General features: G+C 67.4%; 46 protein-coding genes and 8 pseudogenes. 27 read left to right on the top strand and 27 right to left on the bottom strand.

What is annotated here, in order from left to right; translation table 11 throughout:
• Positions 1-505: 505 nt before the first annotated feature.
• The 3 genes from VGP60_RS15060 to VGP60_RS41705 are packed head-to-tail and all read left to right on the top strand — an operon-like array spanning position 506 to position 1,781.
• The gene (locus VGP60_RS15060; RefSeq protein ID WP_327548617.1) at positions 506-1,027 is read left to right on the top strand and encodes a hypothetical protein; all 522 of its coding nucleotides are present in this window, start codon (positions 506-508) and stop codon (positions 1,025-1,027) included.
• Positions 1,028-1,029: 2 nt separating this feature from the next.
• Positions 1,030-1,455: a hypothetical protein gene (locus VGP60_RS15065; RefSeq protein WP_327548618.1), complete on the top strand. Its 426-nt coding sequence runs from the start codon at positions 1,030-1,032 to the stop codon at positions 1,453-1,455.
• Between the two features lie 44 nt (positions 1,456-1,499).
• Positions 1,500-1,781, top strand: coding sequence for a hypothetical protein (locus VGP60_RS41705; RefSeq protein ID WP_414640354.1), 282 nt, complete (start codon positions 1,500-1,502; stop codon positions 1,779-1,781).
• Here VGP60_RS41705 and VGP60_RS41710 read toward each other — a convergent pair.
• The 3 genes and pseudogenes from VGP60_RS41710 to VGP60_RS15080 all read right to left on the bottom strand — a co-directional run.
• Positions 1,729-2,319 (bottom strand): annotated as a pseudogene (locus VGP60_RS41710) (ISAzo13 family transposase); the annotation flags it as partial. The gene VGP60_RS41705 and the pseudogene VGP60_RS41710 overlap by 53 nt on opposite strands.
• 101 nt (positions 2,320-2,420) lie before the next feature.
• Positions 2,421-3,767, bottom strand: a complete 1,347-nt coding sequence (locus VGP60_RS15075; protein ID WP_327548619.1) for an MFS transporter — start codon at positions 3,765-3,767, stop codon at positions 2,421-2,423.
• Positions 3,768-3,854: 87 nt separating this feature from the next.
• Complete coding sequence (locus VGP60_RS15080; protein ID WP_327548620.1) at positions 3,855-4,319, bottom strand: nuclear transport factor 2 family protein; 465 nt, start codon at positions 4,317-4,319, stop codon at positions 3,855-3,857.
• A 1,066-nt stretch (positions 4,320-5,385) separates the two neighbouring features.
• Here VGP60_RS15080 and VGP60_RS41915 point away from each other — a divergent pair.
• Positions 5,386-5,541 (top strand): annotated as a pseudogene (locus VGP60_RS41915) (ISAs1 family transposase); the annotation flags it as partial.
• 224 nt (positions 5,542-5,765) lie between these two features.
• On the opposite strand, the gene VGP60_RS41715 reads toward VGP60_RS41915, so the two are convergent.
• From VGP60_RS41715 to VGP60_RS15100, 4 genes are all read right to left on the bottom strand, one after another.
• Positions 5,766-5,969 carry a ferredoxin gene (locus VGP60_RS41715; protein WP_414640350.1) on the bottom strand — a complete coding sequence of 68 codons (204 nt, stop codon included), beginning with the start codon at positions 5,967-5,969 and terminating at the stop codon, positions 5,766-5,768.
• Positions 5,970-6,075: 106 nt separating this feature from the next.
• Positions 6,076-6,537 (bottom strand): nuclear transport factor 2 family protein, encoded by a 462-nt coding sequence (locus VGP60_RS15090; protein ID WP_327548621.1) that lies wholly within the window; start codon positions 6,535-6,537, stop codon positions 6,076-6,078.
• Positions 6,538-6,593: 56 nt separating this feature from the next.
• Entirely contained in the window at positions 6,594-7,808 is a 1,215-nt protein-coding gene (locus VGP60_RS15095) for a cytochrome P450 (RefSeq protein WP_327548622.1), read from the bottom strand.
• Positions 7,809-7,878: 70 nt separating this feature from the next.
• The gene (locus VGP60_RS15100) at positions 7,879-8,631 is read right to left on the bottom strand and encodes an SDR family NAD(P)-dependent oxidoreductase (RefSeq protein ID WP_327548623.1); all 753 of its coding nucleotides are present in this window, start codon (positions 8,629-8,631) and stop codon (positions 7,879-7,881) included.
• Between the two features lie 867 nt (positions 8,632-9,498).
• Between VGP60_RS15100 and VGP60_RS15105 the strand changes: the two genes are divergently transcribed.
• Positions 9,499-10,374: a TIGR03620 family F420-dependent LLM class oxidoreductase gene (locus VGP60_RS15105; RefSeq protein WP_327548624.1), complete on the top strand. Its 876-nt coding sequence runs from the start codon at positions 9,499-9,501 to the stop codon at positions 10,372-10,374.
• 265 nt (positions 10,375-10,639) lie between these two features.
• Here VGP60_RS15105 and VGP60_RS15110 read toward each other — a convergent pair.
• From VGP60_RS15110 to VGP60_RS15120, 3 genes and pseudogenes are all read right to left on the bottom strand, one after another.
• Positions 10,640-11,529 (bottom strand): annotated as a pseudogene (locus VGP60_RS15110) (IS110 family transposase); the annotation flags it as partial.
• Between the two features lie 108 nt (positions 11,530-11,637).
• Complete coding sequence (locus tag VGP60_RS15115; protein ID WP_327548625.1) at positions 11,638-12,975, bottom strand: carboxylesterase/lipase family protein; 1,338 nt, start codon at positions 12,973-12,975, stop codon at positions 11,638-11,640.
• 5 nt (positions 12,976-12,980) lie between these two features.
• Positions 12,981-13,895, bottom strand: a complete 915-nt coding sequence (locus tag VGP60_RS15120) for an MBL fold metallo-hydrolase (protein ID WP_327548626.1) — start codon at positions 13,893-13,895, stop codon at positions 12,981-12,983.
• A 78-nt stretch (positions 13,896-13,973) separates the two neighbouring features.
• Here VGP60_RS15120 and VGP60_RS15125 point away from each other — a divergent pair, with 78 nt between their 5' ends.
• The gene (locus VGP60_RS15125; protein ID WP_327548627.1) at positions 13,974-16,652 is read left to right on the top strand and encodes a helix-turn-helix transcriptional regulator; all 2,679 of its coding nucleotides are present in this window, start codon (positions 13,974-13,976) and stop codon (positions 16,650-16,652) included.
• A gap of 240 nt (positions 16,653-16,892) precedes the next feature.
• Positions 16,893-17,003 (top strand): annotated as a pseudogene (locus tag VGP60_RS15130) (IS5/IS1182 family transposase); the annotation flags it as partial.
• Positions 17,004-17,351: 348 nt separating this feature from the next.
• Here the strand turns inward: VGP60_RS15130 and VGP60_RS15135 are convergent.
• A complete protein-coding gene (locus VGP60_RS15135; RefSeq protein WP_327548628.1) occupies positions 17,352-18,764 on the bottom strand; it encodes an aldehyde dehydrogenase family protein in 1,413 nt (470 codons plus the stop codon).
• Positions 18,765-18,841: 77 nt separating this feature from the next.
• On the bottom strand, positions 18,842-19,486 hold the full coding sequence (locus VGP60_RS15140) for a TetR family transcriptional regulator (RefSeq protein ID WP_327548629.1): 645 nt from the start codon (positions 19,484-19,486) through the stop codon (positions 18,842-18,844).
• A gap of 490 nt (positions 19,487-19,976) precedes the next feature.
• On the opposite strand from VGP60_RS15140, the pseudogene VGP60_RS41720 reads away from it, so the two are divergent.
• Positions 19,977-20,309, top strand: a pseudogene (locus VGP60_RS41720) (amidohydrolase family protein); the annotation flags it as partial.
• A 286-nt stretch (positions 20,310-20,595) separates the two neighbouring features.
• Positions 20,596-21,111: a GlxA family transcriptional regulator gene (locus VGP60_RS15150; protein WP_327548631.1), complete on the top strand. Its 516-nt coding sequence runs from the start codon at positions 20,596-20,598 to the stop codon at positions 21,109-21,111.
• Between the two features lie 33 nt (positions 21,112-21,144).
• Here VGP60_RS15150 and VGP60_RS15155 read toward each other — a convergent pair whose 3' ends face one another.
• Together VGP60_RS15155 and VGP60_RS15160 are read right to left on the bottom strand one after the other, a co-directional pair.
• Positions 21,145-21,834, bottom strand: a complete 690-nt coding sequence (locus VGP60_RS15155; RefSeq protein ID WP_327548632.1) for a nitroreductase — start codon at positions 21,832-21,834, stop codon at positions 21,145-21,147.
• Positions 21,835-21,867: 33 nt separating this feature from the next.
• Positions 21,868-22,377, bottom strand: a complete 510-nt coding sequence (locus VGP60_RS15160) for a DUF4863 family protein (protein WP_327548633.1) — start codon at positions 22,375-22,377, stop codon at positions 21,868-21,870.
• A gap of 198 nt (positions 22,378-22,575) precedes the next feature.
• Between VGP60_RS15160 and VGP60_RS15165 the strand changes: the two genes are divergently transcribed.
• Both VGP60_RS15165 and VGP60_RS15170 read left to right on the top strand, forming a co-directional pair.
• A complete protein-coding gene (locus VGP60_RS15165; protein WP_327548657.1) occupies positions 22,576-23,232 on the top strand; it encodes a TetR/AcrR family transcriptional regulator in 657 nt (218 codons plus the stop codon).
• A gap of 16 nt (positions 23,233-23,248) precedes the next feature.
• The gene (locus VGP60_RS15170; RefSeq protein WP_327548634.1) at positions 23,249-23,605 is read left to right on the top strand and encodes a hypothetical protein; all 357 of its coding nucleotides are present in this window, start codon (positions 23,249-23,251) and stop codon (positions 23,603-23,605) included.
• Positions 23,606-24,040: 435 nt separating this feature from the next.
• Here VGP60_RS15170 and VGP60_RS15175 read toward each other — a convergent pair whose 3' ends face one another.
• The gene (locus VGP60_RS15175) at positions 24,041-24,793 is read right to left on the bottom strand and encodes an IclR family transcriptional regulator domain-containing protein (protein WP_327548635.1); all 753 of its coding nucleotides are present in this window, start codon (positions 24,791-24,793) and stop codon (positions 24,041-24,043) included.
• Positions 24,794-24,932: 139 nt separating this feature from the next.
• Here VGP60_RS15175 and VGP60_RS15180 point away from each other — a divergent pair, with 139 nt between their 5' ends.
• The 6 genes from VGP60_RS15180 to VGP60_RS15205 are packed head-to-tail and all read left to right on the top strand — an operon-like array spanning position 24,933 to position 30,756.
• Positions 24,933-26,264: an aromatic ring-hydroxylating dioxygenase subunit alpha gene (locus VGP60_RS15180; protein WP_327548636.1), complete on the top strand. Its 1,332-nt coding sequence runs from the start codon at positions 24,933-24,935 to the stop codon at positions 26,262-26,264.
• Positions 26,264-26,728: an aromatic-ring-hydroxylating dioxygenase subunit beta gene (locus VGP60_RS15185; RefSeq protein WP_327548637.1), complete on the top strand. Its 465-nt coding sequence runs from the start codon at positions 26,264-26,266 to the stop codon at positions 26,726-26,728. The genes VGP60_RS15180 and VGP60_RS15185 overlap by 1 nt, the downstream gene beginning before the upstream one ends.
• Positions 26,725-27,687, top strand: a complete 963-nt coding sequence (locus VGP60_RS15190) for a 4-hydroxythreonine-4-phosphate dehydrogenase PdxA (protein WP_327548638.1) — start codon at positions 26,725-26,727, stop codon at positions 27,685-27,687. Before VGP60_RS15185 ends, VGP60_RS15190 begins: the two co-directional genes overlap by 4 nt.
• A complete protein-coding gene (locus tag VGP60_RS15195; protein ID WP_327548639.1) occupies positions 27,684-28,682 on the top strand; it encodes a 2Fe-2S iron-sulfur cluster-binding protein in 999 nt (332 codons plus the stop codon). Before VGP60_RS15190 ends, VGP60_RS15195 begins: the two co-directional genes overlap by 4 nt.
• Positions 28,683-28,723: 41 nt before the next feature.
• Complete coding sequence (locus VGP60_RS15200) at positions 28,724-29,404, top strand: alpha/beta hydrolase (RefSeq protein WP_327548640.1); 681 nt, start codon at positions 28,724-28,726, stop codon at positions 29,402-29,404.
• Positions 29,401-30,756, top strand: a complete 1,356-nt coding sequence (locus tag VGP60_RS15205) for an MFS transporter (protein WP_327548641.1) — start codon at positions 29,401-29,403, stop codon at positions 30,754-30,756. The genes VGP60_RS15200 and VGP60_RS15205 overlap by 4 nt, the downstream gene beginning before the upstream one ends.
• A gap of 84 nt (positions 30,757-30,840) precedes the next feature.
• Here the strand turns inward: VGP60_RS15205 and VGP60_RS15210 are convergent, their stop codons facing one another.
• The 6 genes and pseudogenes from VGP60_RS15210 to VGP60_RS15235 form a co-directional block, all read right to left on the bottom strand.
• The gene (locus VGP60_RS15210) at positions 30,841-31,080 is read right to left on the bottom strand and encodes a hypothetical protein (RefSeq protein ID WP_327548642.1); all 240 of its coding nucleotides are present in this window, start codon (positions 31,078-31,080) and stop codon (positions 30,841-30,843) included.
• A 646-nt stretch (positions 31,081-31,726) separates the two neighbouring features.
• Entirely contained in the window at positions 31,727-32,098 is a 372-nt protein-coding gene (locus tag VGP60_RS15215; RefSeq protein ID WP_327548643.1) for a hypothetical protein, read from the bottom strand.
• A 164-nt stretch (positions 32,099-32,262) separates the two neighbouring features.
• Positions 32,263-32,475: pseudogene (locus VGP60_RS15220) on the bottom strand (IS3 family transposase); the annotation flags it as partial.
• A 210-nt stretch (positions 32,476-32,685) separates the two neighbouring features.
• Complete coding sequence (locus tag VGP60_RS15225) at positions 32,686-33,237, bottom strand: hypothetical protein (RefSeq protein WP_327548644.1); 552 nt, start codon at positions 33,235-33,237, stop codon at positions 32,686-32,688.
• Between the two features lie 60 nt (positions 33,238-33,297).
• Positions 33,298-33,780 carry a nuclear transport factor 2 family protein gene (locus VGP60_RS15230; protein ID WP_327548645.1) on the bottom strand — a complete coding sequence of 161 codons (483 nt, stop codon included), beginning with the start codon at positions 33,778-33,780 and terminating at the stop codon, positions 33,298-33,300.
• 67 nt (positions 33,781-33,847) lie between these two features.
• Positions 33,848-35,128, bottom strand: coding sequence for a cytochrome P450 (locus tag VGP60_RS15235; RefSeq protein WP_327548646.1), 1,281 nt, complete (start codon positions 35,126-35,128; stop codon positions 33,848-33,850).
• A gap of 563 nt (positions 35,129-35,691) precedes the next feature.
• Here VGP60_RS15235 and VGP60_RS15240 point away from each other — a divergent pair.
• Genes VGP60_RS15240 through VGP60_RS15250 form a run of 3 tightly spaced genes read left to right on the top strand, consistent with a single transcriptional unit; the run spans position 35,692 to position 38,464 of the window.
• A complete protein-coding gene (locus VGP60_RS15240; protein ID WP_327548647.1) occupies positions 35,692-37,086 on the top strand; it encodes an MFS transporter in 1,395 nt (464 codons plus the stop codon).
• 54 nt (positions 37,087-37,140) lie between these two features.
• The gene (locus VGP60_RS15245; protein WP_327548648.1) at positions 37,141-37,905 is read left to right on the top strand and encodes an SDR family oxidoreductase; all 765 of its coding nucleotides are present in this window, start codon (positions 37,141-37,143) and stop codon (positions 37,903-37,905) included.
• 58 nt (positions 37,906-37,963) lie between these two features.
• Complete coding sequence (locus tag VGP60_RS15250; RefSeq protein ID WP_327548649.1) at positions 37,964-38,464, top strand: nuclear transport factor 2 family protein; 501 nt, start codon at positions 37,964-37,966, stop codon at positions 38,462-38,464.
• A 317-nt stretch (positions 38,465-38,781) separates the two neighbouring features.
• Here the strand turns inward: VGP60_RS15250 and VGP60_RS15255 are convergent, their stop codons facing one another.
• Positions 38,782-39,222: a transposase family protein gene (locus VGP60_RS15255; RefSeq protein WP_414640351.1), complete on the bottom strand. Its 441-nt coding sequence runs from the start codon at positions 39,220-39,222 to the stop codon at positions 38,782-38,784.
• Positions 39,223-39,956: 734 nt separating this feature from the next.
• Between VGP60_RS15255 and VGP60_RS15260 the strand changes: the two genes are divergently transcribed.
• The 6 genes and pseudogenes from VGP60_RS15260 to VGP60_RS41735 all read left to right on the top strand — a co-directional run bounded on the left by VGP60_RS15260 (position 39,957) and on the right by VGP60_RS41735 (position 44,059).
• Positions 39,957-40,790 (top strand): mycofactocin-coupled SDR family oxidoreductase, encoded by an 834-nt coding sequence (locus VGP60_RS15260; RefSeq protein ID WP_327548650.1) that lies wholly within the window; start codon positions 39,957-39,959, stop codon positions 40,788-40,790.
• 76 nt (positions 40,791-40,866) lie between these two features.
• Positions 40,867-41,346: a nuclear transport factor 2 family protein gene (locus VGP60_RS15265; RefSeq protein WP_327548651.1), complete on the top strand. Its 480-nt coding sequence runs from the start codon at positions 40,867-40,869 to the stop codon at positions 41,344-41,346.
• Between the two features lie 216 nt (positions 41,347-41,562).
• A pseudogene (locus VGP60_RS41725) lies at positions 41,563-41,801 on the top strand (transposase); the annotation flags it as partial.
• 192 nt (positions 41,802-41,993) lie between these two features.
• Positions 41,994-42,530: a VOC family protein gene (locus tag VGP60_RS15270; protein WP_327548652.1), complete on the top strand. Its 537-nt coding sequence runs from the start codon at positions 41,994-41,996 to the stop codon at positions 42,528-42,530.
• Positions 42,531-42,677: 147 nt separating this feature from the next.
• The gene (locus VGP60_RS41730) at positions 42,678-43,553 is read left to right on the top strand and encodes a WD40 repeat domain-containing protein (RefSeq protein ID WP_414640352.1); all 876 of its coding nucleotides are present in this window, start codon (positions 42,678-42,680) and stop codon (positions 43,551-43,553) included.
• A 188-nt stretch (positions 43,554-43,741) separates the two neighbouring features.
• Positions 43,742-44,059: a hypothetical protein gene (locus VGP60_RS41735; RefSeq protein WP_414640353.1), complete on the top strand. Its 318-nt coding sequence runs from the start codon at positions 43,742-43,744 to the stop codon at positions 44,057-44,059.
• 658 nt (positions 44,060-44,717) lie between these two features.
• On the opposite strand, the gene VGP60_RS15275 is transcribed toward VGP60_RS41735, so the two are convergent.
• Together VGP60_RS15275 and VGP60_RS15280 are read right to left on the bottom strand one after the other, a co-directional pair.
• Positions 44,718-45,245, bottom strand: a complete 528-nt coding sequence (locus tag VGP60_RS15275) for a DUF5956 family protein (RefSeq protein WP_327548658.1) — start codon at positions 45,243-45,245, stop codon at positions 44,718-44,720.
• Between the two features lie 141 nt (positions 45,246-45,386).
• Positions 45,387-45,890, bottom strand: a complete 504-nt coding sequence (locus tag VGP60_RS15280; protein ID WP_327548653.1) for a hypothetical protein — start codon at positions 45,888-45,890, stop codon at positions 45,387-45,389.
• Between the two features lie 866 nt (positions 45,891-46,756).
• On the opposite strand from VGP60_RS15280, the gene VGP60_RS15285 reads away from it, so the two are divergent.
• A complete protein-coding gene (locus tag VGP60_RS15285) occupies positions 46,757-46,942 on the top strand; it encodes an RNA polymerase sigma factor (protein WP_327548654.1) in 186 nt (61 codons plus the stop codon).
• A 22-nt stretch (positions 46,943-46,964) separates the two neighbouring features.
• Here VGP60_RS15285 and VGP60_RS15290 read toward each other — a convergent pair whose 3' ends face one another.
• The 3 genes and pseudogenes from VGP60_RS15290 to VGP60_RS15300 form a co-directional block, all read right to left on the bottom strand.
• Entirely contained in the window at positions 46,965-47,366 is a 402-nt protein-coding gene (locus tag VGP60_RS15290; protein WP_327548655.1) for a RidA family protein, read from the bottom strand.
• 19 nt (positions 47,367-47,385) lie between these two features.
• On the bottom strand, positions 47,386-47,784 hold the full coding sequence (locus VGP60_RS15295; protein WP_327548656.1) for a RidA family protein: 399 nt from the start codon (positions 47,782-47,784) through the stop codon (positions 47,386-47,388).
• Positions 47,765-48,002: pseudogene (locus VGP60_RS15300) on the bottom strand (hypothetical protein); the annotation flags it as partial. The pseudogene VGP60_RS15300 and the gene VGP60_RS15295, both read right to left, overlap by 20 nt.

Genomic DNA, 48,002 nt, shown 5'->3' on the forward strand with positions numbered 1-48,002 from the left:
CACAGCTCACCGGCGCCCTTGACGGACCGCTGATGCTCCAGCTGCCCGCCGACGACCTTTCTTCCGCCTCGGCCGGCCGGAGGCAGGAGCGGCTCATGCGGGGCTGGACCGAACTCGTCACCCAGATCTGCCGGGCATAACGCGCAGCCCTCCACAGCCGCCGCACTGCAGCCACCGGCAGTCCAGGCGAACGAGCCAACCCCAAGAACAGCACCCGAGTCACCGATTCCTTCAGCGTCGGCGGGCACCGCCGACAAAGCCACATCGACTCAATCGGGCCCCGCATTCCGGCGCGCATGCCCGAGTTGCTTCGAGCTCAACCAAACCCCGAGTAGACCGACGAGGAAGCGACGGACGTGCTGACTGGCGTCAGAGCCTGCCACCTCGCTGCCCGATCGTCGCCCGGCGAGTGAGGTGCGTTCGATGAAGGCTTTCGAGGTGCCGCCAGCGCACCCAGAAGCGGGTACTCGCCAGTTCCGAGCATCTGGCCCAGAACATGGGCCCCGTGCCGGTCCTGGTCATCCCGGCCATCGAGACGCTGGACACCACCGAGCTGCCCGCGGTCAATCAGTCCGGCCTGTGGGCCTCGATCGTGCCCGCACTGCTGCTGTTCGAACGGGCGCCTGACGAGCAAGCGGAAGATGCCTTGCGGGAAGCCTTGCAAAGCGAGGAGAGGGCACCCGAGCGGATCCAGCTCGCCGGCCGAAGAGCCGAGCTCGCGGCCACAGCCCGGCAGTGGGCTAAAACAGCGTCGATTACAGCGGCGGCGATTGCATACCAGACGCCGCCACCGGATTGGGTTGTGTGGAACCTCGTTCGAACTCAATTGTCCAACGCCGGAGAGACCCGGGCCGCCGCGACTATCACCCGTCACCGGCCGCAGATCCAGTCCGAGGACGAAGCCCGACTGTGGGCACAATCGATGGCCCACGTCGCATGGGACGACGACACCGCCACCGAGGCCGTCGCGCTGGCGTCTCGTTACTCCGACACCCCGAGCTCGCGACGGGCCTGCTGTCCCATCTGATTGTGGCTATCCGCGGCTCCGCAGCGGAGGATGCAGTCGCATCGAACAGCGACACCGACGACCGCGACGATCCGATACCGGACATCCCGGACGACCGCCCAGTCGTGCGTGGAGAACTACACCGGCAGGCATTTGAGATCCTCGGCATCCTGTATGAGTCCCATGGGGCCGCTACCGGGATACGGATCGTGCGCATGACCTCGCCCGAGGATCTATTCGCGCAACTTGAGGAGCTTGTCCAGCGTCCTGATCGTCCGAACCTTGCCGCCCTGGCCGACGAAATCGCCCGCGGACAAAACCCGGCCGGGATAATGGCGGTGGCCGCCGGCCGGAGCTATACCTCGGCACTGGTTCAGCGCGCCGCAGGACTACTTGTCGCCGTTGCCGCTGACGACGAAGAGCACGGGGTGAAGTCGACGTTGCGATAGCGGCGAACGGACGTCGGGTCGTTGTCGACCTCTCCGCCTTGTTGGTGTTATCCCGGTTGACCGACGCCGACGCCATTTCCGGGCAGGTCGCTGAGCTGGTCCTGAACCGCTCAGCCCATCGCGACGTGCAGCGAGCGGTGCTTGAGGCGCACAATCTGGGCGGAAGTCCAGGCGTGCTGGGCGCGGATGCCTCCTCCGGAGGTCTGGTCTTTCACGAGCGGAGCGAGGAGCAGCGCCACTTCGTGCGAGAACGCACGGCGGCCGTAGAGGCCATGGCGTGGGTTGCAGGGTGTAGTTCCAGTCGCCGTGCCAGTCGTGGCGGGTGATCGGCGGGTCGGCCATTTGGGCGTCGCTGATGGTGATTCCGGTGGCGTAGTGCCCGGTGTCGAGTTCGGAATGGACGGTCAGTCCGGTCCGTGTGGTGGTCGCGGCGATGGTGTTGACGACGACTTCGTGGTTGGTCAAACGGCCGCGCCAGTTCATCGTGATGTGGCTGAACAACCGGTGCTCGATGGTGTTCCACTTGGAGGTGCCGGGCGGGAAGTGGCAGACGGTGATGGCCAGGCCGATCGGTGCGGCCAGGGCCGGGAGTTCGGTTTCCAGGCGCGGATGCGGTAGCCATTGGAGCCGCCCGCGTCGGCGGTGATCAGCAGCCGTCGGGCGTGCGGGTAGGTGGCGCGGCCGGTGGTGTTCCACCAGCGGCGCACCGATTCCACTGCGAACGCGGCGGTGTCGTGATCGGTGTCGACGTTGACCCGGCCGGTGTTGGCGGCCAGGTCGTAGATCCCGTAGGGGCACGACCTTGCCCAGGGTCTTGTCCGGAAAGTCGTGGGTGTCGACCTCGACCGGTTGCCCGGCAGGGCGCTCCCCGGCGCGTTCCTGTCGTCCACGTGTCCTCCTCCTTGAACTCTGTTCTCATGACGTGCGGCGCGCCGCTGGTCGGCACCGGCGGCGCGCCGCGGGCCTCAGCCGGTCGGTTCCGGCTCGCGGGTTCCGGCGACGGTCTTCTCGGACAGCGCCGCGTCCGGCTCCGGCTGCGCCCTCGGGATCACCGTCACCGCGAGCAGCCCGACCACCGCGAGCACGACCAGGAGCAGACTCAGCCCGTCCGTCGCCCCGGTGCTGGTCAGGACCACGGCCAGCACCGGGAACACGGCCGAGCCGATCGCGTTGCCCGTCTCGCGGCTGAGCGCGAGCCCGCTGAACCGGACCTGCGGGGGCAGACGCTCGGCCATCAGCGTGGAGATGGGGGCGAAGATGGCGGAGATGGCGATACCCTGGGTCAGGACGACGCCGATCATCATGCCGAGCGGCCAGCCCGGCTGGATGAGCCAGAAGAACGGGTAGGCGAACAGCACCAGCAGCACGAACCCGGACCCGACGACGATGCGCCGGTCGATCTGGTCCGACAGCCAGCCGAAGAACGGCGTGACCAGTACCTGCGAGCCGTAGCCGACGACGATGGCGATGAACAGGATGGTGGGGGAGAAGCCTGCGGTCCGTCCGGCGAACGACGGCCCGAAGACCAGGTACATGTTCGTGTGGCCGCCGAGCGTGAGGAAGATCAGTAGCATGGCGACGATGATGCGCGGGTGGCTCCGGATGACGTCGCGCAACGGGGTGCGCGAGGTGGTCCCCGCGGCCTCGGCCCGGCGGAAGTCCGGGGTCTCCTGGAGCGTGCGGCGCAGCCAGTAGGCGTAGATCGCCAGCACGCCGCCGGCGAGGAACGGGATCCGCCAGCCCCAGTCGAGGAAGGCGGGCCCGCTCAGCGCGCTCGACACAGTGAGCATGACGAGGCTGGCCAGCGTGCCGCCCGCCGCGGGGCCCAGGGCGGGGAAGGAGCCGAAGAGCCCGCGGCGCTTCTTCGGTGCGAACTCGACGGCCACCAGCACGGCGCCGTTGTACTCCCCGGCAGCCCCGATGCCCTGGGCCAGCCGCAGCAGGACCAGCAGCACAGGGGCGGCCGCGCCGATGGCGGTGTACCCGGGCAACAGCCCGACCAGGAAGGTCGCCACGCCCATGATCATGAGGGTGCGGAGGAGGATTCGGCTGCGTCCCTTGCGGTCCCCCAGGCTCGCCAGGATCCAGCCGGCCAGTGGCCGCACGATGTAGGCGATGGAGAAGATCCCGATCGACTGCAGGCTCGCGAGCAGGGGCGAGGCGTCGGGGAAGAAGACCTTGGGGAAGACGGTCGCCGCCGCGGCGGCGAACAGGGTGAAGTCGTAGTACTCCAGGACCGATCCGATCGTGGCGGCACGGGCCGCTCTACCTCTCGACGGGTCGGTGTCCTTTGCGGCGGGCGTGACATCCATGTCGCACTCCTTTGTCGCACTAGACGGTCAGGAAGATTGCCGGTCGTACAACGCCGCACCGCGCGCGATCCGGGCGAAGGGGAGGCCTCAGGAGGTGGCGGGGATCCCGAGGTAGCCGCCCTCGGGCAGGCTGCCGAGGAAGGTGTAGGGCGGGTCCTCGGGTTTGCGCGCGCCGAGGGCCACCTCGTTCTGGCCGAGCAGGCCCGAATTCTGCCGGGACAGATCGACCGTGCTGGGCTGTTCCATGATCGAGTCGTGCATGACGAGCTGTTCGGCGACCCGCCACTCTGAGCCGCGCTTCTCGAATCGGTCGAGGTAGCGGCCGCCGTGGATCAGGTCGTGGTGGCGGCCTGCAAACGTGCGGACCGTGTGCCAGTTCTGGGTGTAGGTCTGCACGCGCGCCTGGTCGCCGTCGATTCGGATCAGGGAGTGGCCCATGAAGTGCTGGGTGCAGACGAAGACCTCGCCGCCACGGCACGACACGTCCACCACCAGCTGCGTGTCGAGATACTCCTTCGTCTCGGCCAGGAGGCCGTCGCGGAAGCGCAGCACACCAGTGGATAAACTGGTGGTATGTCCCGCCCGACTCGTGCCGGGCGGGCGAGTCGATCTCGACGGCCACGGTGTCGCCGTCCGCCACGATGCCGATGACGTGCACCGGCTTGCCGTCGGGGAAGGGCGCGTCGTTCCGATGGTTCGCGGCCATGAACTGCAGCGCCAGTTCCCTGTTACGCGCTGTCTCTTCGTGGCGTGCAGTCGCGTCCGTCATCTGGACTGCTCCGATCCCTCGTTGGATTGCGGGCACATTACCATACAGTGTTTGGATTTCAAGTGCCTATACTGCTTGAGGCGTGGGTTCCGCGTTTCGTGGCCGGTGTGCGCGTCGCCCGCGCCGGCCACGCCGTCGAACGGAGGCTTCCGAACCAAACGGCGTATGTTTGGGTCGTCCCCCCGCCCGAGTGGACGTGCTGATCCACGGGACCCGTGACGGCCCCGCCTCGCTCTGATGCCCGGGAGGCAACCGTCGCCCGCGCGGTGCCGAAGCGGTCTCGGACCCGGTGCGCCAGCTGGTCTCGCTGCCCCGCGACGACCCGCGGCTGGCCGATGTGGCCGAGGGCATTGCCCACTTCCGAGCGCGGGTGGTCGATGAGATTCGTCCAATCGTCGTGATCGACTACCGGCATATCAAAACGCCGTTTGTTTTGTGCACTCGGAGTCCGTGGATGCCACGGAAGGGATCTTCGTGGGTTGGGCAGGCGCACCCGTCCCACACTGGGGCACGCAGCCGTCGGCAACGTTGACGGTTAGATTCAAACAGCGATAGGTTCTCGTGCTGAGGCCAACGCGGGGGACTTTCCGTCCCGGCAGGCGCAAGGATCCTCTTCCTGTCGTCCTGCGCCGGAAATTCGTGGTCCTTATTCGGCGGATCCAGGTTTCCGCTGGGCGCGCGGCCGGCGTTGGAGGCCGCGCTTCAGGCCTGGGTGATGGCCCAACCCGCCGCCCGGGCTCCGGAGCCGGGGGTACCGATGCGCGAGCAGCGCCGGGTGTTCGCGCTCGACGGCAAGACCGTACGCGGCGCCCGGATCCCGCGGCCACGGGCCCGGTCCTACTCGCCCGCTGGATCCGCGGGCACTGGGCCATCGAGAACCAACTGCACTGGGTTCGCGACGTGTCCTTCGACGAGGACCGCTCACAAGTCCGCACCGGCCACGGCCCGCAGGTCATGGCCGCCCTGCGAAACCTCGCGATCACCGCGCTCCGGCTGTCCGGCTCGCCACCTACAAGATCACGTGACCACTTTGCCGGGGCCCTGGGTCCGGGCTGCTCACTCATACCTGTTTGAAGATCGGTCTCGAAGACCGTCTGCGTCGGGCCGATAAGCAGCCCACCAGGTGATCCTCCCCGGAACATCGCCGCAGCGATGGACCAGTCAGCTATGCCGAGGCCAGACACTTCAGTGTACATATCGTGCGTCAGACGTCGGGAAGTGGAAATTTCCTAGGCGGTGTGAATCGCCCCCACGGGGCAGCTGTCACGGGCGAGCAGCACCTCTGCCTCCCTGTCGGGGCCGACATCCTCGATCGCGACCGAAGGTACCGTGTCGTCGGAGTCGAGTTTGAACACGTCCGGGCTGACCGCAACGCACAGACCGTGTCCTTGACAATGGTCCTTCTGAAGACGCACCCGCATTAGGGCCTCCATTCCTATTGCTGCATAAATGGCAGGTTCAGTTTCCTACCTGCCGTTCCCGTCGGACCCGCGCTGACTGCCAATGCTTGCGATGGTGCAGTTGGGGTGGCAGTCTGGTCTACCCTCGGGACCTTTCGTAGAGACACCGGTCGATCCGTCGGTCGATCCGCCATTTTCCGTCGTCGCACCGAGCCAGGCTGTCCTCGTAAACGCCATAATGTTCGACCGCACCATCGTCATTGGCGAAGACGACGAAGTATGCTGCGCCCTCTGCCTTGTCCCCATCAATTGATTTTACCCAGGTGTTCATGGTGCAGTGGTGCAGTGAAACAGTCTGTGGGCCGCCCCCACTGACCGCCAAGCTCAGCTGCTGCGACCCGCGGATCGTGCCGTCGGAATTGAGCCACGGAAGACTTGCCTCGCGCAAATGGTCCACCGTGGGGAACGATGAGATGTCGGTGTAGCCGTTTTCCGTGAAACAGTCGGCGAACAGATCGCCATCGTGACTGTCGACCGCATGTGTGTACTGTGCGTACAGGTCGAGGATACTCAGACGAGCAGCCATCTCTTCGACATCCATGGAGCTACCTTTCTTGACGGTTCACCGGGAGCGCTTCGGCTGAGCTCGACGTTGCCTCACCACACCAACGGCAGCGAGTCATAGGACATCGAGAGTCCTGGCCGGATGAACGGTGTCTTCCCGTCGAGCACCTCGAAGTCCGGAATGCGGGCTAGCCATTCCTTCAGGAATACATCCAACTCAATTCGCGCCAAACGCGCACCAAGGCAGGAATGGATACCCTTGCCGAAGCTCATGTGCACGCTGCGAGGGCGCGTGAATTCCACTTCCATCGGCCGCTCGAACCGGGCAGGATTGAGGTTGTACATGCTGGTCATCCAGAGAATGCGCTGTTCAGGCCGTATGGGTGCGCCGTGCACGACGACAGTAGCAACGGCGCGGCGGGCGAGCGACGTCGCACCGAAGCGCCTGACGAGCTCCTCTGTCGCGGCGGATATTAGCGACGGATCGGCAACGAGTGCTCGCCGATGCTCCGTGGAGCGGGCGAGGAACTCGAAGATGAATCCCAGGGCGGCAGAAGTCGTGTCGATCCCCGCCGAGACGATGGTGGCGCACATGCCGACCATCTCATCTATGGTGAGTCGGCGATCCTGGTACTCGGCCATCGTCACCTTGCTGATCACATCATCTCGCGGCGAGGCCGCCCGGTCCTCCACGATGGGGCGCAGGTAGTCGAACAGAGTTTGGATCACGGCGTCACGTGGTGCGTCCGGAGGCGGAGGAGAAGCGAATGCGCGGCCGATCTTGAGGAGATCGTCTAAGTCTTCTGCCGGCAAGTCGAGGAGCTTGAGGAAAATTCCTACCGGGACTCGTGCAGCGAAGTCGTACATGAACTCGCAGGTTCCAGCGGAGGACGCCTGGTCGATCCATTCGCCAGCCATCCTCCGAACCTCCGCCTCGATATCGCCCAGCCGTGCCGGAGCGAAGATCGGCGCGACAATTGCGCGGTAGCCGGCGTGCTCAGGAGGGTCGACGTTAAGTGGCACGAAAGGCGGCCCGCCGAAATTGTGCTCCGGGGGAACGAACGGATCCATGGAGGAGAAGGAATGCGGGTCCCCGACCACGTCGTCGATGGCGTCTGCGGCAAGCGCGATCCAGTGCCCTCCGTTGTTTCGAGTCCAGAAGATCGGCGGCAGCCCCAAACCGTGCAGCCGTGAGACGGACTCGAACGGGTCGAGGTCGCCGAAGCAGGGAGCGAACAGGTTGAAGTCGAACACCTGGTCGGCCGATACGCCCGGCGGAATGGTTTCGTTGTAGAACGGATCGGTCATCGAAATCGCTCCTTAGACCTGTGTGATAATGGGCTGAATTTCCCCGAAAAGGGTCGCTTACAGTGCGCCTTTAGATGGCCATTCTTCCACCATCGATCGCGAAGCACGCGCCGGTGACGAACGACGCCTCGTCGGAAAGGAGCCACCGCATCGCCCGCGCAATCTCCACTGGTTGGCCGAGTCGGCCCATCGGATGCTCGGCCGCGACCCTCCTGATGTGCTCCTCGGAGAGCCCGCCTTCGAAGAGGGGAGTGCTGGTTGCCCCGGGGAGCACGCCATTGATCCTGATGCCGCGTTGTGCGTTCTCGATGCTCGCCGATCGAAGGAGGCCGAGGAGTCCCGACTTGGATGCGCAGTAGTCACTACCGCCTGCAGTTCCCAGCACAGACGCCGTTGATGCCACCACGACGATCGACCCACTTTTCCGCGGAACCATCGCCGCGAGAGAGTGCTTCAGCGACAGAAACGCGCCGGTGAGATTGACGGCGATAACCCGGCTCCACTCGTCAAGAGGCATCTCGTGGACCTGCTTGCGAGCCGGACCGATCCCTGCAACGACACAACTTCCATTCAGGGCGCCATAGTGATCGAGCGCCAGAGCGACAACCTTCGCGACACTGGCCTCGTCGACCACATCTACGCGGCACGCGAGGGCATCGCCGCCGCCCGACCTGATCTCGGACGCGATCTCCTCGGCGGCCGACTCATTGATGTCGGCAAGAACCAGCCGTGCATTCGCCTCCGCGAGCGCTCGCGCCGTGGCCGCACCGATGCCGCCGCCCGCGCCCGTCACAAGAATTGTCTTTCCGTAAAGGTTGGGCATTCGGTCACCCTTCATAGAGATTCGCGGCCTGCTGTGGGCGGCAGAACAAAGGTTCACACATGTGGCAGGTTCACACATGTGGCGATCTCGACGTCGACGAATCGGCCGATCAACCTCGATTGGTGGTGCTCGTCGACGCGCAAGCCGCGGTCGAAGGGAGCGAGGGCGGTTAGTGCCGGACGGGATTCGCGGCAGCGAGTCGGCCTCGCCGCATCACGCGAGGAAGTCCCATCGTAGGTGGCGCCAGTTGCATATGGACTCCCGCCGGCCGGGCTCAACCATCACAGAGCGAAGACCTGCGTGCGCAGGTAACGACCGGGGAGACGAGCACCTTGACGGCGCTAAGCCAAGTCCGATCTCGCATGCCCGGTGGCAGGCTAAGGCCCCTTCCTGGGCCGTTCCGCGCGGCACAGAGCGCGTGGTTCTCTTTCGCGTCCGAGACACCATTGTCTTCGCACGTCATCCTCCCGGTTAGGCGTGTGGATGAACCGCGTTCGCCGCGGCCGCCGTTCGTCGAGCGGACCGCGTGCATTTGCGTGAATAATCTATCGGCGCTGGATTTTGTTGTCAAGAACGCATTCAGCGCGCCGGCCTGTGAGGCCGAGTGCTGCGGTCGAACCGCCTCGCGAAGAGTTGGTGTACACCGGCCGCACCCCCTCGGGGCTTCCCTGCGTGGGTGCTACGCCCGGGTGAGGCCGGCGCGGCGTCTGTGAGCAGGAACAGCCCATCCCGCCGGGCGTCGGCACGCGACTTTCCTTCTGCGCCAAGGCCCCCGCGCGGCAGCGGTGTCGCCGTAGCCGCGTCCGTGCGACGCGGGAGCTCATTGCTCGTGGACATATCCAACACTGTTAGCCTATTGTGCCCGGCATGGATATCGGCAAGGTTGGGGTGTGGGCCCCGCAATTTCGTGATCGCGACTCGGGGAAGATCGCTGATGTCGCTGCCAGCGTGGAGGCCGACGGCTACAAGACGGCCTGGGTGCCCGGCGGCTCGGGTGGCGATCTGTTCGGGGACGTCGATGTTGTCCTGGGGGCGACCGAGCGGATGGTTGTCGCGACGGGTGTGCTGAACGTATGGATGCACGAGGCTGCCGATACGGCCCGGTGGTACACCAAGGCGGCGTCGCGTCATCCTGATCGATTGTTGTTGGGTTTGGGTGCGAGCCATGGGGTCCTGGTCGAGGCGACCGGGCGGACGTATGCGAAGCCATTGACGGTGCTTCGGGAGTATCTTGATGCGCTGGACGCGGCGCCGACGCCGGTGCCGGGTGACCGGCGGATGGTGGCGGCGTTGGGGCCTCGGATGTTGGAGCTTGCGGGGGCCCGTTCGCTTGGGGCACATCCGTATCTGACCGGACCGGAACATACACGGATCGCGCGGGAGGTGCTCGGGCCCGATGCGTTGCTGGCCCCTGAGCTCATGGTTGTGTTCAGTGCTGATCCCGGGGAGGCGCGGGAGATTGCCCGGTCCGGTTTGGCGCTGTACATGCAGCTGCCGAACTACACGCGCAACCTGGTGCGGACCGGGTTCAGCGAGGCCGATATCAGCGAGGTCAGTGACCGCTTGGTCGATGGGCTCGTGGCGTGGGGTGATGTCGAGCAGATCAGTGCGAAGGCGCGTGAGCACTGGGATGCTGGGGCTGATCATGTGTGTATCCAGGTGCTCACCGCCCGGCGCGAGGACGTGCCGTGGGAGGCCTGGTCGGAGCTGGCACCGGCCCTGCGCGAGGCCGCGGGCGTCTGACCCGGTCCGCGTGTCGAGCGCCCTGCCTCGGCCCGGGTCGACCGACTTGGCGAACCGGGCCCGGGAGACAGCAACCCAAGGAGTACCCATGAACGACAGCGGCACGCAGGCGCCTGCGGTACGGGGTGGCAGACGGCTCCAGTGGCTGGAATACCTGGCCGAGCGGCTCTGAAGCACAAGCCCGCCTGGAGGGTCAATGGCTCGCGTAGGCATTGCCGTGGAACGTGCTCGACCTGCTGCCACGCGGCAGGGGCGAGTGGTACACGTCGCCGCGGATGCTGGTGCCGGAGCGGTGGGTGACCGGGGCGATCCCGGCGTAGGCGGCGAGGTGCCCGGCCGACGTGAACGCCGACGCGTCACCGATCTCGAGGAGGATGCGGGCCGCGGTCCTGACTCCGATGCCGGGCATCGAGGTCAGGACCCGCGCAAGAGGGTGTGCGTCAAGGATCTCCTCGACCTCAGAGGCGACGTTTTCCGTTGCAGCAGAACACTTTTCAGGCTGTCTGCGAGTCTGGGGAGGACGGTGTCGGCGGCGGCGGTTCCGGGGACCACGACGGTCTGTTCGTCGAGCGCGGCGAGGATGTCCTCGACTAATTCGGCGCCCATGCGTGGCGCGAGTGTGGTCGCGATGGAGGACAGTTTGCGGCGGCCGGCTTTGCGGATTCCGATGGGTCCGCCGCAACGGGACAGGATTTCCAGGACGGCGAGGTGGGTGGCTTTGGGGCCGAGGACGTCGTCGTAGCCGATGAGGACGTCCAGTTCGGCCAGTGCGTCGTCATCGACGTTGATCTGGCGCAGCGTGTGCGGCAGGGTGCGGGCGGCGTCGGCGATGATGTAGGCGTCACGAGCGTCGGTCTTGGCGTCGCCCGGGTAGAGATCGGCGATCCTGCGCATCGCCAAGCCTGGCAGGTAGGCCACCTCGTGCCCACAGGCTCGGGCCACCGCGACTGGCAGGGCGCCGATGGTCGCGGGCTGGTCGACTACGACCAGGACCGGTCCGTGAGTGGCAAGTTTGTCGAACATCGCCCGCAGTTTTGGCTCGGTGTTGGGCAGCGGCGCGTCGTGCAGCCGCTTGCCCGTCGGGTCCAGGCCGACGGCGTGGTGCTCGCCTTTGCCGACATCGAGCCCGAGGAACACGGTGTAGCTGTGGTTCACGTGCGGTGTCTTCCGTATCGTCGTGCGCGGTTCACCAGTCGAGCATCAAAGGCCGGCGCCTTGGTGCGGGAGCCGTACTCTCGGCACATGGGCCGCCGGACAGCTCAATCAATGAGTATGTGCGCGCTCAGATGAGCGCAGCACCTCGATGTGTCGATCAGGTCCGTACGGCGGCCAACCGGGATCACCGCTTGCGGCGAACCGTACCCAGGCGCGATGCATCCGCTCGGCCAGCGCGGCTGGTGGTTCGGCGGCACCGAGCCCGAGGAGCGCCTCGGGGCCACGCAGCGCGGGCAACCCGGTGCGGTCGAAGACGAACGGTAGCTCCATGCAGTGTGCTGAGCCCAGCTGGCCGCCGAACGCCGGGGAGCGCCAGGCGAACTCGTATCGGTATGTTGCCGAGGCGTGGGCGTCGGCCAGCGCGGCGGTGCCGGTGCCGAAAATGCGAGCGGTCATCGCGGCTCCGTCCGTGGTGGGCAGCCCGGTGGGGACAAGATACAGATTGGCCTCGTCGCGGTTGGTGCCGATCAGCAAGGTCACGTCTTCGCCCGCGCCCGCGGCGACCAGTTCACTCGGTTGCCCCGGCAGCGACTCTGTGCCGCTGACCAGGCTGAACGGGGTGATGGCCGCGAGCGGGTGGGTGTTGCCGGTGGTGCCCATGACTGCGGGTAGCGCCGCGATCAGGCGCTCGTCCGAGACGTCGGCGAAACCCGCGACGGTGGGCGGGACGCCGAGTTCGGCGGCCAGCGCCGCGGTGGTGGCGCTGGCCTGCTCGATGCTGAACCCGGCAAGCCCACTGCCGCTCTGCGACACCACCCGCCGCACCAGGCCGCGCGGCGCGGTGGCCAGCACCGCGCCGGTGATGATCGCGCCGGCGGACTGTCCGGCGACGGTGACATTGTCCGGGTCGCCGCCGAACGCGGCGATGTTCTCCCGCACCCAGGCCAGCCCGGCCAACACGTCGAGCAGCCCGCGGTTGGCCGGTGCCCCCGGCAGGTGCAGCCAGCCCGGCACGCCGAGCCGATAGTTCAGCGCCACCTGCACCACACCGTCTCTAGCGAAGGCACTGCCGTCGTGCACCGGCGCGCCGGCCGAGCCGGCGAGGAAACCGCCGCCGTGCACGAACACCAGCACCGGAAGTCCGCCAGTGCCTGGGTCCGGGGTCCAGACTGTGGCGGTGAGGTAATCACGGCCCGGCCGCCACCCGGGGCCGATGACCGGGCTCAGGTCCAGCGCGCCGAACCGGCCGCGCTCGGGAGCCGGCGCGGTCGGGCTCGGCTCGCTCGCATCGCGCACCCCGTCCCAGTGGGGCGGCGGCAGGGGCGCGGCGAACCGCTCCGCGCCCACCGGACCCGCCGCGTACGGGACGCCGCGGAACACCACGGCCGGACCGGCCGCTGTGCCGGCGACCGCGCCCGCCGTCGTTCGCACCACTGGCTGCGGCATCAGTCTCAGTCCTCCCGCTGCACGTTCTCAAACGGCGCCCACGCCGTGATGCTGAACTTCGCACCGGACCGTGCCACCACGGCACCACCCGCCCCACGCAGGTGCGCGGGCACCACCAGCGCGGTGTTGTCCGCCGCCCAGCCGAGCACCCGCCGCCGCGAAATGCGCGCCATCTCGGCATCCTCGCAGAAGCAGCTGTTGTACTCGGGCTCGACCATCTGAATGGGGGAATGCAGCAGGTCGCCGACGAACACCGCGCGGTCCTCGCCCGACTCCAGGCGCAGCACGGTGGAGCCGGGAGTGTGCCCGGGTGCGGGCACCAGCCGCAGATTGCCGTCGATGGCAACCTCGCCTTCGAACAGGGTGGCCTGTCCTGCCTGGTGGACCGGTGCGACGCTGTCCTCGAACAGGTTGGCATGCACCTCCGGCATCTTCGAATTGCGGGCAACCGCGTCCGGGTGGAAGAACTCGAAGTCCGCCTTGGGGATCAGATAGGTGGCGTTCGGGAAGGTCGGCACCCACTCGTCGTCAACCAGCCGGGTGTTCCAGCCGACGTGGTCGGCGTGCACGTGGGTGTTGACCACGACATCCACGTCCTCCGGGCGCACGCCCGCCTTGGCCAGCCGGTCGAGGAAATCGCCGCTGCGGTGGTCCATCACCGGTACCGGCCGCGGTTTGTCGTTGCCCATCCCGGTGTCGACCAGGATGGTCCGGCCCTCGCTGCGCAGCACCCACACCTGCATGGCGACCAGTGCGATGCCACTGTCCATTTCCCAGTGCTCGGGGGCCAGCCAGTCCCCGTTGCGCTTCCAGTCCTGCTCGCCGCTGTCCGGCACGAAGTCCAAGCCGGGCACGAAGGCACCACTCCACTCCGGGACGCGGATAACCTCGACGTCACCGAATGTCATTGTGTTTGTCATTGGACAAGTGTGTGAAGACCGTGGGTCGCCGGGTATCGGAAACATGACTGCATCGACCGGCCGGGCTAGCGTTACGGGATGGAAGGCAGGGATGTCGAGTGGGCCGCGCTGCGCGCGCTGGTCGATTCGCCCGGGGACACCGGGAAGGTGCTCGTGCTGTCCGGGATCGCTGGCTCCGGTAAGACGGCCCTGCTCGACGCGACCGCCGCGCATGCCGCCACGGCAGGTACCCGGGTGCTGCGGCTGGCCGGCGCGGCGGGCGAGGCGCGATGGGCGTTCGCCGGCCTGCACCAGCTCGTCGGCCCACTTCGGACCGAGGTTGCCGCGCTGCCGGTGCGGCAACGGGACATGCTGCGCGGCGCGGTCGGCCTCGCCGACGCGCCGCAGACGCCGGACTTGATGCTGCTCGGCCTCGGCGTGCTGACCCTGCTCACCGAGCTGGCCGCGCGGCGCCCGCTGCTGCTGGTAGTGGACGACGCCCAATGGATCGACAGTGCCTCGCTCGACGCGCTCGGGTTCGCGGCCCGTCGGCTCGGCAGGGTCCCGGTGACCCTGCTGCTCGGCACCAGGACGCTACCGCTCGGCGCCGGGCTGGACCGCGATCACCCGGTGCTTGAGCTCGGGCCGCTGGACGGCGTGGCGGCTGGGCTGCTGCTGGACACCCAGCCGTACCCGCCCACCGGGCGGGACCGGGTGCGGCTGCTCGCGCAGGCGGCCGGCAACCCGCTGGCGCTGGTGGAGCTGGCCAGGATGTACGCGGCGGGTGCCCCCTCCGACGGCCCGTTGCCGGTCGCCGAGCGGATCGCCCGGCTGTTCACCGCACGGATCGGGGCGTTGCCCCCGCAGACCAGGCGCGCTCTTTTGCTTGCCGCTGCGGATCCCGCGCTGGCCGCCGTTGCGGTCGACCCGGTGGACTGGACCGCCGCGATCGAGGCCGACCTGGTACAGGTCGCTGCGGAACGGGTGCTGTTCCGCCATCCGGTTGCCGCCTCCGCCGTGTACCAAGCAGCCACCGCGGAGGACCGGCGCGCAGCGCATCGCGACCTCGCCGCCGCATCGCACGCGCTGCCGGACCGCCATGCCTGGCACTTGGCCGCGGCGACGCTGCTGCCCGACGAGCAGATCGCCGCAGGGCTGCAGGCCACCGCGGACCGCGCGGGCAAGCGCGGCGGGTACGTCGCGGCGGCGAAAGCGCTGCACCGCGCGGCCGATCTCAGCCCCGCACCCGAGTCGCGGGCGCTGAGGCTGGTGCTCGCCGCGGGCGCGGCGCTGCTGGCCGGCCAGTCGGCGTGGGCACTGGAACTGCTCGCCGACGTGCCCGCGCTGACCCGCGACCCAGCCATGCGTGCCGAGGTGGAGCTGCGCACTGGGCAGGCGCTCACCCTGGAACACCGCTACCCGGCCGCGTTCGCTACTCTCACCGACGCGGTGCCGTCCGCGGGACTCGAAACCGCGTCGGAGTTGCTGGCCACCGCGGCGTTGGTCGCCTACTACTCCGGCGATCCCGCGCAGCGCGCCGAGACCGTGCGGCTGCTGCACGCGGCACAACCACCGCACACCGCTGCGTGGGCGTGGACGCTGGCGCTCACCGACCCGTACCGGCACCGCGGCGAGCTGATGGCCGCGCTGCCCGCGCTGATCGAGGATGGGCGGACCCGGCCGGCCACGCTGACCACGCTGGCCACCGTGGCCTGGGTGCTGGACGAGACGCAGACCGCGTTGCGGCTGTTCGACGAGGCTGCGCAGCGTTGGCGAGTCCAGGGACCGGTACCAGAGGGACTCGGCTGCGCGATGGGGGTCGCCGCGTTCGAACACGGTCGGCTGGACCTCGCGTACACGCTGGGGATCGCCGCCGCGGACAGCTCGGCGGGCGCTGGGCTGCCGGTGGTGGCCGCGGGCGCGGACGCGATTGTGGCCTCGGTGCTCGCGGTCCGCGGTGACCTCGCGGCGGCCCGTGACCTCGGTGAGCGGGCGCTGCGGCAGCTCGACGTGCGGGCGAACCTGGCCATCGTGGTGCGTGCCCGGTACGCACTGGGCCTCGCGGCCGAGGCCAGCGGCGACCACGAGGCGGCCTACCAGCGGTTCCGGTCCCTGTTCGACTCCGACGGCGCTCCGGTGCACCACCACGTGTCGTACACCGCGCTCGCCGACCTGGCAGCCGCGGCCGCTCGCACCGGGCGCCGAGCCGATGCCGCGGAAGTGCTCGACCGCGCCGAACACGACCTCACCGGCAACCGCTCGGACCGGTTGGCGCTACTGCTGCACCGCGGGTGGGCGCTACTCGCCAGTTCCGAGACTGCCGACGCGGAGGCCTACCGGGAGGCCGAGCGTCACCACGCTGCTGCGCTCGCTCTTCCCGCCACCGGCCGGTGGCCGTTCGAGCGGGCGCGGCTGCTGCTCGAGCGTGGCGAGTGGCTGCGACGGCGGCGACGGATCAGCGAGGCGCGCCCCGTGCTGCGTGAGGCCCTGGAGACGTTCGCCGGCCTCGGCGCCCGGCCGTGGGTGCAGCGATGCGAGGCGGAACTGCGCGCGGCCGGCGTCGCGGTGTCCCGGGCGGCTGACGCGCTGCAGGCACTCACTCCCCAGCAGCGCCAGATTGTCCGGCTGGCCGCCGCGGGGCTGACCAACCGAGAGATCGCCGAGCGGATGTTCCTGTCCGCCAAGACCGTCAGCTCACACCTCTACCGGTCGTTCCCCAAACTCGGGGTGAGCACCCGCAACCAGCTCCGCGACGTGGTACCCAGCTCAGACCGCTGACGTCGGGTACGCCCCAGCACCGCCACCGTCCCGGCGGCCAGCCACGCCGCTAGGGCGGCCCCCACCACCAGGGCCACGATGGGCCGAGCCGATCACGAAGACGCCGTCCACGACGGGCGCCACCAAAGGGACGACCCAGGCCGGGACACCGAAGCGTCAAACGTCCGGTTGAGCACGTCCCCGAAACCGGACAAGAAGGTCAACCCGACGACAGTGCCCATGATCACCGTCATGGCCCGCCAGCTCAAGTACTGGCGCATCCCGCACAAAGTCCGCGTCAGGCCGCGTCGCGTCGGCCGACTCGCCAAAGCCGCCCACGTCCTACAAAACTACGAAGCCACCGCAGGATGAAAAAGGCTCACTGTCCGCGGTTTCCTGAGTGACCCCAGGCGTCATCGGCCCATGGTTGGAGTAGATGCGCCCATAGGCCAGCAGATACATCTGCGGGTTGAATAACTGTCGATACAATTCCTCGCATGGCAGTCCTCTCCTGCCGCGTTCCCGGAGGATGCCAAGTACCGTTTCGGCGGCCTGCATTTCGCATGCCTCCTGGCCCTTGCGGTTTCCGATCACCTGTGCCCCTTCGCCCTGCGGACGGCCTTCCCGTCCTCCGTGGCAGGTCGTGACTCCTGCGACTACTACGGGCACTCTGTCGCCCGAGCCGTTGCTCGCCGCGCGTCGCGGCGAGCAACGGGGTTCTCACACGAAGATCGCCTGGTTCTCCAGAAACGCGTCGATGCCCCAGGAACCGAATTCGCGGCCGAGACCGGACTCCTTGAAACCGCCGAACGGCGCGTCGCGTGAGCCGACGATCTCGTTGATCATGACGCGCCCGGACTGGATACGCCGGGCGACGCGCTCACCGCGCTCGGCGTCGCCGGTGGCGACGTAGCCGGTCAGGCCGTAGGGGGTGTCGTTGGCGATCCTAATGGCCTCGTCCTCGTCGCGATAGGTGATCACGGACAGGACGGGTCCGAAGATCTCCTCGCGGGCGACGGTCCGGTCGTTGGTCGTGGCCAGCAGCGTGGGCTTCACGTAGTTGCCGTGCTCCAGGCCGTGCGGGTGCCCGAGGCCGCCGGCCAGCAGTTCCCCGCCCTCCTCGATACCGGCGCGGATGTAGGACTGGATGTGGTCGTAGTGGTCGCGGTCCAGGACGGGGCCGATGACGGTGCCGTCCTCGCGCGGATCGCCGACCTTGAGCGCGTCCACGGCTTCCGCCAAGGCCTTCTTCAGCTCGTCCTCCCGAGATTCCGGGACGAGGATCCGGGTCCCGGCAACGCACGCCTGCCCGTTGTTGAACAGGCCCGCCTGCAGCGCGAACGGCACGGCCCGGGCCGCGTCGGCGTCGTCGAGGATGATCGTCGGTGACTTGCCGCCGAGTTCGAGGGTGATCCTTTTCAGGGTGCCCGCGGCCTTCGCCGCGACGAGCTTGCCGGTATTCGTAGAGCCGGTCAGCGAGATCTTGGCGACGTCGGGGTGCGTGATCAAGGTGTCGCCGACCGGATCGCCCTTGCCGAACACGACGTTGACGACTCCCGGCGGAAGGCCGGCGTCGGCGATCGCGTCGAGGACCGGCTGAGCCTGCCAGATGCCGCGTTCACTGGGCTTGACCACCACGGTGCACCCGGCAGCGAGGGCGACGCTGGCCTTCATCGCGATGGCCCAGGAGGCCCCGTTCCAGGGCGTGATCAGCGCGGCGACGCCGACCGGCACGCGACGTACGGTCGCCCGTCCCACGTGCCGCACGAAGGTGTCGTCGGTGAGCAGGTCCTGGGCGTCGAGAAACCACTGCGACGACTCGTCGACGATGAAGGTGGCGGTGGACAGGGGAGTGCCGAACTCCTCGACGAGCGCCGGGATCATGTCGTCGCGGTGCGCCTTGAACGAGTCGGCGAGTTTCTGCAGGTAGTCACGCCGCTCGTCGAGGGTGGTGGCCGACCACTCGGGCAGTGCCTGCTTGGCCGCATGCACGGCCCGGTCGGCGTCGGTGGCGTCACCCAGGACCGCTTCGGCTAGCTGTTCGCCGGTGATCGCGCTGGTGACCGGGTAGGTGCCGGTTCCGTGGGCCTCCACCAGGTGGCCGTTGACGAAATGGCGGTTGAGCGTCTTCATTTGGCCCTCCGTTAACGCAAGTTGATTGCCTTAACTTCAGCATAGCGGTTCGGCGTACTTAACGCACGTCGCGTGCCTTAAAGGCGGCCGAGGCCGGCCGCGGTGGCCTGGAGCAGCCGGGTCAGGCGTGGTGCGAAATCGAGTGCGGCGTGGCCCCAGCGGGGGTGCTCCGCGTACAGCTTGGCGAGGGTCGGCGTCGGGTGGGAGGTCTGCCAGAGGTTCGCGGTCAGCGCGATCGCCGCGGTGACGAGATCCTGGACCTGATCGGTCGTCAGGTCGCCGGCCGCGGTCAAGGTGTCGACGATGTCGTCGTGGGCGGCGAAGGAACTGGTCTTGAAGTGCCGCGCGCGCTCGATCTCGACCTCGCCTTCGAGGCTGAGCGGGACATGCGTGAGCAGGTCGCAGAACAGCGGCAGCGCGGCGAGCGTGCGGGCCATGGCGGTCGCAAGCTCCGCGGGCGTGCGGTCGTGGGCACCGGCGAGCTCGGCGGCGATCGCGTCGCGCCACTGGTTCCAGCCGCGTTCGGCGAGTTCCAGCAGCAGTTCTTCCTTGCTCTCGAAGTAACGCCGGATGGCGGACGGGTGCAGGCCGGCGACCTCGGCGACATTCGCCAGGGTGAGGTGGCGGACGCCGCCGCGCTCGGTCGCGAGGGTGCGCGCGGCGTCGAGAAGATCTTCGGCGCGGCGGACCTTGGCTTCCGCTGAACGAGCCCGGCGATGCATTCCCCAACTATAACGCGCCCAGCATGCGTTAGATGGCACGTCCTGGAGCCCGCCGGTAACCACCGGGGTAATGAGGCCTTCCTAACGTCGGGTCGACTTGAGTTTCGCGATGAAGGGATCTCGGTGTGTCAAGCCCTGAGGGAGTGCCCGTGGCACATTCCGATGACCTCCCCCGGTTCGTCTCCGTCGACGACCACGTGCTCGAACCGCCTACCGTGTGGACGGATCGCCTGCCGACGAAATACGCCGAACAAGCTCCGCACTACGAGCGCAAGCGCGTCGGCGAGACGCGATGGGACCGGGGTGCATTCGTCACCGACGACGACGACAATGGCCCGGAGACCGACGTCTGGGTTTCGGTGACGTGGTCAAGCCCATTCGCCGGAACATCGCCGCCGCCGGGCTCGACCGGGACGAGATGGACCTCAACGCCATCGCGCTGGAAGACGTCCGCAAGGGTGTCTACGATCCCGTGGCGCGGCTGGCCGACATGGACCGTAACCACACCGAGGCGTCGCTGTGCTTCCCGCAGATGTCGCGGTTCTGCGGGCAGGAGTTCAGCGAGACGGCCGACAAGGAACTCGGCCTGTTGTGCGTCAAGGCCTACAACGACTGGATGCACGACGACTGGTGCGGCGCCGACCCGGCCCGGTTGCTGCAGCTGATCATGGTGCCGCTGTGGGACCCGCAGCTTGCCGCCGACGAGATCCGCCGTAACGCCGCGCGGGGCGCGCATGCCGTCGCCTTCAGCGAGAACCCCAACGCACTCGGCTTCGGCAGCATCCACTCCGGAGTCTGGGAGCCGTTCTTTCAGGCCTGTGAGGAAACGAACGTCACCGTGTGCATGCACATCGGTTCGTCGTCCTCCATCAACTCCGGGGCGGTCCAGTCTGGTCGCCTGACCCCAACAACGAGTCTCTACCGAACCCGGGGCGGTTCACGCTTCCGGTGGGGGTCACGCGTGGACGGGTCAGACCCGGGCGATGAGCTTGATCTCCACGAGCTGCTGCTCCTCCCTGGCGGAAAAGACCGTGACCGCGCCATTCTCGTCCACGGGCGCGGGCGCTACGAGCTGTTCGCCGTCGTGCGCCAGCTGACCGGAGGTGCGTGTGGTCGAGAACCAGTTGTTCGTCGAGGACGGGAAGATCCTCACGTCCGCGGGTGCGGGCGCGGGAATCGACGCGTGCCTCCACCTGATCCGCGGCGACTTCGGCGAAGCTGCCGCCCACGAAGCGGGCAAGGACGTGGTCGCCTCTCCCGCCCGCGGTGGGGATCAGCCGCAGTACGTCGACGTGCTCACCGTGCCGCGCGCGAACCTGTCCGCCACACGCAGCTGGGTCATGGAGCACATCGGCGAGCCGATCACGGTGCAGCGGATGGCCGAACGCAGCAACCTGCCGCGCCGCACGTTCATCCGCCAACTCGAGCACGAGACCGGGATGTCCCCGATGCGCTGGGTCGACAGCCACCGGATCCTCAGCGCCCGCCGGCTCCTCGAAACCTCCGACTGGGCTGTCGAACGCATCGCCGCGGCCACCGGCTTCGGCACGTCGGCGAACTTCCGCTCGAACTTCCGCTCGATCTTGCGCCGCGAGGTCGGCGCTACTCCGAGAGAGAATCAATGATGACGGTTTATGTCATCATTGATTCCTTGTTCTTTAGTCCCCGTCATAGAATGTGGTAAAGGCTCCGACCGGCTCGCGGGGTGTGCGCTGCTGGTTTAGTCGGTGGTCGTCGTCGGCGTAGCCCAGTGCCAGGCCGCAGACGATCAGGTGGTCTTTCGGGATGGGCAGTTTTTCGCGTAGTACTGGGTAGAAGTCGATGAATGATGCCTGGGCGCAGGTGTCTAGCCCGGCTCCTCGTGCGGCGAGCATCAGGGCTTGGAGGAACAGTCCGGCGTCGATGAGCGCGCCTTCCAGTGGTCGGCGGCTGACGGTCAGGATGATGCCGACCGGTGCGCCGAAGAAGCCGTAGTTGCGCCGATGGTGGTCGAGCCTGCCCGTCGAGTCGTCGTGGGCGATGCCGAGGGTCTCTTTGTAGAGCCCTTCGCCGAACCGGCGCCGGCGCGAATGGAACGGCTCGGGCCAGTCGTCCGGCGAGGGCTGGTAGTCGTATTCGCGGGTGGGGACGCGGCCTGCGGTGTCGTGGGCGTGCAGAAGTGCTGTGGTGAGGCCGTGTTTCGCCGCGCCGGTCAGGACGTGGACGTGCCAGGGCTGGCTGTTGGAGTTGCTGGCCGATCGTGCCGCCAGCGTGAGGAGTCGTTCGAGTTCGGTGCGGGGGACTGGGTCCGGCAGGAAGGCGCGGCAGCTGCGCCTGCTGAGCAACGCGTCCTCGATTGTCGTTGCCACGGTTGTCTCCATGAAGGTGTCTCGGCGGCGGATTCAGCTTGCCGGCGGGGTGATGTCGTAGGAGATCCGGCCGGCGGGCAGGTAGAACAGCGCGATCAGCGCGCCGCCTTTGACCTCGGGGTAGTGGTGGCTTCCGGGGCCCGGAGCTGTCCAGCCGGCTCCGCTCCAGCCGCATGGTCCGACCAGTTTCACTCCGGGATCCAGTGGTACCACCAGGTTCAGCTCGCCATAGGGGTGCTGGTGGTATTGGCCGCGGTAGGGCTCGACGCTGTTCATGTAGACGGCGGTGATGCTGAAGTGGTTCAGGGTTTCGTGGGGGTCGGCGATGCGGCTGCGCCGGTATTTGGCGCCGTCGACCTCGATATTGGCGGCCCATCCGGTGCGTACGCCGTCGGTGATCATGCGTGCCAGGTCGTCGTAGAGCGGGGTGCCGGGGCTGTAGGTGTCGTTGAGCCAGGTCTCGAGGTCTCCGCCGGCCGTGCGGTTCTTGACCTCGTCGAGGAAGGGGATGCTGCGGTCGATCAGGTCCTGTGCGGAAGTCATCGTTGGCTCCTCAGGGAGGGCGGCTTGTAGGCCCATTCGTGGAGCAGGAAGTTCGTCCAGTGGTGGCGCTCATAAGGGATCCTTTGAGGTATCGTTACAGGTAATCGCTGTAACTATACTAGCTACAGCGATACAGTCCAGTGATGTAACGAATCCTGTACGCTGTTCTGTGATTGTTGATCTGTGAGGGTGGGGCGCATGGCCGGAACACGTGAACCAGTCGTCGAGGACTCGGACGCCGATCGTCGGCACGCGGGCGGCCGGCCCCGTGACCCGGGCCTGGACGAGGCGATCATCCTGGCCACCCGAGCCCGGCTCGCGCAGGACGGCTATTCGACAATGACGATCGGCGACATCGCGTCCGACGCCAAGGTCACCCGCCCCACGATCTATCGGCGGTGGAGCAACAAGTTCGACCTGGTGGTCGACGCCCTCGACTACGGTTTCCGCCAGCAGGGCGACATGCACGCCGGACTGGACGACATGGAGCCGCGCGAGGCGCTGATCGAAGCCGTCCGCCGCGTCGATCCCGCTTACTACAATCCCGATGCGATGGTGCTGATGGGCAACTTCGCCGGTGAGGCGGGTCGCACGCCCGAGCTGCTGGAAATCCTGCGCGAGCACGCTGTCGAGCCTCGGGTCACGTTGGTCGAAAACCTGTTGGTACAGCTGCAGGAACGGCGTGCGGTCAATCCCGACATCGACACCCACATGGTTGCGACGCTGTGCTTCGGTAGTTATTTCGCGGCGTTTTACCGCGGTGAGACAAAAGCGGATATTCCTGAGCGTGTCGTGGCGGTGCTGTGGCCCGGCATCGTCGCCAAGGCCGCGGCCGGTAGGCGGAAATCGAGGTAGCTCGCGGCCGAGTTCGATGGGTGTGTGCTGGAGCTCACCGCGAGATCTCCCTGTCGGGAACACGATCGAACGAGGTTCGCGCCGAACGAGAAGCCTTGTCGAGCAAGAAAACGAGGACGCCGGCCACGACGAACGCGCCGGCCATGATCAGGAACACCCAGCGCGCGGCGACTCCCGCGCCCAGCGCGAGCCCGACCAGCAGTGGGCCGACGATGCCGCCGATTCGCCCGACGCCGAGGGCCCAGCTGACGCCGCCGCCGGTCCGATGAGCATCGCCGCGGCGATGCCGCCGATCGTGGTCAGCGCGGTCGCACCGACGGCTGTCGAGGCGGTGTGGCCAGGTCTGCCGAGGACGGTCGGGAGCCAGCTCTGAACGGCGTAGAAGACGGCCAGGTTGAGGGTGAAGGCACTCCGCAGCAGGAGAGTGCTCGGCAGCCGCGGAGAACAAGGAGTTGGGTCTCGTTGTCCACAAAGGCGCACAGCACCGTGAACACGTCGAACAGCGCGGTGGAGGAAATGACCAGTCGCCGATGCCCAAACCTGGTCGCCATCGGCTCCTGATCGGAGAGACCATAAGAGTCAGAAGGGTTACAGTCAAGACTTGTAACGTATCGCCGATCTTTCAAGAGGCGCACGACATTGACCGGCCTGCCTCATCGCGTCGGCTGCGACCGCAACGCAGCCGGGACAAGGTGGCCTCGGTGGCCGGGTTCAAGGTCGGGTCGGCTGCGGTGTATGAGGAAAGCGATTCTTCGAACGGCGTCGTCGGTGGCGAACGCTGAACCGAGATCGTCGAGCCACCGCAGCATCAGAGTTTGCGGCCGAGCTGTTCCGCTTGCTCACGCAACACCGGGAGGAACTCCTCCCGCAGCTGATCCATCGAGATCCGTTCGGCCGTGGCGCTCACCGACATCGCCGCGACGGTGTGCCCACGCGAGTCCACTACCGGCACGGCCAGCGAGCGCAGCCCGAACTCCAGCTCTTCGTCGGTCAGCGCGGCCCGCTCCTCGCGCGCCAGGTCCACGCGTCGCCGGATCTCCTCGGGTGTGACGGGAGTTTTCGGGGTTCTGGCCCGGGGTTCGCAGCGTTCGAGATAGGCCGTGAGCTCCTCCGAGGACAGTGCGGCCAGCAGCACGTGCCCGGTGGCCGAGGCATACGCGGGCACGCTCGCCCCGATCCGCACGCCGGTGTTGACGATCCGCTTCACCTCGCTGCGCGCGATGAACAGCGACTCGTCGTTCTGCAGCACCGCCACCGAAGCCGACTCGTGCACCTGCTCGCGCACCGCCGCCAGGTGGGGATTCGCCAGCATGGGCAGCGCCGTCGACTCCACGTACGCGTCGCCGAGCCGTAGCAGGCGCGGGGTGGGCAGGAAGTGCTTCCCGTCGTGGGTGAGGTATCCGAGGTCGACGAGCGTGAGCAGGCAGCGGCGGGCCACGGCGCGGTTGAGGCCGGTGAGCCGGGCCGCGTCGCTGATAGTGAGTTTCGGCGTCGTCTCGCCGAACACCTCCAGGATCGCCAATCCCTTGGCCAAGCCGGCCATTCCCTCGGCTGCGGGCACGGTTCTCCTCCGGTGTGGGTCTTGACGGCAGGCCCTCGGCTGCCTTAAATGTGTTCGGTAAGTGAAACTGTGTTCGTTATTCGAACATTATCAGAGGCGTCGAGTCGTGTCGAGCGGCGCCGGGCGAGGAGGAAACACGATGGATCGCCTCACGGGGACGACCGCGGGCCGCGCACCCGACCGCAGTTGGCCGCGGTCGCTGACCCGGGTGCCGTACTGGGTCTTTCAGGACGAGGCGGTGTACCGCGCCGAACAGGACCGGATCTTCCACGGCCCGTACTGGAGCTACCTGTGCCTCGAGGCCGAACTGGCCGAACCGGGCGACTTCTGCGCGACCTTCATCGGCGAGCAGCCCGTGCTCGTGACCCGCGACGTCGACGGCGAGGTCTACGCGTTCGAGAACCGCTGCGCCCACCGCGGCGCGCTGATCGCGATGGCCGACCACGGCCACTCCCGCGACTTCACCTGCGTCTATCACGCCTGGACCTACAACCTGCAAGGCGACCTCACCGCGGTCGCCTTCTCCGACGGCGTCGGCGGCAAGGGCGGGATGCCGCCGGGGTTCTGCCTGGCCGACCACGGCCCGCGCAAGCTGCGCATCGCGGTGGTCCACGGGCTCGTGTTCGGCACGCTGTCCAACGACCTGCCCGACATCGAGGAGTACCTGGGCGAGGAGATCCTCGACCGCATCGACCGCGTGCTCGGCGGGCGCAAACCCGTGGTGCTGGGCCGGTTCGCGCAGCGGCTGCCGAACAACTGGAAGCTGTACGCGGAGAACGTCCGCGACTCCTACCACGCCAGCATCCTGCACCTGTTCTTCACCACGTTCGGCATCAACCGGCTCTCGCAGCGGGGCGCGATCCTCGTGGACTCCTCGGGTGGGCACCACGTGAGCTACTCCGAAATCGACCGCTCTGCCGCCGAGAGCACCGAGTACCGCGACCAGAAGATCCGCTCCGAGAGCGAGTACCAGCTCGCGGACCCGTCGCTGCTCGCCGGGTTCAGTGAAGTCGGCGACGACGTCACGCTGCAGATCCTGTCCGTGTTCCCCGGGTTCGTGCTCCAGCAGATCCAGAACTCCGTGGCGGTGCGCCAAATCCTCCCGCGCGGCACGGACGACACCCTGCTCAACTGGACCTACCTCGGGTTCGAATCCGACACCGACGAGCAACGGCTGGTCCGGATGAAACAGTCCAACCTGGTCGGTCCCGCGGGGTACGTGTCCATGGAGGACGGTGGTATCGGCGGCTTCGTGCAGCGCGGCATCGCCGGCGCCTCCGACGAGTACGCGACGCTGCAGATGGGCGGCGACACCGCGGAGTCGAGCGAGAGCCGCGTGACCGAGGCGTCCGTGCGCGGGTTCTGGAAGGCCTACCGCGAGGCGATGGGCTTCGTCCCGGACGACGACGCGCCCCTGCCGGACCCCGGCACGCACGAGCGCGCCCGGATCACCCGCGAGGTGGGTGCCTGATGGACAACCAGGTGGCCATCGCCCGCGCCCAGGCCCGCTACGCGCGGTGCATCGACGACGGTCCGCTCGAGAACTGGCCCGGCTTCTTCACCGAAGACTGCCACTACCGCGTGACGACGGCCGACAACTACCGCCGCGGCTTGCCGGCCGGTCTGATCTGGGCCGACACCCGCGGCATGCTGCAGGACCGCGTGTCGGCTCTGCGCGAGGCCAACATCTACGAACCGCACGTGTACCGGCACATGCTCGGCCAGCCCGCGATCCTCGAGGAATCCGGCGGCGACGTGGAGAGTGAGACGCCGTTCTTCGTGCTGCGCGTGACCGGCGGGGGCCCGGCCGACCTGTTCGCCAGCGGTCGTTATGTCGATCGCTACCGCGTCGACGGCGCCGACGCCCTGCTGCGCGAACGTGTCGTGGTCTGCGACAGCAAGGAGATCGACACACTCCTGGCGCTGCCGCTGTGAGCCGCGTGCTGCTGGCCATCGGCGATCCGAACGGGATCGGGCCGGAGATCGCGGTCGACGCCGCCGCCCGGGTGGCGGATCCACCGGTGCTGGTCGGCGACCGGCACGTGCTCGCGGACCTCGCCGCCGCCCGGGGATTCCGGCTGCGCGAGCACACGCCGGGCACCCCGGCCGAGGACGGCGTGCTCGACCTCGTCGACGCACGCCAGCTGCCGCCGGACGAATTCCGCCCGGGGGTGCTCAGCGCGGAAGCGGGGGCGGCGACCGTCCGCTACGTCAGTACCGCCGTCACGCTCGCCCAAGGCGGCGGGTACCGCGGGGTGGTCGCCTGCCCGCACTCGGAGACGGCCGTGCGCGCCGCGGGCATCCCCTTCCGCGGCTACCCACCGCTGATCGCGCAGCTCACCGGCGTGCCCGAGGACCGCGTGTTCCTCCTGCTCTCCGGCGGCGGCCTGCACATCGTGCACACCACCCTGCACGAACGCCTCGCCGACGCGCTGCAACGGCTCACGCCCGAACTCGTCACGGCCGCGGGACAAGCACTGCACGAAACCCTGCGGACGTTCGGCACCGAAGCACCGCGCATCGGCATCTTCGGCATCAACCCGCACGCGGGGGAGGGCGGACTGTTCGGCAGCGACGACGAACGCGTCACCGCTCCGGCCGCAGCATCCCTTGTCGCGCAAGGGATCGACGCGGTGGGGCCGACCGGCGCCGACGTGCTGCTCACCACCCCCGGCCACGACGGGTTCGTCGCGATGTACCACGACCAGGGCCACGTGCCGGTGAAGCTGCTCGCCGGCCGCACCGCCACCGCGCTGACCGTGGGCGCCGGCGTGCCGTTCTGCAGCGTCGGCCACGGCACGGCGTTCGACATCGCCGGCCGCGGCGTCGCCGACCCCACGGCCGTGGTCCGCGCGCTGGGCCTGTTCGGACGAACGAAGGAGACCACCGCATGATCACCGTGGCGGACACGGACATCGAGATCCCGTGCGAGGCCGGGCAGACCGTGCTCGAGGCCGCCGAAAACGCGGGCTGGGCCATCCCGTACTCATGCCGCAAGGGCGTGTGCACGTCGTGCGTCGGCTCGCTGGTCGCGGGCTCGGTGGTGGTGCGCGGCCGCGGTGAGCTGACCGGGCCGGCCGACGGCGTGCTGCTGTGCCGCGCGGAACCGCGCGGCCCGGTGGTCGTGCGCCCGCGCCGGATCGACCGTGGCGAACCGCCGCAGCGCAAGAAGCTCACGACGGTGGTGCACCGCATTCGCCGCCCTGCGCCCCGGGTCACGGTGCTGGACCTCCGGTTCCCGATCGGCAGGCGGGCGCCGTTCCGCGCCGGCCAGTTCCTCGACGTGCTGCTGCCCGGCGACGAAACCCGGCCGTACTCACTGGCCAATGCGCCGCAGCACAACGACGCGGCGCAGCTGCACGTGCGCACCGAACCGGGCGGCCGGTTCTCGGAAGAGACGGTGGGCGCACTGCGGCCGGGCGACACGCTCGACGTCGAAACCCCGTTCGGCGAGTTCGTGCTCGACGACGGCGACGGTCCCGTGCTGCTGCTCGCCACGGGCACCGGGTTCGCGCCGATCAAGTCGATCGTGCTCGACCGGATCGCCCGCCGCAGCACCCGGCCGCTGCACCTGTACTGGGGCGCGCGCAGCGAGGAGGACCTCTACCTGGACGACCTGCCGCGGCGGTGGGCGGCCCGGTACGGCTGGTTCCGCTACACCCCGGTGCTGTCCCGCCCGGGCAAAGGCTGGACCGGCGCCACCGGCCATGTCCAGCACGCCGCCCTCGCCGACCACTCCGACCTGCACGCTCATCGCACCTACGCCTGTGGCAGCGAAGCGATGACCACCGACGCGCACTCCCTGCTCACTACGCGCGCCGGCCTGCCGTCCGAGAACTTCCTGGCGGACTCGTTCGTGCCCGCCGCCGATCCCCGCATTCCCGCCTGACCGCGCATCCCTCGATCCCACCGCGATTCAAAGGAGAATCAATGGACTACGTGCTCGTACACGGCGCCTGGTACGCCGGGTGGAGCTGGCAGCAGGTCGCCGACGCGCTGCGCGCACAAGGCCACGACGTACACGTCGTGGCGCAGCTGCCCAGCGGGGGAGCAGACCCGGCCGCGCTCGGCGACCTGCCCGCGGACGTCGCGCACGTGCGGGACGTCATCGACGGCCTCGGTCGAGACGTCGTGCTGGCCGGCCACTCTTACGGCGGCATGGTCGTCGCCGAGCTGGCCGGGCACCCGCGCGTGCGCCACAGCGTGTTCGTCGCCGCGTTCCGGCCGCGGCGGGGGCAGACCCTGCTCGAGATCCGGTCGCCGCACCCCATCGAATGGCTCGTGCCGCACGAAGACGGCACGCTTCGCGTCGTCGACGACGCAGCGCTGGCTCGTGACGTGCTCGCCGCCGACTTCGACGAGACGGCGTTCGCCGAGGTGCACAGCCGGCGGAGCGCGCAGGCGGTGGTCAGCTTCACCCAGCCCGGGTCCGAGCCCGAGCGCACGCACCCGGTCACGTACTTGGTCTGCGAGCGCGACAAGGCGATCTTCCCCGTCGACCAGGAGCGGATGGCCACCGGCGCCGACCACGTCGTGCGGCTTGACGCGCCGCACCTGGCCCCGCTGACTCACCCGCGTGAGGTCTCCGGCCTGCTGGCGGGTGTGGAATGACCGCAGGCGTGAACCTGACCGGATTCGTCGACGACCGGCGGGTCGGCGCGTTCCAGTACGGCACGGTCGTGCTGTGCGGGCTCGTGATGTTCTTCGACGGATTCGACACGCAGGCCATCAACTACCTCGCCCCGCACATCGCGAAGGAGTGGGGACTGAAGGCCACGGTGCTCGGGCCGATCTTCTCCTCGGCCCTGGTCGGCCTGATGATCGGTTACCTCCTGCTGTCACCGTTCTCGGACCGCTTCGGCCACCGACGGCTGATCATCGCGGGAACGGCGTTGTTCGCGCTCGCCAGCCTCGCGTCCGTGTGGGTCGGCGGAGTCACGGAGCTCGTGGTGCTGCGGCTCGTCACCGGCATCGGCCTCGGCGCGGCGGCGCCCAGCGCGGTCGCGCTCACCGCCGAGTACAGCCCGAAACGCGTGCGGGCGAGCTTCGTGCTCGCGATCTACTGTGGATTCTCGCTCGGGTTCGTCGTCGCCGGGGTCGTGTCGGGCTGGCTCGTGCCGACGGCCGGCTGGCGGTCGGTGTTCCTCGTGGGTGCGCTGGCGCCGCTGGTGATCATCCCGCTGATGCTCAAGTTCCTGCCGGAGTCCCTGGTGTTCCTGGTGGGCCGCGGCGCGGACGCCGGACGCGCGTACCGGCTCTGCCGCCGCATCGACCCGGCGCTGCCCGAGGCGACGCAACCGGTGACAGTGGACAAAGCCGAAGCCGGTGGCCGCGTGAAGCTGCGCGCCCTGCTCGCGAACGGCGGTGTGCTGAGCACCGTGCTGCTGTGGGTCGTGTTCGCCGTCAACCTCGGCGAGTTCTACGCGCTCCAGAGCTGGCTGCCCACGATGCTGACCGACCTCGGCTTCGAGAACGGCACGGTGGTGACGGCCACCAGCCTCACGACCGTGGGCGGCATCGCGGTCGCGTTCGTGGTGGGGCCGGCGATGGACCGGCTGGGCGCGTTCGGTTCGCTGGGCGTGCTGTTCGTGGTCGGCGCGGTGTTCCTCGCCGTCACCGGACCCGCGTTCCACGCGCCGGTGTGGGTCCTGCTGGTGTCGCTGTTCCTCGTCGGCTGCGGTGTGAGCGGCGGCCAGAAGGCCCTGATCGCGCTGGCCGCCGTGGTCTACCCGGTGAACGTCCGCTCGACCGGCGTCGGCTGGGCCCTGGGCATCGGCCGCCTCGGCGGCATCCTCGGGCCGCTGGTCGTCGGCGCCGCCGTCGGCGCGTCGTGGTCGCCGGCCGCGGTGTTCCTGGCCCTGTCCGGGCCGATGCTGGTGTGCGCGGTGCTGATCCTGTACCTCGGCAGACGGGCCCGGCGGACGGCCGACGTCGTCGCGCGCGAGCAGGTAGCCGCGGCCTGACCACCGGGCCAGCCGGTGTTGCCGGTGATCGTCCACCGACGGCGAAAAGTCGTCCACCGGTGGTGATTGCCAAGGCGGTCGCGCTCAAGCCTCGCCCGCGCCGCCGTGGGTCGTCCGGTAGTGCTCCAGCATCCCGAGCCCGCCGGCGGTCTCCAGCAGCAGCGCGACCAGCGGGTCGGCGGGCGGCACCGGCTCGGCGTTGAGCGACGCGACGATCTTGTCGACCGCCGCGTCCGGCATCCCGAAGCCACCGGCCCGGCGATGAGCTCCGGATACCGTGCCCGGGTCGCCAGCGTCAGTGTCGATGTTCGAAGTCGACTGCACGGATGACCGAAGTCCTTTGCACACGCGGTGATCCGGCAGGTAGCTGGCGCAAATTGCGAGGTGCTTCCTGACGGTCGATTGCCTTGGTGGGCTGCCGGGATTGGCCAGTTCAGTGGGCGGCGGTCATGAGTCGGGCGGCCTCGGTATCGAGGTTGCCCTCCAGTCGTTGCCGGTCGAACTCGACGGCGTAGGCCAGCATTGTCACGGCGAAGAACCCTGCGGCCATCGCCCCTTCGCGCGGCTCGTCAGGGTTGGCGAACGATTCCTTGCACGTGATCCCGGCCTGGCCCGGTTCGTGGGCGAGGGCGGCGATGTAGGGCTCGTGAGCACGGTGGTAGGTCAGGCCCGCGTCGGCGAGGGTCGCCTCGGCCCAGTCGATGCGCTGCCCGGCGTCGTTTGCGGTCGAGTTCGACGGTCACCGGCGCCGAGGTCGGTTTGACCGGCTAGTCCACCCTGGGGGCGCGGCGCCATCCGTGCGCGGCCGCGAGCTCGTCGACCCGCTCCTGGACCCGGGGGCCAGGTAGGCGTTGACCTGGGTGCGCACCCGGTCTGCGGCGGGCGTCCCGGCGCCGGTGAGGACGGCGCGGAGTGCGGCGGATACAGGGAGCGGCGCTGGCCCGAAGTCGCTCCGGGCCAGCGTGCCCGCTCAGCGGCAACGCGAACCGCCGTCGACCGAGGTCCAGGTCGGGTACGGCGCGACCTTCGCGATGTTCAGCTTCACGCACTTGCCCTTGCTTTTGGCTACTTTCGCGGTCACGACGACGATCGCGAACCCTGCGGCACAGGCTCCGTTGCCCGGGGTGGGGATCGCGCTGCAGAGCCCCGCCGCAGCCAGGCCATCCTTGGCGATCGTGGCGGTTTCGTTTTTGCTGAAGACGTAACTGCAACTGACGACCCCGCAATCGAAATTCCCGGTCACCCCGGTCTCGGCGGCGTTCGCCGGGGTCGCCGTTGCGAGCGCCGCGGCGCCGATGGCGAGTGCGGAGACGAGCCCGATCTTCCTGACCTTGTTCGGCATATCGACCGTCCTTTGTGGTCTTGTTCGTGGACGGCTCCGACGCTAGGGGTGGACGCTAATTGATCGCTAAGTGATCACTAAGGATCTTCGCGGCGGTTCCTTAGGTGTAGGTCAGTCATCGCTGGTCCGCCCCGAGCTTCCTGGACAGTCGCTAAGAGTGATTTCTATGCCGCGAGCTGCGTGTCCAGATAGGCTTGATAGGTCTCCGCTGGAGTCTTGTAGGCAAGTCCGGAGCGGAGACGCTGTCGATTGTAGAACACTTCGATGTACTCGACCACGGCTCGTCGTGCGTGGCGCCGGGTCGGAAATACGGTTCGATAGACAAGTTCATTTTTGAGCACTGCGAAGAACGACTCGGCCATGGAAATATCCCAGCAGACCGGGTGCTCCGGGCCGACCCCGGCTACCCCCGGATGTCGTAAACGCCCTGCACTCCACGGATGACGCGGTCTACGCTTTCCGTCGAGAGCACGGCGGGCTCCCGAAGGCGGCCCAGCGCTGAATCTGCTCGGGTCCAGCGACAAGACTGAGGCCGCCGCCCCGGGAAGGGGCAGCGGCCTCGGTTTTCGTGCGTGGTCCGGCGCGGGTCATCGCTCCTGGGTGGCCTGCGTCTCGGCGTCAAGGACTTCGTTCGTGCGGGCCTTGCGCTTGCGAATGTCGAAGCTCACCCGGACCGTGGTCTCCATCGCGATAGCGACGCGGGTGGGGGAGTCCTCGACCCGGACCCAGCTGTCGAGCTCCTCTCCCTCGGCGAGGCCGATCCGCCTGCCCATTTGCGGCAGCAGCCAGCGGACGGTCTCGCGGTCGTCGTGCACAGTGGCCAGGCCCTTCCAGCTCACCGTGCACCCCCACCCGAACAACGTGCCGACACCGCTGATGGTGGCCGCCACGCGGTTGTCGCGGAGGATCGCCTTGACTCGCTTGCGTTCGCTGAGGGCGAGCATCCAGAGCCTGCCGTCGTCGCCGCGCACGTAGGACATGATCGCCGACATGGGCGAGCCGTCCTTCGTCAGCCAGGTGAAGGTCAGCTCGTCCTGCTCGGCGACGAGCTTCGCCTCGTCTTCGAGGTCCAGCGCGTACGGCGTCAGGTCGACGTAGATCTGCTCGCCGACGTGTGTGTCGGCGGTGTGTTCTGACATGGGAACTCTCCTTGTGCCCGTGCCGGGGACGGGCGGTGCGGGGACGGTGGGAAAGGTGGGTCAGACCTTCCCGGCCTCGTCGGCGAGGATCGGGCGGCCGCCGATCCACTCGCCCTCGTTCCAGGTCGGCTTCCAGATCCGCTCCTTGATGAACCAGGAGCCATCGATCTTCAGGTAGGCGTCGTCGTACCAGCCGAGCCGGTGCACGCCGACGGGGTGGTCGTCAGCCGGGCGGACCTGGTAGAGGTCGCAGTAGACGCGGCCGATCGCCGCGCTGCCGTCGATGTCGAAGTAGTAGTTGCCGTTCTGGTGCAGCGTGCGCAGCGGGGCGTGGATCCGCCGGGAGTCCTCGGCGATCTCGTCCGCGGAGTGGTAGGTGAGGATGTCACCTGAGACGCCCAGGTCCGAGAAGTCGTAGACCATGAGGCAGTCCGGCGCGAAGACCGTCTTGACGAGTTCGTAGTCCTTCGTGTCGAGCCCGCGCGAGTAGCGGGTGACCAGGTCGAGCAGTGCGATCCAGTCCTCGCTCGGTGTCGTACCCATCGGTGGAACCTCTCTCTCGTAACTGTCGTCGTCCACGGCTGTCGAGTGGGGAAGCGTGGGCGCCCGGTCAGGGCGCGATCCGGGCCTCGGTCAGTTCCGGCAGGCCCGGGTAGATGCCGCCGGAGTAGCGAGGGCAGAGTCGGATGGGGAGGGAGTCCCAGCCGTTGAACCGGGCGATGTCGCCGTAGGCGGGCCGGATGCGGTCCTCGAGCACCTCGTAGTCCGGGCTCACGCGCAGAAGCTCTTCGAGGAAGCACTCCGCGGCGGTCTTTGCCAGGATCGCGCCGATGCAGCGGTGCGGGCCGACCCCGAAGGCGACGTGCCGGTTCGGCGTGCGCCCCAGGTCCACAGTGTCAGGTTCGGCGAAGGTGCTCTCGTCGAAGTTGGCCGAGGCCCAGGACAACAACAGCCGCTCGCCCGGGACGAAGTCCCGGCCAGCGTACGAACACGGTGCAACGACGTTGCGGGCCGAGGTGAGCGCAGGCGAACAATAGCGCAGGACCTCGTCCACGGCCGCGCCGAGCAGCGCGGGATCGGCGGCCAGCCGGGCCCGCTCCTCCGGGTGCCGGTACAGGTGCAGCACCGTGCTGGTGATCGTGGAGACCGTTGTCTCGTCACCGCCGGCGACCAGCATGACCGCCAACTCGTTGACGATCTCCAGCGGCAGCAGGTCGCCGTTCACCTCCGCCGTGGCCAGGTCCGCGATGATCCCTGTGCCGCCGTGCTCGCGCTGGTGGATGACCTCGGCGCGGAGGCTGTCGGCGAGGAACCCGAAGAACCGAGCACGTTCGATCGCCCGGCGTTCGCCAGGTAGCAGCCCGTCGTCGGCGGGGAAGTCCGAGGCGGGCGCGTGGCCAGACTCCTCCCGATAGCCGAGCCAGCGGTCGAGTGGCAGACCGACGAGATCGAACAGGAGCATGCGCTGGAACGGCCCGGCCAGGTCGCCGACCATGTCGACCTCTGCGCCTGCGGAGTACCGCCCGAGCGACCAGCGGGCGATCTCCTGCACTCGCGCGCGGCCGCGCTCGATCGCCGCCCGGGTGAACCACTTGTTCATCAGGCGCCGGTACAGGGTGGAGACCGGCGGATCCATCTCCAGGTTTCCCAGGCGCACCGGTCGCGGCGGTATGGTGGTGCCGAGGCCGACATCCTGGCCGCGGTCGTCGAACGAGCGCTCGGAGGAGAGCGCGCGATAGTCCGCGGCCGCGGCGACGACGTCGGCGTATCGGGTCAGGACGTGGAACCCGCCGTAGTTCTCGGAGTGGATGACCGGGCAGCCCGACCCGCGCGCGGCGGCGTAGATGGACTTCCAGCCGTCGGCGTACTCGCGACTGTGGTGGTCGAACATCGAACCAGGCCTTCCCTTCGGCGTCGCTCCACCGCACCAACCACGGCACTCTGCTCTCCGGAGTGATGTCTGACCGGGACCACGGTGCTGCGCCCGCCCCGGCAGTCACCCCGAAGGACGCCTCCCGTGTGGCTCAGAGTAATCTAACAGTGCATGGTTTGAGTGGCAATAGGCCGCTCCCGGGTGGCTCGGGCCTGAGTGGGCGCCCAACGCCGCCCGGGGTGTCCGGCATTGGGGAGCGTCGTGGTCCCTGACCGGTCCGCCGGACGGTTCGCCCACGGGCAGGTGCGGACCGCACTTCCTCCCCGTGGGGATCATGCCGCTCGCACATGCGCTTCAGAGGCGTCTTGCGCACCTCACCAAACGTTGTTAGGTTCGTCGCCCACGCGGGCCGGCACGATCCGCCTCATCGCCGACATGGTGCAACGCATGGTCATCGCCCCTGCCCGATAGGCGGTCGAGCCCGTGCACGGATCTCTCGCGACGATCATTGAGCAAAGGAGCTTACTGATGCTGGTTTCGGTGGACCGCGCGCCACGGCGCCGTGACGAGGCGAGGTCGAGATGGACGACATGACCCTCCCGGACAGCTCGAACGGGTCAGAGACCCCCGAGCGCAAGCGCGAACGGCGGAAGGCGACGCGGGCGGCGACCATCGGGTCCGTCCTCGAGTACTACGACTTCGCCCTGTTCGGCGCCGCCGCCGCGACCGTGTTCCCGCACGTCTTCTTCCCGAACTCGTCGCCGGTCCTGGCGAGCTTCCAGTCCATCGCGGTCTTCTCGCTGGGCTTCATCATCCGGCCGGTCGCGGGGTGGGTGCTGGGCAGCCTGGGTGACCGGTTCGGCCGCAGCCGCATCCTGCTCGCCACTCTGATGATCATGGGGTGCGGGACCGTCCTCATCGGCCTGCTGCCGAGCTTCGGTTCGATCGGCGTCGCGGCGCCGATCCTGCTGATGGTCCTGCGCCTGTTCCAGGGGGTCGGTGCGGCCGGCGAGTTCAACGGTGCCGTCGTCGTCGCCATGGAGTTCGCGCCCAAGAGCCGGCGTGGCCTGTTCGGTGCCTTCCCCGCAGTGGGTCCGCCCTTGGGTTCCGCGATCGGCGCGCTGGTGATGCTGGCGGCCTCCGCCGTCGTGACCGGGGAGCAGTTCCTGTCGTGGGGCTGGCGTATCCCGTTCCTGCTCGGCGGTCTTCTCGCGCTCTATGCGTTCTACCTGCGCCGCCAGCTCCCGGAGACACCCGAGTTCAGCAAGACGAACGGCAAGGGCCAGACCTCCCGGAGCCCGCTGCGGGACGCGCTGCGCAGCCGCCCCCGCGTGCTGGTCACGATGCTGCTGAGCTTCTTCGCCCTCGGTGGGCATTCCTACGTCTACGCGACCTTCGGCACCTCGTTCGCGGGCCGCACCGTGCAGCTGGGGAGCTCGGCGTTGTTCATCGGCATCATCGTCGGCTACGTGGCCCAGGCCGCGTTCGTCCCCATCTTCGGCTGGCTCTCGGACATTGTCGGGCGCCGGGCGGTCGTCGGGGGTGGTTTCCTCCTGCTGATCGTGATGGTCTTCCCCTACTTCGCCCTGATCCGGCCCAACTGGCCGCTCGGCCTCTGGATCGGCATCTTCGCGACCAACGGCATTGGGCTGGCCGCGGTGTTCGCGCCGATCACCACGTACCTGGCAGAGATGCTGCCGCCCACCTACCGCTTCAGCGGCATCGCCCTGGGCCGGGAATCGGGTGTCGCCCTCGGTTCGGCGATCATCCCGCCACTCGCGGTCCTGCTGACCGCTGACGGCTCGACGACCGCGCTCAGCATTCTCCTCATCGGACTCTCGGTGCTCGGTATCGGTGGCATGCTGGCCATCCCGCGAATCCTCAGGCGGGAGGCCGGTGACGACGCCGAGGCAATCCCGGCCCAGGTCTCCGCCGCCGGGACCCCCGTGACGAGTCTGGTCGCCGACCGGACGTGAGTCGATACGCGCCCCGCGATCCTCGAGGCCGCGGGGCTGCGGAGGGAGCAGGACATGGACAAACCCGTGCTGGTGGACCGGACGGTCATCGTGACGGGGGCGGGGAGCGGCATCGGCCGGGCGGTCGCGGTCGGAGCCACGCGGGCTGGTGCCGGGGTCGCGCTCGTCGGCCGTCGTGAGAGCGCGCTGCGGGCGACGGCGGAGGACTGCGAGGCGGTGGGCGGCAAGGTACTGGTCGTCGTCGCCGACCTTGCCGAGCGCGCGGCCGCCGGCCGGGTCGTGGCCGAGACCGTGGATCGCTTCGGCGGGTTGTACGGGTTGGTCAACAATGCCGCGGTGGCCACCCTCGGCGGCATCGAGGACGTCGACGACGATGCCGTCGAGGCGATGTTCGCGGTGAACGCCATCGCTCCGATCCGCCTGCTGCGGGCGGCGCTGCCCGAGCTGCGGCGCGCCGAGGGCGCGGTGGTCAACATCGGGTCGGCCAGCGGTCGCAACTCCTCGCCGCGAGCCATCGCCTACGGGGCGACCAAGGCCGCACTGCTGCACCAGACCCGGTCGGCGGCGAAGCTCCTCGCCGCCGACCGGGTCCGGGTCAACGCCGTCTCGCCGGGCGTGGTGGTCACGCCGATCTGGGGCGGCGTGGGCCTGGCACCGGACGTCGTCGAGGAGCGCCTGGACTCCCTCCGCGCGGCCACGCCCGTCGGGCGGCTGGCCGAGCCGGAGGAGATCGCACGCTGGGTGCTCGCGTTGCTGGACTCGCGCAGCGGGTTCGTGACCGGGACCATCCTCGACGTCGACGGGGGCCTCAGCGCGTGAAGGCCCCAAGCCATACCGCAGGGAATGACGTGTCGCACGAGACGAAGGAGTCTGCCGGGTGAATGACATCGATGCCGGGACGGTCGAGCGCCTTCTGGACCGCGCCAAGATCGACGACTGCATCCAGCGCTACGCCAACGGGATCGACCGGGCCGACAAGGAGATGATTGCCTCGGTCATCTGGCCGGACGCTCACATCAAGATCGGTGACCTGGACGGCACCGGCGCGGATTTCGTCGACTGGGTTTGGGAGGCCCTGCACACGATGATGCTCACGCAGCACTTCCTCGGCCGCTCGCTGATCCGGCTCAACGGCGCCAGGGCCAAGGCCGAGACCTACACGCGCAACTGGCACACCCTGCGCGATGAGGGCGGTCAGGTCTACGACTTCCTGCACGGCGGCCGCTATCTGGACACGTTCGAGAAACGCGGGAACGAGTGGCGGCTGCTCGACCGGTATGTCATGTGGGACTTCGCCTTCCGCAACGACACGCCGACAGATGTGAGCCGCGGCGCGATGGGCCAGGGCGATTTGATGTGGGAGCGCCCGCCACCCTGACGACAAGCTCTACACCGTCCTGGGTGGCCTGGATCCGCAACTCGAGTTCTGATCGGCACGCTTGAGGTTTCCGCCAGGCCCTGGCCGACGTTGCCCCGGAATGGAGTGGTGAAGAGGTGGCCGTGGGGCTGGAGGAACCGGCGGAGTCGCAGTGACTGGTCACGGCACCGAACGGCGCTCTGGTCGGATCCCTGACTCGGTGCTGGTGCTGAGGCGGCGGGCGACGTCTCGCGCGTGGGGTATGCCGCGGCCACGGCACAGTTCTTGAAGTTGATGACTGCTTGACGGTCTGCACGACGACCACATGCAGGCAGCGCTCAGCAATGAATCCATAGCCATGGCCGCTCGAAACTAGGACTTACGGCCGGGATGCATCTTTGATTCCGGCCGCGGTTGTGTAGAAGTGTAGGGAATGACGGTTGGGATGGTTTCCGAGAAGGTGTCACTGGGTCGTCGGTCGTCGGTAGTCGGTGTGCATGATTCTCCAGGTTTCGAAGTTTGGCAATGACGTAGCGAATCTTGTTGATTTGGGTGTTGAATTCTTTCTCCCAATTCAGACGCTCGCGATGCTGTGGCTTCTTGATCGGGGTGAGTATGCGATTTCCCACGTATCCCTTGTTGTCCATCCAGTTGTCGGGATTCAGTGCCAGAAGTACCCCGGACTCCTTCAGGCGGTGCGTGTCCTGCCTGCTTCCCTCAATGGGGTCGGAGATCCACGCGAGTCTCCCGTCGAGCGCGCATGCCACCTGCACGTTCATACCGGTCGCCTTGTGCTTGCCCGAGCACAGGCCTGGGCGATCAGCCCATGATCAGCACGGCAGCAGGGTGCCGTCCTGGGCTCCTCGTCAGATGATGTGGACACGCGCACAAGGATCTCTGATCCCGCCCTCTCCCGACCTGGCCCCCCACATCATCCTGCGCGAGACGGATGTTGGGCACCTGGCCCGGCAGCGTGTGGAACTGGCGCACGATCTCGTTGCGGGTCTGCTCCGAGGTCCCTGCCTTCAACTTGAACAGTGAACAGTGCCGGATCATCGGTACCCCTCTCCTTGCGCCACGACACCGTGGCGCTCGAGTGAGCCGCCGGAGCCATCCGGCGGTGAGCCGACTGTACCTCTTATCCAAGCAGTGTATGGTAACGTGCCTTACATCCAATGCCGGATGGGAGCCACACGATGACCGACGAGTCGGCGTGGAGCAAGTACCTGCTCTGCAATTCATGGCCGCGAACCATCGGAACGACGCACTTGCCCTAGGTCGTATTTGCGCGGAGTGGCCGACGACGACTGGCGCGCGCTCCGGATGCGGACTCCGAACGGCCCGTTCTGCGAGCCAGCGCAGACCTCCATTGCGCTGTTCAGGACCGCGGTACTCCTCGCAGTCGCGTGCCGAGGGACCGCCGTGCCCATTGCGGCGATGGCGGTCGGACGTGGATCCCGGCGACACGGCCAGACAATTTAGATAAGAAATGCAGCCTGAAAGAGAAGGTGCAATGAATCGAGTCGAAGGTCAGGTGGCGCTCGTCACCGGCGCTGCACGCGGCCAAGGACGCAGCCATGCCGTCCGGCTCGCCGAGGAAGGTGCGGACATCATCGCGATCGACATCGCTGACGCCGTCCCCCACCTTCCCTACCGGACCGCCACGAAAGAGGACCTCGAGGAGACGGCACGGCAGGTCGAGGCGCTCGACCGCCGGATCGTCACCGCTACCGTGGACGTTCGTTCGGCCTCTGCACTGGAGGCGGCGGTCGACTCGGCGGTCGCGGAGCTGGGTAGGCTGGACATCGTGGCGGCCAACGCCGGCATCGGCATGTGGCCTTTCCCTTCGTGGAAGCTCCCCGAGGAGCAGTGGGACCAGATGGTCGACGTGAACCTCAAAGGGGTGTGGCTGACCTGTAAGGCCGCGGTTCCGCACATCATCGCCGGGCGCCGAGGCGGATCGATTGTCCTGACGAGCTCGGTCGGCTCGCTTAAGGTCATCCCGAACGCGGCGGCCTACTCGGCGGCCAAGCACGGCGTCGTCGGGTTGATGCGCACGCTTGCCGTGGAGCTCGCGGGCGAACGCATTAGGGTGAACACCGTACACCCCACGCAGGTGCCCACACCCATGATTATGAATGATGCCATGTTCCGCTTGTTCTGTCCGGGCAAGGAGAACCCGACCGCAGATGACTTCGCTGCGGTCTCCCGCACGACGAACGCGCTTCCCGTCTCCTGGATCGAACCCATCGACGTCAGCAACGCCGTCCTGTTCCTGGCCTCCGATGAAGCGCGGTACATCACCGGTGTGGCCCTTCCGGTCGACGCCGGCAGCGCCCTCGTCTGACGCCGTGGTCCGCAAGGCGAACGGCGCGGCTTTCACAACAACCCGTTCTTGTCGTCAACCGAGAGGGTGTCTCGTGATGAGCGAGGAAACGCGTTCACTGCTCGAGCGGATTCAGCATGTCGAGGACGTCCTCGCCATCAACGACTTGCGGGCGAGGTACTGCCACCTCGTCGACGAGCGTCGCTACGAGGAGGTGCTGGCACTGTTCACCTTCGACGCGGAGGTGCACATGGCCGGCTCGGCAGTCGGGACGGAGGAACTCAGCCGTTACTGGACGAAGGGCGCCTTCCTCGCACTTGGAATCTCTAATATGTGGCACTTCTCGCACAATCAGACCCTCGAGATCGACAATGACCAGGCACGGGGTGAGGCGCTTATCGAATGCTATGCCATTGTGAACGACGAACCTGTCGTCATTGCCGCGAAATGCCTGGAGGAGTTCCGGCGCGTCGACGGCAGATGGCTCATCGCGAAGAAGTCAACTGCGAACACGACGTACTATCAGGGCCCTTACAGTGAGGGGCCTACGCCGAATAGCCTGCTCTGGCTGGCTTGACCCGCTCCCTCCTGTCGGTTTCGGCTCCGGCAGTACTCGCCGATCCTCTTTGGTACGGGATGACTCCATACGGCTGCTGAACGTCGATGTGCAATAGCTTTTTGCTCTTCTCATGGCGCTTGCTGCACAGCCTGACCAAACTCGACAAGTTGCTGCGCCCGAACTGGCGAGCCCTCCCACTTTCCGGACAGTGGACCTAATAAGGTCCAGTCTGGAATGGAGGATGGTCAATGCCGGAACGGCGTCGGAAGTCCCGAGTTTCGGGATGAAGCGGTCAAGATGGTGGTCGCGGGGAATCGTCCAGTCGCGCAGGTCGCTCGGGAGCTGGGAATCAACCCGGGCACGCTCGGCAACTGGGTTCCACAGTATCGTAAGGTGCACCGGTCGAAGAGGAACTGTTGTCGGTTTCCGAGCGCGCCCGGCTGCGGGAACTCGAGCCGGAAAACCAGCGCCTTCATCGTGCCGCTCTGCGTCCGGACCGATGGTGCCTGGGTCTCCTGTTCTGCCGTCTTCCGTGTGTCAGCTGCGCATGGTCACACGCTGTCCGAATAGGCCGCCTCGACTCCCCATCTGGTGAGCGTGCAGCGTTGACGAATGTTTCCCATCATTGTTAGATTCTTGTGCTAGATAGCGAGCCAGGAGGACCAATGCCGGACCCCGATTTCCTGCCGGCCGTGGCGGCCGTCCGCGGCATGCGGCTTTACCACACAGGGATCGTCGTAGAGAACCTCGACGAGGCAATGTTGACCTGGCAGGCCGCGATGGGTCTGGACTGGGCGCCGCCGCGAACCACCGCGTCGAAGGTCATCGGTCCCGACGGCGTGCTGCCCAACAACGTCCGGTACACGTACTCGCTGCAGGGACCGCACTTCCTGGAGCTCATCGAGCTGGTGGACCCAGCTCCCTACATGCCCCTCTCGGAAGGCGGGCGGGTCCACCACCTTGGGTACTACGTGGACGACCTGCGGCGGGCCTCCGCCGAGCTCGAGGAGCAGGGGTTCCGGCGCGAGCTCGCCGGGATCGGAAGCGACGGTGGAATCGACCGCCTCGCCTTCCACTACAACCCCGCCTCGCCGGGGATGTGGATCGAGCTCCTCTCGCCGGAGGTCGTGTCGGGGACAGCCGAGTGGATCGCGGCCGCCGCGGCAGAACGTGGCGTCCCTTTCGTGCCACCCCTGCTCTGAGGGAGCGAGGACGGCCGGAGCGTCCGGTCGTCGAATGGGTTGGCGCCGCTGCGCGCACTCGTCCCGTCTGGAACGGTCGCGTTTAGCCCCGACGGCCGCCGCTGTGCCGTCACCGGAAGTACTTTCCGCCTTTGGCCGCCGGGCCGGATGATCGGACACGCCAAGATTTTCGATGTCGCCACGGGCCGGGAAGTCCTCCGGATCCGCCACTCCCAGTCGGTGCACACACTGGCGTTCAGCCCCGATGGCACCCGACTCGCCACTGCCGGCGACGACAAGTTCCTCGAGCTCGGGGACATGGTCAGGTCGCCCGCTTCCAGCGCCCTGGAGGCGTCATCGGTCTCCGGAGTGGTGTGGATGATGTCGCCCTTGGTCCCCGTGAGCCGGAACCCCTCTTTGCCGAAGTCGTTGAGGATCCACGTGTTGGGCAGTGGCCGGAACGGGCCGCCCGCCCTTGCCCGTTCGATCTCCATGTTCACCTGCGTGGTCTTGCTCCGGTCGTCGGCCAGTTCGTGGAGCGCGAGCACTCTCGTCGTCCCGAACATGATCTGGGCTCGGGTGAGCTTGATCTTCAGCTTCGTCACCGAGATCCACTTGCCGTCGCGCTGGAACAGGATGTCGGTTCCGGTGTCCTTGACCGGAGTGCCGTTCGCGAGCTGCGAGAACTTCCATGAGTCACCCACAACCGCGCCGCCCTCGCCGAGAGTGAAGGTCCCGGCCGTTGTTGGGTTGAAGGTGTGCCCGCGGTTCTCCTCGTCCTTCTTTGACTCCGGCGGACCGCCACGGGCGGGCACGGTCTTCGTCAGCTTCTCCTTCACGAAGACCCTCAGTTCACCCATCGGTTGCACGAGGCCACTCTCGACCACCGTTGACGCGTCGGGAACGAACTCCAGCTTCAGATCGGTGGCCAGTGGCCCGATGAGCGGGGACAGCTCAGCCTCCAGCGCGGGCTGTTTTGGGAAAGGGGCCTCGTTGACCCGTTTGAGCAGGCTCGCGAGCTCACTCTTGCTCATGCGCTTGTAAAGCCCGGTTCGCGCGCCTTTCGACAGGGTGAGCAGCGCCGTCCAGCATTCGGCGTAGGTGATCCGACCAGCCGTCGCGTTGCGGAGGGCGTCCATGCCCGTGACCTCTCCGGCCGAAGCGTCCTTCCTTACCGCCACGGCCATCGCCAGATCGAGCCGCGGCTTGTCGTACCGGGTTCCGTCGGCTGGGTGGGCAACCAGCTTGGCGCGGGCCGCACCGAGCTGCCGCAAGATGGCGACAATCCCCTCCGGGTTGTGCCCGTTGAGCAGCCACCAGGGGCCGCCTTCCCGGTTCCAGTCCTCGCCGTTCATCTGCGCGGCGACCCCGTCGGCGTTGTCCTTCGCCCACCCGCGCTGCACGACGAAGCTGGTCACGCTGTTGCCCGCCGTCCGCTGCAGGTTCAGCAAGTGCTCGACTCGCGGAGCACCTGGGCGAGTCACCGGAGTTGGTGGCACGGCGGTCGGGCGGTGGTCACGGCGGCGATCGCGCATCGGCTCTTCCCCTGACGTCGGTCTGCCTGAATTGTCGCCGGGAAGCACGGATCGTCACAGGAGCGCGCGGGTGCGCGAGCGGACCGTTTCGGTTGCCCTTTTGTGCTGCGAGCAGGAATTCGTAGTCCCTCCGGTGTGCCGCTGAAGATCTCGTGCTGTGCACGAAGTGCTGCGACCGGTGCGGTGAAGTCCACTGCACCGAAGTACTCGGCCAGAGCCCGCGCGTAGCGCTCAGACTGCAGCAGGAGTGGAATGTGTTCACCGGTCCAGCTGAACATGCCGGTGATGTCGTGATCACGGTGGCGAGGATTGCGTGTCCCCGTGGTGACTTGATTTTGTAGGCGGCGACCGCTGCCACGGCGAAGACGCCGTTAGGGACGGGGCTGCCAGGGCAACGTTTCGAGCTCGGCGAGACGTCGACAACCGTGTGCGGCGAAGTCGGGAATTCCCTTGGCGTGGGAATGCGCCAGGACCCCGGAGGTGACCCACAACCGTTGGCGGGGTCGAGTATCAGGTGTTCGTTCGCGCGGAGCAGTACTGTCGCGGGCGGTATGCCCCAGTGCGCAATCCTGTGCGGATGATTGCTGCGGCAGCGCTGCGAGAATTCGCCGTCTGGATGAGATCATCGGGCGGTGCCGCTGTAGGCGCAATTGGCTTGGTGTAGTGCACTTTCTCATTGTCGATAGAGCGTGGTCACGATGTCTGTTAGCAGGCGTGCGATGTCGCGGGGGTGAGTGGCGGCGTTGTCCGGGGCAGCGCTGCGCAGAGCCGCGTTGATGTGGGCATAGGCGTCATCGAGGGTGCCGTGGCCCTCAGGGAGGCTTTGGTACCAACGGTGACCACGAGGCGGGTTCGGAATGTCCGCGGCGGTGAGGTAGTCCTCGATGCCTTCGTCGATCACTTCTTGGTCAGTGGAGGTCCGCGGCACTCTGTAGGACGCGGTGCCCGTGGCTGTGACGGCGGTGATGGTGACGGACTGCGGTTCCCGATCAGGCATGCGTACCAGACGCCCGGAACCAGCGAGCCAGGCGATAAGCATCCCGAAGCCTGTCTCGGGTACCTGGTCGTAGACTGTGCCGTCGATCTCCAGACGAGCCGAGTCCGGCCCTCCAGCCCGCCCGGGAAGCGCAGTCGTCTGAGTGTCCTCGGAAAGCAAAGGCACCTGCTGCCACTGCTCGGGCGGTGACGCTGCTTGGCTCATTTCTTTCACGCCTCCACGCTCTACAACTTCGCACCGGTATCTGCTCCCAGCGCAGGTACTGGCCGGCCCCCGCATCCGATGCGAAGGACCGGCCATCTGTCCAGGAAGGTACCTGTTAGATCATGGTCAGCGCAGCTTGGATCACGGGTAGTAGCAGTTGTCGTTGCCGTAGCAGTTGAAGTACGCGCCTTCGAGCGTGCCCAACGGGTAGGCCGGGTCGCCACTGGGAGTGAACCCGCCATTGACCGCGCCGTAGTACTCGTTGGAATTGGCGAGCCTATTGCCAAAGAGAGTGGAACTGTTCCAACGACCGCTGACAAAGGGCGCGCCCGCTCCGTGGACGACGCAACTGTTGTCAGGAAGGAGGTTGATCTCTTCCCAGCAATTCACCTGCACATTAAAGAATTGCAGACTGGGACCAGTGTCGCGGATCAACGACACCTTCCACTGAGCCTGACGGCCGTTGAGATTGGTGCGCAGCACCACATCGAAAGTGCCAATCACGCCGTTGGAGTTGCCGTAGGTGGCATTGCCTTTGGTCTCACCGATGTAGTTGCTGACGGTTCTGTGACAGATACTGCCGTTCTCGCACCATGTGTCGTAGTCATCGAATATTCCCATCGGTCCCTCGGTGCGCGCTGGCACAGCCGGGTTAACCGCGGTGAACGGCTCACCAGGTGCTTTGCCTGCCGCGTCGGTTCCGACCGTGAGTCCTGTCGGGGTGCATACCCATGTCTCGGCACCCGATGTGATCGCGGCGTCAATGCACGGTGCCAGCGCTGTTGCAGTCGAATCGGCCGACGTGGCCTGTCGTGTTACCGGTTCCGCGATGGCTGCGGCAGTCCCCCCAGCGCGAACAAACTCGTGAGCACGGCAACCTTCATTGAAAAAGATTTCATGAAAAAAAGTCCTTCCCCTCGTAACCAGGAGTTGCTACATCTCCCCATCCTGGACGTGCAATAACTCTGCTGAGTTCGCACGTTCTGGCGACATCACCATTTAGGTTAACTTCTTACTATTCGCTCATACTGAGAGTGATCAACCCGCGTTGTTGACAGATGGTGAATTCGGGTGGGGTGAGCGTCGATGGCACCGATCAGGCATGCCTACCTCACGATTCTGCTGGGCCTGCAAGGCCCCGGCCGCCTGGTAGGCAGGCCGGCCGGTCCTTTCTTATTGGGTCGACGCAGATGGGCTCCCACTGATCACCGACTCGGCCGACACGATCGAGTAAAGGTTGGCGATCAGCAAAGGCGCTCGTTGAGCGTGGCGAACATCGTGTCGATGTCGTCGTCAGGCCGGCCGTCGATGTACCCGCTCGTATCAACGTGAAGATACTTCCGGTCGCCGCCGCGTTCCTGGTGATGCCGACGGAGATCTGACCTACATGGGCGTCCGCGTCCAATCGCCAATACCGCCGACCGCATCGAGGCTGTGACGCCTGGTCGTTCGATGGAAGTGACCAGCTCGGTGTCCAGGAGTCGCAGGTCATCGACCGGGAGGTGCGGACGATGCTGTGGCACTGCGTCGGGCAACTGCCTCCGGCCCAGCGGGACTGCCTGCACCTGCGGTTCCGGCTCGACCTGTCGGTGGCGGATACCCCCGAGGCGATGGGGCGCCCGGTCGTGGCCATCCGGCAGCTGCAGTACCGGGCGTCGCGCAACCTCGGTGTCAACTGGGCTCTTTCCCACGCGTGACAACTCTGTGAGAGGCAGGCTGTCACAGGACCGCGACGACCTCGACCTCGATCAGCAGATCAGGGGCGACCAGGGCACTGACCCGCACGATGGTGCTCGCCGGTGGTGACCCCGAGAACCACTGGATCCGCAGGTCGCTGAGTCGTTCGAACCAGGTCAGATCGGTGACGTACACCGTCACCTTGACGATGTCGTCGAACACCGCGCCGTTCGCCCGCAGGATCGTGTCGATGTTCGTGAACACCTGCTCGGCCTGCCGCACCGGGTCGCCTTTCCCGACGACCTGGCCATCCGCGTCCCACGCCACCTGCCCGGAGACGAACAACAGGTCGCCCGCGCGTACCCGCACGGCGTTGGAGTAGTACGGCCGCAACGCGGGGGGCGCCCCCGGTGGGTCGCTGAGCTGCTTACGCACCGGGTTCACGGCGTCTCCTGCCCGCCGGTCACGAGGGGATGCCGGCGATCGCTTCGACCTCGACCAGGAGGCCTTCGATCGCCAGCGCGCCGACCCCGATCAACGTGCTGGCGGGCAAGGCCGATCCGAAGTATTCCTTGCGGACCTCGTTGACCGCCCGGCGATCAGCGACATTGGTGAGGAACACCGTCACCTTCAGCACATGAGCGAAGTCCGTGCCCGCGGCCTTCAGCGCGGCACCGAGGTAGTCGTGCACGGTCCGGGCCTGCGCCGTCACGTCGCCGGGCGCGACGACCCGGCCGTCCGCGCCGATCGCGGCGCATCCGGAGACGAAAAGCAGGTCGCCCCATCGGACGGCGTCGGTGTAGTGACTCAGGGGAGCGGGCAAGCCGTCGACCTGAAGTTCCTCACGGCGCGGTGAACTCATCGGGATCCTCTCGTTTGATCAAGGCGGTGCTGGGACGCTTCTCCAGTCGTGCGACCAACCCGGACAGCGCGGAGACGCTGGAGAAGTCGAGATAATCGTCCACATAGGGCAGTGCCAGACGTAGTCCCTGCACCTGGGGCCGGAAATCCGTGCTCGCCGCGTGCGGATCGCACCAGACGACCCGGCCGACCTGACCACGGAGCCGGCGCATGCCGTCC

Origin of the sequence: Amycolatopsis sp. (genome assembly GCF_036008905.1) — a bacterium.
In the GTDB taxonomy this organism is placed as follows: Bacteria; Actinomycetota; Actinomycetes; order Mycobacteriales; family Pseudonocardiaceae; genus Amycolatopsis.

Bases quoted from the DNA above. Each gene is read 5' to 3' on its own strand.
- VGP60_RS15075 (WP_327548619.1), bottom strand. From the start codon at position 3,767: ATGGATGTCACGCCCGCCGCAAAGGACACCGACCCGTCGAGAGGTAGA.
- VGP60_RS41715 (WP_414640350.1), bottom strand. From the start codon at position 5,969: ATGGAGGCCCTAATGCGGGTGCGTCTTCAGAAGGACCATTGTCAAGGA.
- VGP60_RS15090 (WP_327548621.1), bottom strand. From the start codon at position 6,537: ATGGATGTCGAAGAGATGGCTGCTCGTCTGAGTATCCTCGACCTGTAC.
- VGP60_RS15095 (WP_327548622.1), bottom strand. From the start codon at position 7,808: ATGACCGATCCGTTCTACAACGAAACCATTCCGCCGGGCGTATCGGCC.
- VGP60_RS15100 (WP_327548623.1), bottom strand. From the start codon at position 8,631: ATGCCCAACCTTTACGGAAAGACAATTCTTGTGACGGGCGCGGGCGGC.
- VGP60_RS15105 (WP_327548624.1), top strand. From the start codon at position 9,499: ATGGATATCGGCAAGGTTGGGGTGTGGGCCCCGCAATTTCGTGATCGC.
- VGP60_RS15115 (WP_327548625.1), bottom strand. From the start codon at position 12,975: ATGCCGCAGCCAGTGGTGCGAACGACGGCGGGCGCGGTCGCCGGCACA.
- VGP60_RS15120 (WP_327548626.1), bottom strand. From the start codon at position 13,895: ATGACAAACACAATGACATTCGGTGACGTCGAGGTTATCCGCGTCCCG.
- VGP60_RS15125 (WP_327548627.1), top strand. From the start codon at position 13,974: ATGGAAGGCAGGGATGTCGAGTGGGCCGCGCTGCGCGCGCTGGTCGAT.
- VGP60_RS15135 (WP_327548628.1), bottom strand. From the start codon at position 18,764: ATGAAGACGCTCAACCGCCATTTCGTCAACGGCCACCTGGTGGAGGCC.
- VGP60_RS15140 (WP_327548629.1), bottom strand. From the start codon at position 19,486: ATGCATCGCCGGGCTCGTTCAGCGGAAGCCAAGGTCCGCCGCGCCGAA.
- VGP60_RS15160 (WP_327548633.1), bottom strand. From the start codon at position 22,377: ATGACTTCCGCACAGGACCTGATCGACCGCAGCATCCCCTTCCTCGAC.
- VGP60_RS15165 (WP_327548657.1), top strand. From the start codon at position 22,576: ATGGCCGGAACACGTGAACCAGTCGTCGAGGACTCGGACGCCGATCGT.
- VGP60_RS15170 (WP_327548634.1), top strand. From the start codon at position 23,249: ATGGGTGTGTGCTGGAGCTCACCGCGAGATCTCCCTGTCGGGAACACG.
- VGP60_RS15180 (WP_327548636.1), top strand. From the start codon at position 24,933: ATGGATCGCCTCACGGGGACGACCGCGGGCCGCGCACCCGACCGCAGT.
- VGP60_RS15185 (WP_327548637.1), top strand. From the start codon at position 26,264: ATGGACAACCAGGTGGCCATCGCCCGCGCCCAGGCCCGCTACGCGCGG.
- VGP60_RS15195 (WP_327548639.1), top strand. From the start codon at position 27,684: ATGATCACCGTGGCGGACACGGACATCGAGATCCCGTGCGAGGCCGGG.
- VGP60_RS15200 (WP_327548640.1), top strand. From the start codon at position 28,724: ATGGACTACGTGCTCGTACACGGCGCCTGGTACGCCGGGTGGAGCTGG.
- VGP60_RS15205 (WP_327548641.1), top strand. From the start codon at position 29,401: ATGACCGCAGGCGTGAACCTGACCGGATTCGTCGACGACCGGCGGGTC.
- VGP60_RS15215 (WP_327548643.1), bottom strand. From the start codon at position 32,098: ATGCCGAACAAGGTCAGGAAGATCGGGCTCGTCTCCGCACTCGCCATC.
- VGP60_RS15225 (WP_327548644.1), bottom strand. From the start codon at position 33,237: ATGTCAGAACACACCGCCGACACACACGTCGGCGAGCAGATCTACGTC.
- VGP60_RS15230 (WP_327548645.1), bottom strand. From the start codon at position 33,780: ATGGGTACGACACCGAGCGAGGACTGGATCGCACTGCTCGACCTGGTC.
- VGP60_RS15235 (WP_327548646.1), bottom strand. From the start codon at position 35,128: ATGTTCGACCACCACAGTCGCGAGTACGCCGACGGCTGGAAGTCCATC.
- VGP60_RS15240 (WP_327548647.1), top strand. From the start codon at position 35,692: ATGGACGACATGACCCTCCCGGACAGCTCGAACGGGTCAGAGACCCCC.
- VGP60_RS15245 (WP_327548648.1), top strand. From the start codon at position 37,141: ATGGACAAACCCGTGCTGGTGGACCGGACGGTCATCGTGACGGGGGCG.
- VGP60_RS15255 (WP_414640351.1), bottom strand. From the start codon at position 39,222: ATGAACGTGCAGGTGGCATGCGCGCTCGACGGGAGACTCGCGTGGATC.
- VGP60_RS15260 (WP_327548650.1), top strand. From the start codon at position 39,957: ATGAATCGAGTCGAAGGTCAGGTGGCGCTCGTCACCGGCGCTGCACGC.
- VGP60_RS15265 (WP_327548651.1), top strand. From the start codon at position 40,867: ATGAGCGAGGAAACGCGTTCACTGCTCGAGCGGATTCAGCATGTCGAG.
- VGP60_RS15270 (WP_327548652.1), top strand. From the start codon at position 41,994: ATGCCGGACCCCGATTTCCTGCCGGCCGTGGCGGCCGTCCGCGGCATG.
- VGP60_RS41730 (WP_414640352.1), top strand. From the start codon at position 42,678: ATGATCGGACACGCCAAGATTTTCGATGTCGCCACGGGCCGGGAAGTC.
- VGP60_RS15275 (WP_327548658.1), bottom strand. From the start codon at position 45,245: ATGAGCCAAGCAGCGTCACCGCCCGAGCAGTGGCAGCAGGTGCCTTTG.
- VGP60_RS15285 (WP_327548654.1), top strand. From the start codon at position 46,757: ATGCTGTGGCACTGCGTCGGGCAACTGCCTCCGGCCCAGCGGGACTGC.
- VGP60_RS15295 (WP_327548656.1), bottom strand. From the start codon at position 47,784: ATGAGTTCACCGCGCCGTGAGGAACTTCAGGTCGACGGCTTGCCCGCT.